This window comes from Profundicola chukchiensis, from assembly GCF_029664245.1.
Taxonomy (GTDB): Bacteria; Bacteroidota; Bacteroidia; order Flavobacteriales; family Weeksellaceae; genus Profundicola; species Profundicola chukchiensis.
This window is the reverse complement of the sequence record NZ_JANAIE010000008.1, coordinates 1-57,671: the sequence shown is the minus strand read 5'-3', so window position 1 is coordinate 57,671 and position 57,671 is coordinate 1. Positions and strand designations below refer to the sequence as shown.

Below are 57,671 nucleotides of genomic sequence, written 5' to 3'. Positions count from 1 at the left end.
GTTTATATGAAATTCCATCTTGCTTAAAATGTCCAAAAACAAGCGTATCTCCTCTATCGATTTCTCCAGAATCTGGTTGAACATCACCTTCTAGAATCTTAAGAAAGGTTGACTTACCAACACCATTTTTACCGATGATTCCAATCTTTTGACCACGTGCAAATAAGTTGGAATAATTATCTAATATCTTTTTCTCACCATAAGCAAAACTCACCTCCTCGAACTCAACAATCTTTTTACCCAAACGCGTCATCTGCATTTCTAATAAAAGATTTTGGTCTACAATCTTACGCTTAGCAACTTCTTCGGTTTTATAGAAAGATTGCTCCCTACTCTTTGATTTGGTAGTTCTCGCTTTAGGTTGACGACGCATCCATTCAAGCTCTTTTCTATAAAGGTTTTTAGCCTTATCAATATTCGCTTGAAGGTTTTCGATTCGGTTCGCTTTATTGGTCACATAGGTTTCGTAATCACCACGATGAACATAAATCGTTTGATCTTCTAATTCCAGAATTTGTGTACAAATTGAATCCAAGAAATATCTATCGTGGGTCACCAAAAGCAAAGTTCGGTTCTCTTTGTTGATGAAGTATTCTAACCACTCCACCATTTCAATATCTAGGTGGTTGGTAGGCTCATCTAAGATTAATAATTGATGCCCTTCGTCAATCGAAATATCAATTAAAAATTTAGCTAATGAAATCCTTTTACGTTGTCCACCCGATAGGCTTCCAATCTTTTGGTTTAAGAAATCAATCTTTAAATTAGAGAAAATCTCCTCAAATAATGACTCAACATTCCAAGCATTCGCTTCATCAATCTGGGTCATTACATCAATCAAACGCTGATCAGAAATACCTTCGTTCAAATAAGATTGATATTTATTTAATAACTGCAAAACATCATTATCATGCGCATAAATGATGTCTTTCGCTAACAAATTCTCGTCGAAGTCATCACCTTGCTCTAGCGTGTAAACATCGATTCCACGATGAATTTCAACCTCACCAGAATCAGGTGTTTCAACACCCTGAATAATTTTTAATAAAGTAGACTTACCACTTCCGTTTTTAGCTACAATGGCAATATTATCGCCTTGATTGACAATAAAATTAACATCCTCAAACAAAGTTCGGATGCCATAGGATTTAGTAAGATTGGTGATAGTTGCGAAAGTCACAGATATAATTTAATAATTCAACCTACAAATATACGGCTAAGAAAAGACTATTTCACTATGCCCTTCTATTCTTGAAGCATATCTAGAAATTGCTGCTCAGTTAAGATTTTCACTGTTCCTAACTCTGTTGCTTTTTTAAGTTTTGAACCTGCATTTTCACCCACCACTAAATAATTTAATTTTTTGGTAACGGATGAAACTAATTTACCTCCATTTTTCTCAACCATTTCTTTGGCTTCGTCACGTGTAAATTCCGTCAATTTTCCCGTAAACAAGAAACTTTGCTCGTTTAATTTATCAGAAACATTCTCATCTGCCACCGCTTCGAACTGTAATCCGTAATCCTTTAATTTTTGAATCATTTCAATATGCTCAGGATTCTCGAAATACTTTCTTACACTTTCGGCTATTCTAACACCGATTGTATCTATAGCTTCTAAATCTTCTTGCGAAGCTTTCATAAGAGCATCAATTGTCGGTAAAGCTTTAACTAATTTCTTTGCCACAGTTTCACCCACAAAACGAATTCCTAATCCATACAAAACCTTATGGAATGGAATTTCTTTAGATTTAACAATGGATTCAATGATATTATTCGCAGACTTTTCGGCCATTCGGTCCAATGGCAAAATATCTTCCTTCTTTAAATCATATAAATCTGCAATATTGTTTAACAATCCAGCTTCATGGAAAAGTGCAATCGTTTCAGCACCCACAGATTCCATATCCATGGCTTTTCTGCTCACAAAATGCTCTATTCGTCCTTTGATTTGTGGTGGACAACCATCTTCATTCGGACAATAAAAAGCAGCTTCACCTTCCGCTCTTTCTAGTGGCGTATCACACTCAGGACAAGTTTTGGCAAACTCTATTTTTTCTGCATCAGCTGGGCGAAGATCTAGATTAATATCCACAATTTTTGGAATAATTTCTCCACCTTTTTCAACCATAACGGTATCGCCAATCCTAACGTCTAACTGAGCAATGATATCAGCATTATGCAAAGAAGCACGTTTAACGGTAGTTCCAGCCAATAAAACCGGCTCTAAATTCGCCACAGGCGTAACGGCACCCGTTCTTCCTACTTGGTAAGTAATCGAGTTTAATTTGGTTTGAACCTGCTCTGCTTTAAATTTATAAGCCACAGCCCAACGAGGAGATTTGGCTGTATATCCTAATTCATTCTGCTGATGAATTTCATTTACTTTAATTACAATTCCATCGATTTCATAAGGCAAATCATGACGAGCCTTGTCCCAATGATTAATAAAATCTTGAATTTCTTGTGCATTCTTACAAAGTTGAGCTGCATTCGGAACTTTAAACCCAGCCTGGCGTGCAAACTCCAACATCTCCCATTGAGTATCGAAAGGAAGATTATCACCCAACACTCCGTACATAAAGGCTTCTAGCGGACGTTTAGCCACCTCGGTAGAATCTTGCATTTTAAGACTTCCGCTGGCCGTATTACGTGGATTCATAAAAGGCTCAAGACCTAATTCTTCTCTTTCTGCGTTGAGTTGTTGAAAACCTGTAAAAGGGAGAATGATTTCTCCTCGAACAAAAAGTTCACCTTCTGTAGCTGTTTTTAGTTTTAAAGGAATCGAACGAATGGTTCTAACATTGGTCGTAATTTCATCACCTTGAAAACCATCACCACGGGTAACACCTTCGACTAAATTTCCATCCACATATTTTAAAGAAATCGAAGCTCCGTCATATTTCAACTCACAAACATAAGTCAAGTTAGTTCCCATGGACTTCTCTAAGCGCGCTATCCATTCCTCTACCTCTTCAAATGAATAAGCATTGCTCAAAGAATACATTCTATACTTATGCTCTATGGTTGGGAAATTCTTGGTTACACTACCTCCTACACGTTGCGTTGGCGAGTTAGGACTCGCAAAAGCTGGATGTTTTTCCTCTAGCTCTTGTAATTCGCGAAGTTTCATATCAAACTCATAGTCCGAGATACTCGGTTGGTCTAGTACATAATATTTGTAGTTATGCTCGTCTAATTCCTGAGAAAGCTCTTGAATTCTTTGTTCAATATTCATTTTAAATGCAAGTTTAATAGGTTCACAAATTACGGAATTCGGTTAAGATAAAATACATTGAAAAAAATTATTTTATCGAACCAATTTGTAATGAATGAATTAGAAGTTTGAACTCAAAAAATTTCAAACTTTTTTCAATTTTCATTTTGTGGAGTCAAAAATTAATTTCTATATTTGCAATCGAATTAATCGAAAAGACCCATGGTGTAACGGTAGCACATCGGTTTTTGGTGCCGCTTGTCGGGGTTCGAATCCCTGTGGGTCTACAATTAATGAGATAACCTCCTGAATTTCAGGAGGTTTTTTTTGTGCTTAATTTAAGCATAGAAAAAGGTGCACCTAATGCGCAACCAGAGATAGATTTAGTACATAAAATATTGTTTGAACTAAGATTTTCTTCTATTCCTTGAATATCAAAGATCCATCCGAATCATGTTTAGAAACAACAGAGTACATACACATGCATGCTCCTCTAGAACATTCATCATAAGGAATAATTGTATTTTCTAATGCCTCTTCTACTGAAATCATCTTTTTATTTAGCTTTCTACCTTGAATACAATCCGGAGCTCCTATTATTGCAACCTCTAATTCAACTTTTGAATTATATACATTTGCCTTAACAGAGTTCTCATTGTATAATTTATATAATTCATTTTCTGTTTTACCTTCATGCACTCTTCTAAATGAAGTCATTTCTGAATATATTTCTGCATTTTTTTGATAAAATTCATTTAAAGGTTGATTTTTCTTTGCATTCTCATCTAACATGGAATTAAACATATACCAAACAAAGTCCTCAATTGGTTGAGAATTGTTTTTGTTCCATAAAAGATACTTAGATTTTAAAGCCTCCTCGTCTATATTAAACCTGTTAAAAAAGCTTATATAATTTTTAACAACCCAATTAAAATCTCTCTTTTTCTTTTTCCTTTTAACTTTTCTCTTACTCAGTAGTTGTTGTTTTAACTCCTCTGATATTTCGGATACATCCTGTAACTTCTTAAGCTTTAATTTTAAACCAATCTTTGGATCTTCTTCTATAGCTTTTTCCCAAGATTTTATAGCTTCAGAAACTCTATTGTTTACAACGTAGTACTCTCCTATTAATTTAAATAATTGCGCGCGACCAATTTGTTGTTTCGTTTCTTCATCTTCTAACCCCAACTTTAGTGAATCTAAATATTTTTCATCTTCATAAAAAGACTCATTGGAATCACTAAAGTAAACTAATAATTGATCATAAATCCCGCTACTACATGAATTATCATGATTATGAACCAAACCGTTAACTTCTTTTCCTGAAGGCTTAGTTGATAATTCAGTATTCACCAAAACATCTTTATTTAAAGAATTGCTTTTCGCGGAAACTCTTTTATAGAAGTAAAAAATAAAAATTATAACTAAGATTACTATGATAATTGCAAAAACTTCCATGCTTAAATAGATTAGGTAGTACAATTTATGAATTTTTACTTAAATATCACATCTTAAATCATTTACCCAATCCTCTTCTTATAAATAGTATACTCCTTACAAAGTCGATGACCTTCAAGCCTTTCGATTTCAGCGATCATTTTTTTGTTGTCTTTCATGATTAAATGGCTATCCATAGTCTTAAAACCTAATTCAATAGCTGATTTAAATAAGCTTTCTGCCAAAATCGCATCTAAACCTTTATTCTGCATTGCCGGATCTACTCCTCCTAACAGCAAAACAAGCCTTTTAGAAGTTCTAAAACTCTTCAATAAATGAATCCAGCCTACAGGATAAACTCTTCCCCTAGCCTTGCGAATTCCTTCACTCAAATCTGGCATGGCTATAACAAAAGCCACTACTTTATCGTGTTGATCGACAATAATCTTGATTAATTTCGGATTTAATAAGGGCAAGAAACGATTGGCAAACTCATCACGTTCAGCTTCTGTGACTTCGGTAAATCCATAAATCTCCTGATAGGTTTTATTAATTAATTCAAAAACCCCAGAAACATAAGGTTTTACTTGTTTTCCTTTTTTAAACTCAAGCAACCTAACCTGCTGATTACGCGAAACTCTTTCTATAAATTTTTCGTAGCGAGTTTTTATTTGCTCATCGATGGGAACTTCATACTCATGTAATTTAACGAAAGAATTAAATTGATTTTCCTCAATAAATTCCTTCATATAACGATAGGTACAATTCGTAACGAACATGGTTGGCTCCTCAAAACCTTTGGTCACAAATCCTTGTGGTTCTTTATCTGAAAACCCCATAGGGCCAATCAATTCTTGACAATCTAAGGCTAAAGCCCAATCCGTAACAGCCTTTAATAAGGCATCAAAAACCTCTTTATCCTCATAACATTCCATGTAAGAAAATCGAGCGCACTTAACTTCTTTTCCCTCATTATATTTCGTGGGAATAATACCCATAATTCTACCTACAACTTGTTGATCATTAAAAGCTAAAAACAACTTGGCTTTATTGTTTTTAAAGGATGGATTTCGGTCTTTATCAAAAAACTTTTTATCGTCCATATATAGTGGATGCAACCAATTAGAATGATTTTTATGAATCTTCTCTGGCAAAAAGACGAATTCTTTCCATTCGGATTTAGTTTCTAGTTCTTTTACATTTATAGACATAAGCTTAAGGCTTTTGAGATGATAAATAAATTGAGTTTAAAGTCTTATAAATTACCCATCCCGATACAATACCTGCAAATACGTCTACTGCATAATGCGCCTTTATATAGACCGTTGAAAAGAATAGAACAAGGGCAAATGGAATAATATAAATAAGTAACTTTTTGAAATATTGATTTAAAAATAATAGCATAATTACGGTCACTCCCACATGCGAACTCGGGAATGCAGCAGTAGGCGCCTCTCCTATTTGCTGAATTAGCTTAACGCCTTTAGCAAACCATCCTTGCGCTTGAATATGATTCTCTGGATAGTCAAAATAAAACTGTGGTCCCGCAACTGGAAATAGTATAAATACAAGATAATACAAAACAAAAGAGCCTATTAATAAAAACCCAAAATGATTAAGCTTTCCTGATTTATAAAGTGAAAAAATTATAAATAAAGGCATGAGATAATAAGAAAAATAGCCCATAAACATAAGTTCACTAAACAACATAGATCTATATTGTTTAGAAAATTCTAGAGCTGGCTGAAACCCAAACAAAACCTCATCCCAATGCGATACTAAAGCATCTTGCTTTTCAAAAAACATCGTATTCAGTATAGCAGTTTCTGAGTAAACACTTCCCAAAAACGCATAAACACTAATCAAACTTATCAATTGAAATAGCTGATCTTTTATTCTTGTTTTTAAATACAAAACCAACAATAGCAATCCCACGAATACCAATCTATTGAGTAGAATCGTATTTAAACCTGATGATTCAGGTAAATAGAAAATAGCAGCGACCAAACTTATCATTAAATAAGTCGCCATGATATACCAATATGTTGGGAGATTCAGTTTCAAAAAATAAAGTTGAATTAGGGGGTGCTAAAGTAGTTATTGTTACTTAAACATTTCCCAAATATTAAATTAACATTATAAATTTAATATTAACTATTCAATTCTTCTAGTTTGAAGGTCACATTTACACCAAATCACTTGTTTTTAGACATAAAAAAAGGCCCCCGAAGGAGCCTTTCAACATTTATATGAAATTATTTAACGATTAATTTCTTAGAAACTTGTCCACCATCTTTTGTTTGAACTTTCAATACATAGTTTCCACTTACAAAACCTCTTAAATCAACTTTATTCGATTTTACAGTTTTAACTAATTGACCTGTTAAGCTATAAACTTGAACAAAATCAACTTCAACATCAGACTTGATTTGAACAAAATCGCTAGACGGGTTTGGATATACTTCAACTCCTTTTCTAGAAGCAAAATCGTTAACACCCATAGTTTCAACTACCGTTACAGTAACTGTCTCCGTAGATGTATTTCCATTAGCATCCGTAGCAGTAACCGTTACCGTATATTCTCCTAATTCAGTAAACTCATCTTGACTTAAAGTAATAGTTACATCACCACCACAGTTATCTGTAGCCGTTGCAACATCTTCAACCATGATAGAAACAGAAGCATTACCTTCTAATCCAATCATTAAATCTTCAGTTGTAATTACTGGCGCCAAGTTATCCTCAACCGTAACAACTGCAGTTCCTGTTGCACTATTTCCAGCCTCATCAGTTACAGTTAAAGTTACTGTATTCTCACCAACATTTGAACAATCAAAGCTTGTTACATCTAAACTCATAACTAAGTTTTCGCTTGTAGTTACATCATCAGAAGAACCATTATTAACTTCGTCAGCTGAAATTGAAGCCATTCCATTTTCATCTAATTCTACTGTCACATCTTGTGTAACAACTGTTGGTGCAACAACATCATCAACTACAACTTCTTCGCATTCGATAGCAATAGTGATTGTACCTGTAGTTGTACTTCCAACATTCCAATGAGCAATATATACATAGTACATTTGACCTTCTACCGTATCTTCTACTGTATATGTTTCCTCTCCTGTAGAACTATCTTTACATCCGACATTCACTAAAGCATCACACGTACCTGTATTAATAGACATTTCGTGATCAAAACTAGCTGATGAAACAATGCTAATATCAGCTCCTGTTCCTTCGAACGAGAACCAAATTCCGTTATTTCCTAAATTACATCCACTTGGTGAAGTCGCTGAAGAACCAGCCGAAGAATACGTTACAGGTTCTGCATTACATTCTAAAGCAATTGCACCATCACAAGTTTCGTTTACTGGAGGACAATTAGCCGGTGCATCAGCTGCTTCTGTTACACTACATAAATTATCTTCAACACCAGTTGCTACAACTTCTACATCTGTTCCTGCCGCAAAAGGACCGAAAGTATGCGAAGCATCAGCTGCTACTTCAACAGCCTCACCACCATTGGCAGATAAACTGTAGTTATCATTTCCTGATCCACCAGATAGACTAGCTACAACAAAGAACTCACCATCTGCATCTAAACAATCGATTTCATCACCATTAGCATCTTGAGTTGTTAAACTTAAGGTTGGAGCTGTACAATCTGGCACTTCAGCACAATCTATACTAACAGAAATACTTCCTGTTGCGTTAGTATATGAGCTATAATGTGCGATATAAACGTAGTACATTTCACCCGCAACTGTAGATTCTAACGTGTAGATTTCCTCATTTATAGTACCGTCTTTACATGCGATAAAAGTTAAATCATCACAAGATCCAGTTTGCATAGACATTTTATGATCAAAACTTGCCATAGATGTAATCGTAATTGCCGCACCCGTTCCTTCAAATGAGAACCATAATCCATTATTTCCGATACTACATCCATCTGGTGAAATATTGGTAGAGCTAGCAGAAGAATAAGTTACAGGCTCCTCTCCACAAGCTAATGCAATAGGATTTGCACAAGAGTTATCTACAGGCGCTGGAACACCAACACACTCACAATCTTCAGTCACCACATCATTTGCAGTATTAGGATTTCCATCATCACAAGCGTCTCCAATATTTGCAGACAATTCCTGACAATCAAATCCTTCGCAAGTCAAGCTAACCGTAATGTTACCTGAGTTTCCTGAAGAATAATAAGGTCTAACTTTGAAGTAATAAGTTCCAGCATCAGAAACTGTAAAATACTCATTAAAGTCAGAACAAGCTCCAACTTCGATTAAATTACCACAATCGTCACCCATAAATAATTGAACCACTGCATCAAATGCCGAAGTTTCAGCAATTGTATATAATTGAGTTCCATCTGTTGTAAAGCTAAACCATACATCTGCAGTTCCACTTCCATAACAAGTATCTTCTTGTGTTTCAACTGCTCCTACCAAACTTTGAGAAATCTCCTCTCCACAAGTTATTTCTGTTGCGTTACAAGCTTCATTATTTTCTGCTAAAGGCGTTCCTTGACATTCGCAATCTTCAGTTATTACATCGTTTAATGTATTTGGATCACCATCATCACAAGAATCTCCTATATCCGCATTTAAACTCGAACAGTCGAAGTCTTCACAAGTTAAACTTACGGTAATCTCTGCTTCATTATTTAACGAAGAGTATGGACGAACTCTAAAATAGTAAGTTCCAGGCTCAGTAACCGTATAGTTTTCCGTAATATCAGAACACGCTCCTGCTTCAACTAAGTTACCACAATCATCACCTATAAATAATTGCACAATAGCATCGAATGAAGAAGTTTCGGCAACTGTTACTTTTTGAGTTCCGTCAACAACAAAACTAAACCAAACATCAGACGATCCACTTCCATTACAGCTATCTTCTATCGAAGAAGAAGCTCCGATTAAACTTTGTGTAATTACATCTCCACAAGTTAAAGCAGTTGCGTCACACGCTTCATCATTATCAGCCGCAGGAATACCAACACATTCACAATCTTCATTTACCGTATCATTATTTGTATTTGGGTTCCCATCATCACATGCAGCACCAATGTTAGCTTCTAATACAGGACAATCGTAAGCTGACACATCTGTTACAATAAAAGTGTAATCTTCGAATTCACCATATAAAAATCCTGTTGCACAAGGTGCTATATCACCAGTTGTACTCAACCAGTGACTAACAATTCTCATTCTTGTCGAACCCAACATAGCGTCCTGTGGAACTTCAAATGATCCACTATGACTTAATGAATATGAACTGGTCTGAAAAGCAACCTCATCTGCTGCAAAAGTTCCATCTTGGTTCCAATCAACCCAGATTCTGAAACCAGCAGAACCTCCACTTACATTAACCGAGAAGTTAACTGCACCGCCTTGCCCCTGTTCTACGACCATATCGGTGAAATCACCATATCCGTCTGGGGAGAAACCTGAATCAAGATTAGAAACAGATTGATGCCCGCCTTCAGTTGTGAAATTATTAATATATCTTGAAGTTACAGTTGCCGAAGGTATACAATAGTCAGACATAGCAAATGCGCTATTCCTGAAAAACACATGGTTGAAGTTACCTTGATAATTTAATGAATTTTCTAGACTTAAAGTCTTTGCTTGATACCACGCCCCAAAGGAGGAGTTGGTTTCAAGGTTTGAATTGTTGGAAACACCGAACATCAAGGTACTACAAAGCACACTTAAGGTCCAGAAGTAAAAGTTTCTCATAATTTAATTTTTTTTAACGTTTAGTTTCAAACTTAAGAAATAATTATAAAAACTAAAACTTGCTCATTAAATAGTTTTAATTACTCATAAAACAACAATAATTCAACTATTTATTTTCATAATTCATAATTTAACAATTCATAAGAGGCTTGAATTTAGAAAGTTTTCAAAGCAATGTTTTAACATTTAAGTTAAACTCATAAAGTTTGAAGTTGATATTCTAAGTATTTTTTAATTAAAAGAAAATACTCTACACTTTATCAACTACTTAGTTTCATCTCAAACTAGTTTTCAGTTATTAAGGAATACAATTTGCAAGCATAAAGTCTTATTAAAACTTGGAACATATTTAAGATTTCCAATTTTGATATCTCTTAAATAAAAAACATAATATAAAATGAGTAAAGAAATTAGAAAAGGACCTCAAGCTAAAGACACAAATGTCGATGTATTAGTTGTAGGGTCTGGTACAGGAATGATGGCAGCATTAAAAGCTAAGAGCGGAGGTCTAAGCACTTTAATTATCGAGAAAACCGAAGTTGTGGGAGGTTCTGTAGCTAGATCGGGTGGTGCTTTTTGGATTCCTGCGAACTCAGTTTTATTAGAAGAAGGCCAAAAAGACACTTTAGAAGAAGGAAAAACCTACCTATCTACTCTAGCCCAAGATTCACCTGAAAAGCGATGGAATGCATTTTTGGAGTATGGTGATCCCGCAGTTAATTTTTTAAGAGAAAACACCGATTTAGATTTTATGTGGTCTAAGGGTTATTCAGATTATCATCCAGAAAACCCAGGAGGTAAGCCTATGGGGCGAAGTGTTGAATACAAACCTTTTAACGTAGCTTCTTTAGGCGAAGAATTTAATCGATTCAGACCTGGAGTGATGGAGGCTTCTGTTCCAATGCCTATTACTGGTTATGCTTATAAGCGTTTGAATCTAATGATGAGAATGCCGTTTCAAGCTTTGCCTATAATCTTAAAAAACTTATCTAAAGGTGTTGGGGGAAAAATCCTTGGAAAAAACTATCAAGCAGGTGGACAAGCCTTGGCGGCGGGATTATTTAAAGCAGTTATTGATGCGGATATCCCTGTTTGGACTCGCACGGAAATGAAAGAATTGATGTATGAAAATGATCGTATCGTAGGTGTCAAAGCAGTTCAAGATGGCCAAGAAGTTACAATTCGCGCTAATAAAGGAGTAATTCTCGCAACTGGTGGATTTGACCACGATCAAGAAATGCGTATTAAGCATAATTCAGATAGATTTAGCAAAAGAGAATATAGTTTAGGTGCCGAAGGCAATACAGGAGATGGAATTAAAATAGCAGAAAAAATTGGAGCTGATAAGGCTTTAATGGATCAAGCTTGGTGGTTCCCGGCGATTGCTCCTTTCAAAAAAGGAGGACAAGTTCAAGTAATGTTAGCCGAACGTTCATTGCCGGGTAGTTTTATTATTAATCAAGATGGAGAGAGATTCATCAATGAAGCAACAGATTATATGACCTTTGGGCAAAAGATTTTTGAACTAGAAAAGGAAGGTCGTCCCATTGATGACATGTACATTATATTGGATACTAAATACAAGAATAGCTATTTATTTGGTGGATCCGTTTTCCCTTATGCGCCTTTCCCTGAAGAGTGGTACGAGGCAGGAATTGTGCATAAAGCAGAATCACCAGCAGCCTTAGCCAAAGCGATTGGAGTTCCAGCAGAAAAGTTTGAAGCAACCTTCCAGAAGTTTAATCAAATGGCCGAAAAAGGAAAAGACACAGAATTCCAGCGTGGAGATAGTGCGTATGATAGATATTATGGTGATCCAACTATAAAACCAAATCCAAATTTACGCCCATTAGATTCTTCTAAAACACTCTATGCAGTTAAGATGGTTTTATCTGACTTAGGTACTTGTGGCGGAATTAAAGCCGATGAATTAGGTAGAGCTTTGCGCCCAGACGGTAGCGTAATTGATGGTTTATATGCTATTGGTAATAATGCAGCCAACGTATTTGGTAAATCTTATCCAGGTGCAGGAGCCACCATCGGTCAGGGAATTGTTTTTGGATATATTGCTGCAAAACATATTGCTGAGTCCTAAAGTCCAGGTGGATTTAAATAATATTTAATTAATATTAGAAAGCCATTTCATTGAAGAAGTGGCTTTTTTAGTTTTAGTATTTAAATTTCATTTGAGTTTTGAGCAAAAAAAAAGTGCCTCTTACAGAAGGGGCACTTTGTGTTTTTTTGTGTGTTAAAAATTATTTAACAGCATCTTTTAAATCTTCTGCAGCGTCTTCAACGTTCTCTAACTGCTCCTCAGCAGCGTCAGTTGTAGCGTCTAACATATCGTCAGCGTTTTCAACAGCTCCGTCAACAGCTTGGATTGCATCACCAGCAGCTTTTTGAACTTCGTCAACTTTAGCTTGTAATTCAGCAACTTTAGCTTCAGCAGCTTCTACTAATGTAGCGTCTCCACTTGCTTTTGCTTCTTCTAATTCTTTAGTAGCTTCGTTTAAAGCGTCTTGAGCTTCTTTTACGTCAGCGTTTAAAGCCTCTTGTGCATCAGCAACGTTTTCTCCGTCAACTGTTTCTACTTCTGTTTCAACTGTTGTTTTTTCACCTTCTGATTTACAAGAAGTAAATGCGAAGAAACCAACTACTGCTAAAGATAATAATACTTTTTTCATTTCAATGTTTTTTAATTTCAATTAGCAAAATTACTAAATCTTTGAATACAATTAACATTTTTTTTGAATTAAACTTAATTTTTATTAAATGCCATTATATTATAGAATTAAATAATACTCTTAGGCTCACTACTTAATTTATAAATAATTCATAAATTCGCACTCATCTATAAATACTACACTTAAAGAGCGATATGAGAAATAAATTTCCTGAATACAATCATCTGGATTTAGTGAAGATTTCAGAAGAAGAATTATCCTTTTGGAAGAAGGATAGAACTTTTGAGAAAAGTATCACCACCAGAGAAGGTAACGAGCCATACCTATTCTACGAAGGACCACCTTCGGCGAATGGACAACCTGGAATTCACCACGTTTTAGCTCGTGCGATTAAGGATATTTTTTGTAGATATCAAACCCTAAAAGGAAAACAAGTTAAGCGTAAAGCCGGATGGGATACGCATGGTCTTCCTGTTGAGCTTGGTGTTGAAAAAGAATTAGGAATCACCAAAGAGGATATCGGAACCAAAATTTCTATCGAAGATTATAACCAAGCTTGTAAAGAAGCGGTTATGCGCTATACCGATATTTGGAACGACCTAACCGAGCGCATCGGATATTGGGTTGATTTAGATGACCCTTATATCACCTACGAGCCTAAATATATGGAATCTGTATGGTGGTTGTTGAAGCAGATTTACAACAAAGACCTTATGTATAAAGGTTATACAATTCAACCTTTTTCACCTAAAGCGGGTACCGGTCTGAGTTCACATGAGCTTAATATGCCAGGAACTTACCGTGATGTTAGTGATACTTCGGCTGTAGCTCAATTTAAGGTTAAAAAAGACAGCACAGATTTATTTAATGATATCGATGCCGATGTGTATTTATTAGCATGGACGACCACTCCTTGGACGCTTCCATCGAACACGGCATTGACGGTAGGTAACAAGATTGACTATGTTTTAGTTAAATCTTACAACCAATATACACACGAACCTATTTTAGTGGTTCTAGCAAAATCATTATTAAACTATCAATTCAGTAAGAATTATTTTGCAGCGGAATCTGAAGAAGACTTCACGAATTATAAAGCAGGAGACAAAAAAATTCCATTTGAAGTAATTAAAGAATTTAAAGGATCTGACTTAGTTGGAACTAAATACGAACAACTACTTCCTTGGGCGACTCCTTATATAAATCCAGAAAAAGCATTCCGTGTGATTCCTGGAGATTTCGTAACGACTGAAGATGGTACAGGAATCGTTCATACGGCTCCTACTTTTGGTGCGGATGATGCCAAGGTAGCTGAGGAAAATGATATTCCACCTATGTTGGTTTTAGATGATCAAGAGAATCCTGTTCCTTTGGTTGATCTGCAAGGTAGATTTATAGAAAGTTTACCAGCTCCATTTGGTGGTAAATACGTTAAAAATGAATACTACGACGATGGCGAAGCTCCAGAGAAATCAATTGATGTTGAAATCTCTATTCTATTAAAAGAGCAAAATCGTGCCTTTAAAGTAGAAAAATACAAACACAGTTATCCACATTGTTGGAGAACTGATAAACCAATTTTATACTATCCATTAGATTCTTGGTTCATTAAAATTTCTGAACAAAGAGAAAAATTGGTTGAATTAAACAAAAAAATTAATTGGAAACCAAAATCTACGGGAGAAGGTCGATTTGGAAACTGGTTAGCTGAGGCAAAAGACTGGAACTTATCTCGTTCAAGATATTGGGGAATTCCTTTACCAATCTGGAGAACAGAAGAAGGTAAAGAAGAAATCATTATTGGTTCTTTAGAAGAATTAATGACCGAAATCCAAAAATCGATTGAGGCTGGATTTATGACTGAAAATCCATTCAAAGGTTTTGTTCCAAATGATTTTTCAGAAGAGAACTATAGCAAAGTTGATATCCACAAGAACATTGTAGATAAAATTACTTTGGTTTCTCCATCCGGCAAACCAATGAAACGTGAGGCGGACTTGATCGACGTTTGGTTCGATTCTGGTTCTATGCCTTATGCTCAATGGCATTATCCTTTTGAGAGATCAGAGGATTTAGATGTTATTGCGCCAGCGGATTTCATTGCCGAAGGTGTTGACCAAACACGTGGATGGTTCTATACCCTACATGCAATTTCAGGTTTGGTATTCGATAATATTGCTTATAAAAACGTTGTTTCGAATGGTCTTGTTTTAGATAAAAACGGTCAAAAAATGTCGAAACGATTAGGGAATGCAGTTGATCCATTTGAAACCATAGAAACTTATGGTCCAGATGCAACAAGATGGTATATGATTGCCAATGCGCAACCTTGGGAAAACCTAAAGTTTGATTTAGAAGGTATCGATGAGGTAAGAAGAAAATTCTTTGGAACCTTATATAATACCTATTCTTTCTTTGCATTATATGCTAACGTTGATGGTTTTGTAAACCAAGAAGAGCAAATACCATTGAAAGATCGTCCTGAATTAGATCGTTGGATTTTATCTGAGCTACATACTTTAATTAAAACAGTTGATACCAACTTAACCGAATACGAGCCAACAAGAGCAGCAAGAGCTATTCAAGAGTTTGTTGGGGATAACTTAAGTAATTGGTATGTAAGATTGAACAGAAGACGTTTCTGGAAAGGTGAATATACACAAGACAAAATTTCTGCATATCAAACGCTTTATGAGGTTTTAGTAAGTGTGGCTAAATTAGCTTCGCCTATTGCTCCATTCTTTATGGATCGTTTATACCGAGATTTAACGTCTGTAGTTGGAAATGAAGAATCTGTACACATTGCAGATTTCCCAGCTTATGATGAAAGTGTTGTTGACATCGAACTACAAGAAACTACGCACTTGGCACAACGTGCAACGAGCATGATTTTCTCATTGAGAAAGCAAGCAGATCTTAAAGTTCGTCAACCATTACAAAAAGTAATGATTCCTGCGCAGGATCAGAAAATGCTTGACCGATTAAAAAGAATTTCTAGCTTGTTAAAGCAAGAAGTTAACGTGAAAGAAATTGAAATTATTACTCACGAGGAAGCTGCGGATATTTTAGTTAAAGAAGCAAAACCAAACTTCAAGAGCTTAGGTCCAAAATTCGGAAAAGACATGAAGTTAGTTGCTGCTGCCATTAAACAAATGGATTCGAATGCAATCAGCCAATTGGAGGCTAATTCTTCTTATGATATTGAAATTAATGGAGAAACTCATACGCTTCCGATTGAAGACTTTGAGATCATCACTAAAGACATTCAAGGATGGGTGGTTGCTGTTGATGGAAATTTAACACTTGCATTAGACACAACATTGAACGATGATTTAATTCATGAAGGAATTGCACGTGAGCTAGTTAATAGAATTCAGAATTTAAGAAAAAGTACAGGTCTAGAAGTTACCGATCGAATTAATATTGTTTTAGAGTCGCAACCGACTTTAGAAGTTGCAATTAATAAAAATAAAGATTATCTTAGTAACGAAACTTTAACAGATTCAATTTCGTTTCAGGATAAGCTAGAGAGTGAGCATATGATAGAGATTGATGATATTGTTTCGCACATAACGATAAACAAAATCTAAACAATATGTCAAAAGAAGTACAAACACGCTACTCTGATAAAGAATTGGCGGAATTTAAAGAGATTATAGAGAAGAAAATTCAGCAAGCTGAGAGTGATTTGCAATCTATTCGTGAATCATTTATCAACGATTTAGATAATGGAACAGACGACACCTCGCCTACTTTCAAAGCTTTTGAAGAAGGATCTGAGACGATGAGCAAAGAACAAAATGCTCAGTTAGCAGCTCGTCAGGAGAAATTCTTAAGAGATTTGAGAAATGCGCTTATCCGTATTGAGAACAAAACCTACGGAATTTGTCGTGTCACCGGTAAATTGATCGGCAAAGAACGTCTGAAGCTAGTTCCTCACGCTACATTGAGCATCGAGGCGAAAAACAGACAGTAGTCATTTATTAAAATTAAGATTTTGGCAACATCAAGTTTAAATTTATTTTAACTTTGTTGCCATAATTTTTTATATCTATATAGTTTGAAGAAGATTGGCCTTATTGCGATTATCATTATCTTAATTGATCAGATTTCTAAATTTTACATTAAAACCAACTTCCAGTTAGGAGAGAGTTTAACCGTGATTCCAGATTGGTTTCAATTGGTTTTTGTAGAGAATCCAGGAATGGCATATGGAATGCAAATGGGCGGAATTTTCGGGAAGATTGCATTAGTTGTTTTCCGATGGGTTTTAATTATTTGGGGAACTTGGTTTTTGACTAAAAATGTAAAAATTTACACTTCAAATTACTTTATTATACCTGCAGCTTTGATTTTGGCTGGTGCTTTTGGAAACGTAATCGACAGTTCTTTCTATGGTCTTATCTTCGACTCTGGAACTACCTACAACGAAGAATTTGAGCAATGGCAAGGCTATTTCGGACAAGTTTCTAAAGCAGACTTTTCTGGATATGCTCCACTCTTTCAAGGAACTGTAGTAGATATGTTACATTTTCCGCTTTTTGATTATACCTGGCCAGAATTCATTCCTATGATTGGCGGTAAATCAGGAACTTTCTTTGCTCCAGTTTTTAATATTGCCGATAGCGCAATCACTGTGGGCGGAATTTTATTATTATTATTTAAGGATAGAGCTTTTACTCTTCCATCTCAAAATTTAAACTAGATTTAAATTAATTACTAATCTATCATTTTCATGAGAGTATTAACAGGCGTACAAAGTACAGGAACACCACATTTTGGAAATATTTTAGGTGCCATTCTTCCGGCTATCAACATGGCAAACGAAGAACAAAACGAAAGTTTTTTATTTATTGCAGACTTACACTCTTTAACTCAAATTAAAGATCCAAAAGTATTGCAACAAAACACATACGAAACAGCTGCTACTTGGTTAGCATTAGGTTTAAACCCAGAGAAAACTGTTTTCTATCGTCAATCGGATGTACCACAAGTTTCTGAATTAACATGGTATCTATTGAACTTTTTCCCTTATCAAAGACTTACGCTTGCGCACTCATTTAAAGACAAAGCAGGTAGATTAGAAGATGTTAATGCGGGTTTATTCACCTATCCTATCTTAATGGCTGCTGACATTATTTTATATGATGCAGAAGTAGTTCCGGTGGGTAAAGACCAAATGCAACACATTGAAATCACAAGGGATGTAGCCTCTAAATTCAACCATCAAATGGGAGAAACTTTTGTTCTTCCAGAAGGTAAAACTAATGAGGATACTATGTACATTCCTGGTACGGATGGTGAGAAAATGAGTAAATCTCGAGGTAATTTTATCAATATTTTCTTGCCTAAAAAACAATTGCGTAAGCAAGTAATGTCGATTGAAACGGATAGCACACCTTTAGAAGAGCCTAAAGATTATAATACTTGTAACGTTTTCAATTTATATAAGTTATTAGCGACCCCAGATCAGATCACAGAAATGAAAGCTAATTATGAGCGTGGTGGATATGGTTATGGGCATGCAAAACAAGCTTTATTTGAGCTTATTTTAGATACTTTCGCGGAGCCTAGAGAGAGATTCGATTATTTGTTAAACAACAAACACGAAATCGATGAAGCGCTTAGTTTAGGCGCAAAAAAAGCGAGCAAGGTGGCTGATGCAACACTTGCCCGCGTAAGAACCAAGTTAGGCTTCAAGAATTAAAACCTAAAACTTTTAAAATTTTATTGTGGAACTTGTGAAGCTGATTTAATATCGGCTTCATAAACTTCTGCAAAGTATTTAAGTACTAAATCCTTTACCTCATCCATATCTATATCGCGATCTAATTCACGTTGTAGAGAGGTCACATTTTTATCTTTAATTCCACAAGGAACGATATAATCAAAGTAGCGTAAATCTGTGTTTACGTTTAAAGCTAAACCATGCATGGTTACCCATCTAGAAGCTTTCACTCCCATAGCACAAATTTTTCGAGCAAACGGAGTTCCTACGTCTAACCAAACACCTGTTTCGCCCTTACTTCTTTCTCCTTTAAGTCCATAGTGTGCAATCGTCTTAATAATCACCTCTTCCATGCTGCGCATATACCAATTTATATCTTCCTTAAAATTGGCTAAATCCAAAATCGGATAAGCTACTAGTTGTTTCGGACCATGATAGGTGATGTCTCCTCCTCTATTGGTTTTAACATAAGTAGCATTGATTTCATCGAGCATTTTTTCGTTAGCTAACATGTTTGCTTCGTCCCCCGATTTACCTAAAGTATAAACGTGTGGATGCTCAACAAAATATAAAAAGTTGGGCGTTTGTTGATTATCAATTTCTGTTTGCAACTCTGGTTCCTCTTCTAAACGTCTCTCCCAGTCGCGAATTTGTTTTTTTATATCTACAATCTGTTGCAATTTTTCTTCTTGCATATCCCAAATCTTTTGGTAGTCTTGGAATTGACCTAAGTCTTCAAATTGAATTAATTTATTTTTCATAACAACATTTACAGCTTCAAATTTAGTGAAATAAAAAAAATCCGACCTTAGGACGGATTATAATTTTTTGGTTGAAGTTAAATCAATCAAATATCATGTATTTTAATTGTGTGACAAACAAAAGAACAAAAAGTAAAAGTAATGCAATTATTCTCATATAAAGTTTATTTGCTTTTAAAGATAAAATTTTTTCTATCCATTTCAAAGCAAGAAATCACATATTTGATAAATATTCTACAGCCATTTATGTAATCATAGGAGTCCCAATATTTTAACACATTGGCCCCATTCTTAAATTATTTCTTATTTATAATTTAAAATAACGAGAAGTTGTTAAAACCTATATTTTAATTAAGTTTTAAACCTTCAAGATGCATTAGAATAGACTAAGAAAAATGAATATCTATTTTTAAGATTTAGCTGGTAAGCTTGTATTTGGCTCTTTTGCTTTATTGGATCTATCTACCCATTTAACAATCAGAACACTTAGCTCATACAATAATAGCAACGGAATCGCTGCAACAAACATACTTAGCAGGTCAGCAGGTGTAATGATGGATGCAATCGTAAGAATTACAATAAAAGCGTGCTTTCGATAGGTTTTTAAAAATTCTGGTGTCACCAATCCAATTCTAGCCAAGAAATAAACAATAATAGGAAGTAAAAACACCACTCCCATCGCCAAGGTAGTTTGAAGGAACATATTAATATAAGTCATAATGGTCCATTCGTTGGCAGCATTAAAAGGTGTGAAATAATACATAAAATTCACCGACAATGGAATCACCATAAAATAACTAAATGAAACTCCTAATAAGAAGAACATCACCGTGAATAACATGGTAGCGTTTGAGTACTTTTTTTCTTTTGGTGTTAAGCCAGGTTTTAAGAATTGAAATAACTCGAATACGATGTAAGGCAATGATACTATGATTCCTGAAACCAATAATACACCAATCATGGCGGTAAATTGACCACCAAATTCAAGGTTTTTAAGGGTAATATTAAAATCCTTATTAAACATATCATCAAAACCAATCAGGCTCCCCATTTTATTGAAGTATCGAAATGTAATGAAGTCAGAGCTCAAAGGTGCCATAATAAAACCTTCGATCACTTTCCAAAATATTCCAACCAAGCCCATGGCAACGGCAACTCCTATAATGGCTCTAATCAGATGCTTGCGCAACTCTGATATATGATCCAAAAAGGGCATTTCATCTCTATTCTGCTGTTTATTCTGCACGTATTCCTTCGTTTGTAAGTCCATGGAAATCTATAATTCCCACATACTCGTTATTATCATCTACCACTACCAATTGACCAATTTTGTGTTCATTGATCAACCTAAGTGCTTTTCTTGCTAAAATAGATTTTTTAATTGTTTTAGGATTTAAAGAAGCAATATCTCGCGCCTTAAGGTGTGAGAAATCTGTAAATTTTTCCAGCATTCTTCTTAAATCACCATCGGTAACAACCCCCACAATTTCATTTTGATCCTTCACCACTGTAATACCAAATCTTCCTGAAGATAAAGATTGAATTACTTCCTTGATCGGAGCGTCAATACTTACTTCTGGTTTTTGGGTTTCATCTAACATATCTTCTACTTTTAGCAAAAGTTGTTTCCCCAAAGATCCACCTGGATGGAATTTACCAAAATCATTTCCAGTAAAGCCCTTCATTTGCTGCAATGTCATAGCGATAGCATCACACAAAACAAGTTGAACTGTAGTACTAGATGTTGGGGCTAAATTCAAAACTCCGGCTTCTTTTTCCACAGTGGCGTCTAAAACGATATCACAGTTGCGTGCTAAATAAGAATTTAAATTCCCTGTAATCGCAATTGTTTTTGCAGAAAACTGCTTAATGGAAGGTAAAGAAGATTTTATTTCAGCGGTGTTTCCCGATTTAGACAGAATAAGACAAACATCCTCTTTTTGAATTAATCCAACATCACCGTGTAATGCTTCTCCGGCATGCAGAAACTGAGAAACTGTGCCCGTAGAATTCAAGGTTGCAACCATTTTTTGTGCAATCGGTGCATTTTTACCAACGCCAACTACTACTATTTTTCCTTTAGCGGAAAACATGGCTTGAACGCATTCAGAAAAATTTAACGTTAAATTTCCTTTCATACGCTTCACTTCAGTGATTTCACTTTCAATGATTTGCTCTCCGATTTTTAAAATTTCTTCAGTTTCCAATGATTTCAGTTTGTATGGATTAAAATTTATGTCTAAATTAGGTCAGACAAATTTAAAAAGTCTTTTTGATTTTACGCTATGGCGAGTAATAAACATAATCTTTCAAAATCCCTAAAGCAGTATTTTGGCTTCGATAAGTTCAAGGGTGACCAAGAAGAAATTATTTCAACATTATTAGACAAGAACGATGTATTCGTACTTATGCCGACGGGTGGAGGAAAATCTCTTTGCTACCAACTTCCGGCACTCCTTTCAGATGGATTGGCTATCGTGATATCACCGCTAATTGCGCTGATGAAAAACCAAGTGGATGCAATTCGTGGTATTTCTGCCAACGATGGTATTGCCCATGTTTTAAATTCATCTTTAAATAAAACTGAAATCAATCAAGTTTTATCTGATATCAACGAGGGTGTAACCAAGTTGCTATATGTTGCGCCAGAATCTCTTACGAAAGATGAATATGTTGAATTCTTCAAAAACACAAATATTTCGTTTTTTGCCATAGACGAGGCTCACTGTATTTCTGAGTGGGGTCATGATTTCCGTCCAGAGTATCGAAATATTAAACATATTATTCAGAAAATTGGTATCGCTCCAATTATTGCCTTAACGGCTACTGCTACACCAAAAGTTCAAGAGGATATTCAGAAAACCTTGGGAATGCAAGAAGCTGAAGTTTTTAAAGCTTCCTTTAACCGCCCTAATTTATTCTACGAAGTTCGTCCGAAAGTTGATATAGACAAACAGATAATTAGGTTCATTAACAAAAGAAAAGGACAATCTGGAATTATATATTGCTTGAGTCGTAAAAAAGTTGAGGAAATGTCTCAACTGCTTCAATTAAATGGAATCTCTGCTATCCCTTATCATGCAGGTTTGGATTCAAAAACTCGCGCTAAGCATCAAGATATGTTCTTAATGGAAGATGCCGATGTGGTGGTTGCAACCATTGCTTTTGGAATGGGAATCGACAAACCCGATGTTAGATTTGTGATTCACTATGATTTTCCTAAGAGTTTAGAGGGATATTATCAAGAAACCGGACGTGCGGGCCGCGATGGTGGCGAAGGCTATTGTTTGGCGTTCTACGATTATAAAGACATTGAGAAGTTAGAGAAATTTTTATCTGGTAAACCTGTTTCTGAAAGAGAAATTGGAATGCAGCTTTTAAACGAAGTTGTTGCCTACGCAGAAACTTCTATGTCTAGAAGAAAATATTTACTCCACTACTTTGGTGAAACCTACGACGAAATTAATGGCGAAGGTGCCGACATGGATGATAACATGCGGAATCCTAAGAAAATGAAAGAAGTTTCTAAGGAATTAAAGTTCTTTTTAGAAGTCGTAAGAGATACCAACGAAAAATTAAAACTTAAGGACTTAGTTAATGTTTTAATTGGTAAGAGTTCTGTAATTATTAAGTCTTATGGACTAACTGCAGAAGAATTTTATGGCGCAGGTAAAGAAGATGGCGATAATTTCTGGCGTTCGATCGGACGACAAGCTACCATTAATGGCTATTTAGAAAAAGAAATTGAAAGCTATGGAATTCTAAAGTTGACGCCAAAAGGAGAAGACTACATTAAAGAGCCAACTAAATTTGAAATCGCCGAAGACCATGATTATTCGGATATGCAAGAAAAGGCAGATGATTTAAATAAAGCTGGCGGAGGTGTTCTTGACCAAACTTTATTAGAATACTTAAAAGATCTTCGTAAAAAAGTTGCGAAAAGACATAAAATTCCACCTTTTGCTATTTTCCAAGATCCAAGCTTGGAAGATATGGCGCTTAACTATCCAACGAACCTAGATGAATTAAGTAATATTTTTGGTGTTGGTGAAGGTAAGGCAAAGAAATTCGGTAAAGATTTCGTGGCTTTAATTGCTAAATATGTTGAGGACAACGATATCGAGAAGCCAGATGATTTAGTGATTCGTCAAATTGTAAATAAATCTACCAACAAGGTTTACATTATTAAGAGTACGGATAGAAAGATGAACTTCGAGGATATTGCAAAAGCCAAAGGTTTGAGCATGGAAGAACTTCTATCTGAAATGGAAAGTATTATCTACCAAGGAACCAAATTGAACATTGATTACTATGTCAATGAAATGGTTGACGAAGAGTTAATTAATGAAGTGATGGATTTCTTGATGGAGGATGCAGAAACTGATAGCATGACTGAACTATTAGAAGAGTTTGGGGATGATTTAGACGAGAATGAGCTTAGATTACTAAGAATTAAGTTCATTAGTGATGTAGCGAATTAAAATCGCTTAAACCTCAGCATTTGAGCTCAAAACAATTGAGTCTTTAAATCTTAAAAAAATAATGATAAAGAAGTTTGAGTCCTAGACTTAGACTTCTTTTCTTTTTTAATATTCAGTTAGATAATATTAAATCTTTATTTTAGCAGTTCAAACCAAAAACAATGAAGTTGGAGCAGATCTTAATATTAGTTTTAATCGGAATTATGGCTGGTTTCATCGGTGGAATGGCAGGAATTGGTGGTGGACTTGTAATTGTTCCATTGCTTATTATGTTTATGGGGATGTCTCAGCACCAAGCTCAAGGAACAAGTATTGGAACTTTAGTTATTCCAATTGCTCTTTTAGCAGCCATTAATTACTCCAAGGCCGGTTATATAAATTGGAAATTCGTTGTATTTCTCGCCCTCTCCTTTATGGTAGGAAGCTACTTTGGTTCTAAATTAGCCATTAGCTTAGACGCTAAACTTTTGAAGAGAATCTTCGGAACTATTATGATTATTGCGGCGATTAAGATGTATTGGGACTCTTTTAAATAAAAAAAGCTTAATCAACCATTAAGCTTAGCATTCCTTCCCAATAAGTTATAAAACTTGAATTATATTTTATCCAAACCAAAGAAGGAGCATAAGTTATAAAATAACTAATATGCTCGTTGGTTTGAATTCGGTATTTTAAAATCTTCCCATACCAAGGGTTTAAAGAGATTAAATCTCTCTTACATTTCGTTTTCTAAGATTCTTACTAAGTCTTGTGGTTGTAGAATTCCACTTTCTCTCCAGACTTGTTCTCCATCTTTAAATAACAATAAAGTAGGAACGCTCTGAACCATACATTGTGCAGCAACAGTTGAATCCTTATCGATATCAACAACAACTAACTTCACTTTGTCTCCAACTTCAGCCTGAACCTTTTCTAAAATTGGTTTCATCATTTGACATGGACCACACCATTCTGCTGTAAAATCCACCAAAACCAATTTATTACTCGTTAAAATCTCTTGTAAATTTGCCATCCAATCGTTTTATTTAAATTAAGAATATTAATTTATCACAAAATTAATCAAAAACAACAATACAATATTGCGTTTTGATTAAATTATTCAAAAATGACGAAATATTCTGACTTCTTCAAATCGAATATTTCGTCTTTATGTTTTTAAGCTAAGTTTCTCTCTAAACTTTTCCAACCTCCACCATTATAAACATCAAAGCCTTTTGACTTTAAAATACCTTTGGCAGTTCCACTTCTTGCACCTGATGCACAACAAGTTATTATGGTTCTATCTTGTTTTAAAGATCCTAATTTAGAAGAAAGTTCATTCAAAGGAATATTCTTCGCTCCTTTTATGTGCCCTGACTCAAATTCCTTTTTAGACCGAACGTCTATAATCACTGCTCCATTCTCTACCAATTCTTTGAAATCGGTTTTAGAACCAAACAGTTTCTGAATTAATCCGCCCAACATATCTCTCCGGCCTCGATTAACTGTTCAGCTTGTTCCCATCCACCAGCATTAAAACAGTCTACATCTTGTTGGCTCAAAAACTGATGAGCAGCTCCACTTCTACCTCCACTCTTACAACAAAGTGCAATCGGCTGAGGAAGTGCTTTAATCTCCTCTAATTTCGCTTGAATTTCACCTAAAGGAATGTTTAAGCTATTCGCTACATGTCCTTCTTCGTATTCGTATTCATCTCTAACGTCGATGATTGTTTTAAACTTTTTCATTATTAACTTTAATATTTAATGCAAAATTAAGCAGTTTCAATTAAATCACTGTAATCTAAGTTACTTCTGACTAATCAATTCTTTGGCCTGTTGTATCGCAGCTTCAGATACCTCTTTACCACTTAACATTTGCGCTAATTCTTGTATTCTTTCTTCTTCGTTCAACACTTGAACACTGGATTGGGTTACTCCGTCAATATCTTGTTTTTTCACCTTGAAATGATGTTGACCATAAGCAGCTACTTGTGGTAAATGCGATATTGCAATCACTTGAATATGCTTACCAGCTTCCGCCATAATTTCCCCCATGCTACCAGCAATTTTTCCAGAAACTCCGGTATCGATTTCATCCAAAATCAAAGTTGGTAAATCCTTATGCTTAGCAACAGATTCTTTAATCGCTAGCATTAGCCTACTTCTCTCTCCACCAGAAACTGATTTATTAATCGACTTAAGCGGGATTCCTTTGTTGGCAGAGAAAAGAAGCTTGATTTGATCCTTACCAAACTCGTTGAAGTTTTCGCTTTCTAAAATTTCAAAAGCTAATTCTGCATTCGGCATTCCCAACTTGTGCAAAGAATTCGAAATTTCGTTCACAATTATAGGCGTGGTTTTCTTTCTTTGTTGCGACAATTCCTCTGCTTTGCCAGCAAGATCTTTTTTCAACTTGCTAACTTCTTTTTCTAAGCGAGAAATACTTTCCTCAATTTGAAGTGTATCGGATAATTTTTCGCTTAAATCATTTTTAATTTTAATTAAATCCTCAATTTCTTGGACGTAATGCTTTTGAAGCAACTTGTTCAGTTCATTCAGTTTTTGTTGAATCTCCATCAACCTCTCCGGATTGATTTCAACGCTTTCTAGCTTGGAATTCAACTCTTGGGTGATATCTACAGTTTCTATCCTTAAAGCCTCTATACGCTCATCTAATTGGGACGATTCCAGGAATTCTGATAGTCCTTTAGATTTACTAACTATAGAGTTTAATGTAGTTAAAACACCATAATCTTCATTCTCCAATATTTGAAGCATTTCAGATAAGTTAAGCGCGATTTCTTCTGCATTTTCTAATGAATATTGCTCTCGCTCCAATTCTTCTAAAGATACATCTTCTAAATGTGCCGCTTCTAATTCCTCAAAAAGAAATGAATTATAATCATACTCTTGTTGAAACTCAGCTTTTTTCTCTGTTAGCTTTTTAAGTTCTGCTTGCTTTTCTTTAAAAATGTGAAACTCATCTCTGAAAACTCGAACTTTTTCTTGTTGTTGAGCAACGGCATCTATCCATTCAAACTGGAAAGCATCTTTTAATAAATCCGCAGTTTGAAATTGAGAATGAATATCGATGAGTGCTCCACTTAATTTATTGAGAACAGTAAGTTTAACAGGTACATCATTTACAAAAGCCCTTGTTTTCCCTGAGGGTAAAATCTCTCTTCTAAGGATCGAAATATCTTCATAATCCAAATCATTTTCCTCAAAAAAAGATTTTAAATTTAATTTTTTAATATCAAAATGAGCTTCGATGATACATTTTTGCTCTTGATTTTTGATGGCTTGTAAGTCGGCTCTTTCTCCTAGCACCAACTTAAGCGCACCTAATAAAATAGATTTTCCGGCACCTGTTTCTCCGGTTAGAATAGTTAAACCAGAAGAGAAATCTAAGGATAGCTCATCTATTAAGGTGTAGTTTGTAACAAAAAGATGGGTTAGCATGAATTATTGTATCGTATTCCACTGATTAGAATTAGACGGCGAAATGGTATTCAATAAGCTTTTTAGTTTACTGATTTGAATGGTTGGTTTTAAACCTCCAGAAAATATTTGAGATATTTCACTTTTCTTTGCTTGGAAAAATAAATCTAAAGGATAATTCTGTGAGTAATTATTAGAGGTTTGGAAACTTTCTAAAGTTAGAATCGCATTCCCAATAGCATTTTTAGCATTCAACTCGTTTTTAGCCATTAAATCTAAACCAAGTCTGTGATAAGTATAATAGGCTGCTCTCAAAGCTTTATTTTTTGGCCCTAAAACATCGTTCACTAATCCAGAACGGCTTCTTGGACCTGCCATCGTAGACCATCCTGAGAATCTAGAACTATTAGCTAAGCCTGAAATTTGTTGAGCTGTTTGAAAGTAAGGATCACCACCATTTCTAACAAAGGTATCAGCATCATATCCAAGTACCATATAGATATAATATCCAATTACATCGGTTAGGTTTTTATCACTAAATTTTCTTGGGTTGAAAATTAATTGCTCATATTCTGTGTATTCAAACGTAAAGTCATTATCACTCACATTCAAAATCGGTGAATAATAATTAGAACCAAAAACAGGTCTTCTACTTTGAACTAGTAAATTAGCTTTATAGGTATTTGAACTAACTTTCTCACGGATGATAATGGTAAAGTTACATTCAATTTTCTCTTGAATTTTATAAGTTTTATCTGTCCATTTAGTGGTATTGATAAAATCTTTTAAACTCTTTTCTAAAGCCGTGTAAGCCGTAGTATTTGAACCTTGAATTTGAGAAAAATCAACTTTTACCTCAGCCAATAACTCCTGCGAAGAAGCATAACTAAAAATAAAAGTGAATAATATGAATAAATACTTACGCATTAGTTTTTAAATTTTGTGCTATAAAGGTAAGAATATCTTTGGCAACTTCTGTTTTGGATTTTAATGGAAAAGATAAAGGTTCTTTATCAGCTGTAATAAAAGTTACCTTATTAGTTTCAACACCAAAACCTGCATCTTCATCTTCCAAAGTATTCAGTACAATTAAGTCAGCGTTCTTACGCTCTAACTTTCCTTTTGCATGTTTTATTGCATCGTTGGTCTCCAAAGCGAAGCCAACTAACATTTTATTTCCTTTTTTGGTACCTAAATGTTTTAAAATATCTGGATTCTTAACCATTTCAATGGTCATTTTATCCGAATTCTTTTTAATCTTCTGATCAGCAATTTCTGCAGGTCTATAGTCTGCAACAGCTGCCGCCATAATTACAATATCTTGAGCTTCATAGACACTTTCAATCGCCTCTAGCATACTCAAAGCAGACGTAACATCCATTCTCTTGATATTATACCCATCTACCGATTGATGCGTTGGACCAGCAACCAAGGTAACCTCAGCTCCTAACTTTTCGGCCATTTTAGCTAACTCAAATCCCATTTTCCCAGAGGAATGATTACCAATGAATCTTACTGGGTCGATTGCTTCATAGGTAGGTCCGGCAGAAATTAAAATTTTCTTTCCGCTTAAGATTAAATCCTTTTTGAAAAAGTTCTCAACGAATTTCACAATCTCATCTGGCTCTTCCATTCGTCCTTGTCCTACCAATCCACTTGCTAACTCTCCCGAAGTAGCTGGGATAACTAAATCTCCATTGGATTGAATTTTTTCTAAATTCTCTGCTGTAGATGGGTGTTGGTACATGTCTAAATCCATGGCTGGTGCAACTATTACTGGACACTTCGCCGAAAGATAAGTTGCCATCACAAGATTATCGCAATGACCATCTGCCATAGACGAAAGCGTTCTAGCAGTTAATGGAGCAATAATCATAGCATCGGCCCAAAGACCTAACTCTACATGATTTGCCCAATCACCTTTTTCGTTAGAAAACTCCCACTCTACAGGATTTTTGGATAAAGTAGCAAGGGTAAGTGGCGTAACGAATTTAGTTGCCTCTGGTGTTAAAATCACTTTCACCTCAGCTCCTTTTTTAATCAATGCGCGCACAAGAAAAGCCGATTTATAAGCGGCAATTCCAGCACTCACAGCTACTAGTATTTTTTTATTCTTTAAAACAGACAATGTGCAAGGTTTTTAAAATGAAAAAGCATCATAAAACCCAAAAACCCTAAAGAATTAGGTGATTATTTTTGGGCTTTTTGATGCGATTAAAATAAGTTGACTCAAGAATTATTTAATCTTGATCTCCTTTTCTGGTCTTCTAAAGTAAACATTACCATCCTTCCATTCTTTGATTGCAATGGCAGTAGGTTTTGGTAATCTTTCGTAGAATTTAGATACTTCAATTTGCTCTCTGTTCTCAAAAATCTCTTCTAAAGAATCTGAGTGTGCAGCGAATTCATCTAATTTCTCTAATAATTCTGTTCTTAATTCACTTTGAATTTGCTCAGCTCTTTTACCCATAATGGCAATAGCTTCGTACAAATTTCCAGTTGGCTCCTCAATTTTGTCGCGGTTATACGTTTTTGTCGTTAACTCCGCTTCTACATTTTTATAGTCCATATTATGATTGGGTCTTCTTTTTTTGTTCTTCTATTTGTTTTAAAACTTCTGCATGCAACTTAGTCTCTTCATTAAGCTTTTCGTTCCACTCATCCGCTTCTTTCTTAAACTCAGTATTTGGATATTTTCTAATAAACAAACGATAAGTCGTAGCTGCATCTTTCAATCTCAACTCCTTTTTATCGAAAATACTTTTAATCGCTAACTCAGATCTAGAGCGTAATAAATACATATTCGCCTCTTCAATTAAATTTGAATCAGGAAAATCATCTAAGAAATTAGCAAAAGATACGGCAGCTGCTTTATATTTCAAAGTTTTATGATAGGCTTTTGCAATTTCAAAAGCTTTTCTCTCTAATTTTTGCTGTAATTCATTGATTAAAGCATTCGCTTCTTTAACTTTCTCTGAACTTGGGTAAGCATCAATGAATCCTTGTAGTTCTCTAATAGCCTCGTAGGTATTGGTTTGATCCAAATTATATTTTGGAGAACCTTGATAATAACTAAAAGCTGACATATACAATGCCTCTTCTGCTCTATCGCTTCTATTGAACCCTGTGTAGAAATTCTTGAATTGCTTAGCAGCTAAAGTATAATTCTTGTCATTATAGTTAGCGTAAGCACTTTTATATGCAATCTCTTCAGCCTGTTCTGTTCCAGCATAAGCAGAAGCCACTTTACGATATAACTCTATCGCATAAGGCCATTTTTCTTGTTCATATAGCTCATCCGCTGCGTTTAAAATAAACTCAGGTTCTGTGCTCTTCATGGCTTTTTCGTAGGTCTTGTTACACGAAACTAACAAGCCAAGGAAAAAGACTATCACAACTACTTTTTTCAACATCATGCAAAAATAAGGTTTTTCTTGGTATTCTCCATTTTTAATTGACTGAACTTCAATCTTAAAATTTGGAACGAATATTATTTTAATTTATTGAAAAGCTTTTCAATCTTTTGTTCTAATGCTTCTGAGGCTTTTACCAATGGTAATCGTGTCTCACTAGAACAAACTCCTTGTACTTGCATTAATGCTTTAATACCTGCTGGGTTTCCTTCATCATAGATAGCTTCTGTTAGGTTTAAGATATCATAGTATAAAGCATAAGCCTCATCTACTTTTTTATCTAAAGCCAAACGAATCATCTCACTATATTGTGGTATAGCTTGTCCGATTACTGAAATCACTCCTTTTCCGCCTGCCAAAGTCATTGGCAAACCAAAAGCATCATCACCTGAAAGCACCATAAATCCTTCTAATTTTTCATTTAAAATTAAAGATGATTGCATGTAATTTGGTGAAGCCTCCTTAATAGCAACAATGTTTTTAAATTCTTTGGCCAATCTAATCGTAGTTGATGCCTCAACATTAGAAGCTGTTCTACCTGGAACATTATATAAGATAATATCCTTGTCCGTAGATTCAGCAATCGCTTTAAAATGTTGGTAAATCCCTTCTTGAGTTGGTTTGTTATAAGATGGTGAAGCAGATAAAATCGCTGTATAATCAGATAAATCTGTGTTTTGAATTTCTTCAATTACTCGAGCTGTATTATTTCCACCAATTCCAATTACCATTGGCAATCTACCTTTGTTGGTAGCTTTAATAGTTTGGATTGCTGCTTCCTTTTCTTTTTTAGAAAGTGTAGCAGATTCGGCAGTTGTTCCCATTAAAACCAGAAACTCTACTCCAGCATCAATAGCGTGATTCACCAAGTTAGCCAAACCTGAATGGTCCACCTGATTATGTTGATCAAAAGGTGTAATTAAAGCTACACCTGTTCCGATTAAATCTTTATTCATGAATGATTGATATTTATATTTAAATAATATAACAAAATTAATTCAAGTCTATTTTGACAAGATTAAATTTATTAAGCCTAAACAACTTATGACTGCTCTTTAGACGAACGAAATCACTAAAAGTTGCCTTCTATTTATTGTTCTTAGCTAATTTTAGTAAATCCTGTATACGCATGTAAAACTTCAGGAATCTCAATTCCATCTTCTACTTGATAATGTTCTAGTATAGAAGCAAGGACACGAGGCAATGCCAAAGAACTTCCATTTAAGGTATGACAAAATTCTGTTCCTTTTTCTCCTTTATATCTTAATTTCAAACGATTAGCTTGGAAAGTCTCAAAATTAGAAACAGAACTCACCTCTAACCATCTGTGCTGAGCTGGTGACCAAACCTCGAAATCAAAAGTTGAAGCAGATGCAAAACCTGTATCTCCTCCACATAAGTGCAAGATTCTATAAGTTAAACCTAAATCTTCTAAAATAGTCGCTACCTGATTTTTCATGGCTTCTAAAGCTGCATATGAATTCTCTGGCTTCTCTATTCTAACGATTTCAACTTTATCGAATTGGTGTAATCTATTCAACCCGCGCACGTCCTTACCATAAGAACCCGCTTCTCTTCTAAAACATGGAGAGAAAGCTGTCATCATAACTGGAAGATCTTTTTCTTCCATCAAAACATCGCGATAGATGTTGGTTACTGGCACCTCAGAGGTTGGTATCATATAGAATCCATCTAAAGGAATTTCATACATCTGAGCTTCCTTGTCTGGCAACTGACCTGTACCACGAGCAGAAGCTTCATTCACCATCAATGGAGGTAAAATTTCTTTATATCCTGCGGCTGTATTTTTATCTAAGAAGTAGTTAATCAAAGCGCGCTGTAATCTCGCTCCTTTTCCTTTATAAACTGGAAAACCAGCACCGGTGATTTTAGTTCCTAATTCAAAATCGATTATGTCGTATTTAGAAGCTAATTCCCAGTGTGGCAAACCTTCTTTTTCTTCCACCTCGCCATGCGTAGAAACCAAAACATTATCTTCCTCTCCTTTTCCAGCTACAACAGATTCGTGTAATGCGTTAGGAATTTGGAATAAGTATGCTTCTAATTCGTCCTTATAATTATTTAAATCCTCTTGAAGTTTTTTTGATTTTTCTTTTAGAGAAGATGTTTGCTCTTTTAACTCATTAGCCTCAGCTGCCTTTCCGGTTTTGAATAACTCTCCAATTTGCTTGGACAATTGATTTGATTCAGCTAAAATGTTGTCTAATTCAAATTGAGTTTTTTTACGATTATCGTCTGCTTCAAGAATTTTATCTAAGACAGATAAGTCCTCGATATTTCTCTTTTTTAGCCCCTCAATAATTCGTTCTTTGTTTTCTCTAATGTCTGTAACCAATAACATATAAATGGATTTTGATAGTTTGCAAAACTAAGGCTTTTGCTTGTATTTATTAAATTCTATGAAAGATATAAAATCTAGGTAGATCAACCTAAATTTTTATGTTGTAAAAGTTAAAAAAACCACACACCAAATAGTGAATATTAAATTCCTTTTTCTTTGATAATTTTTAAGACAGTTTGCAGCGTCTCCTCTTGATTCATGTGATCATTATTCACCTCTACCGCATCTTCGGCTTTTACTAATGGCGAAGCGGATCGTTGTGTATCAATTGTATCACGACTGTTGATGTTTTCTTCTACCTCATCAAAAGTAATTTCAACACCGTTGGATTTTAATTCATCATATCTTCGTTGTGCACGAACTTTTGCACTGGCTGTCAGAAATATTTTAACGGGTGCATCTGGGAATACTACGCTCCCAATATCCCTTCCGTCCATCACAATTCCCACCTCATTAGCCATTTGACGTTGAAGTTTCACTAAGTGTTCACGGATTTCGGGAATTTTTGCCACGGTGCTCACCAAATTCGCCACTTCCATCGAGCGTATTTCTCCTTCTATGTTTTGACCATTTAGATGAATCTCTCGATTTCCCGAATTTGGATTTAATTCAAATTTTAAATTAATATCGTCTAGTGAATCCACTAATTTATCGACTAAAAGTTCACCTTCGGAAGACAACAATTTTTTATCTAATGCATACCAAGCAACCGCTCTATACATAGCGCCTGTATCCACATGAATAAAACCCAGAGCTGAAGCTACTTTTTTAGAAAGCGAGCTTTTCCCGGTTGATGAATGTCCGTCTATGGCGATTACTTTAGGTGTCATAAATTTAGTTTCTACAAATATAAATGATTAGGCTTTAAATCAAGATTAATCCTCGAATTGAATTCGAATTGTTTTGCTGTTCGCAGTATTCCACTTGGTTTCAATTTGCAATACTTTCGATTTTTTATTCCAATGAATAGGATAGTTTTTATCTTCTATTTTTAATGATTTAGGTTTTTGGGTTAAGTTATAAATCTTCCAAGTGATACTTTTTTCTTCTTTTTTATAATCCCCATCCCAATCTCTTTCTAATTTCAATACGATTTCCTCGCCTTGATTTTCCACAGCAAAAACCAAGGTTTCATACGCCTTCTTTTCATATGCATCAGCCAATAAGCCATTGTCATTATATACATGTGCCGACGACCATTGAACCTCATCATCAAAATAGTAATTTACTATAAACTCATTTCCTTTGTATTCTTTGGTCGATTGCATTTTAGGCGCCATTGGAATAATCGCTCCTGAACGAACAAATGTTGGAATATGATTCTCTTTCAATTTAATATCATATTCTTTTCCGCCTTCGTATTTTTTCTTAGAATAAAAATCAACCCAATTCGCGGTTTTTGGTAAATATATCCTTTTAGTTTTTTCAGCTGGTTTTAAAACCGGTGCAATCACAAAATCGTCACCCCAAAAGTAAGCGTCGCTATAAGTCATTAAATCAGTATTGTCTGATTCTTCAAAAAACAAGGGGCGCATTAAGGGTTTTCCAGTTTTATAATTTTCAAAAACTAAATTGTAGTTATAGGGTAACATTTGATAACGTAAATTAATAGCTTCACGCGACAAATTCTTAGCCCTTTCACTTCTAAATACAGGTTCACTAGCTACTTCTTCTTGTGCATGTGGACGATAAATCGGTTGAAACACACCATACTGCAACCATCTTACATACAATTCATCATCTAAATTGGCGCCAGCAAATCCTCCTAAATCACTGTGCATATAACCAATTCCTTGCATTCCCATTTGTAGAGCAATTTCTGGTTGAGATTGTAATCCTCCCCAAGTTCTATTCACATCTCCCGTCCATGGAACAATGCCGTTTCGTTGCGAACCTGAATAGGCTGCACGCATCAAAATAAATGGTCGATCTTGCGGTTTAACATCTGCATAAGCCGATTGAACCAATCTCGCCCAATCATGACCATAAATATTATGAACCTCATCTGCTGTACCCGTAGCGTGAATTAATCCAGAAGGATGGACTTCAGGCTCTCCTAAGTCACCCCACATACCGGTTACTCCCAAATTAATTAAATCTTTATAAACATTAGAAAACCAATTATAACCTTCTTTTGAATAGATATCTATTAAACCCGTATTTCCAAAGAAGAAATCATAAGTATAAGGATTTCCTAAAGAGTCTTTTGCTAAAATATTTTCTTTTACGGCTTCGTTCCAACGATCTGATGTGGTTAAAACAAATGGTTCAGTAATTAAGATAGTTTCGACATTATTTTTTCTTAAATCTTGAATCATTTTCTTAGGCTTAGGGAATGAATCCACATCAAACTTTAAGTTCCCCATGGTTCCTTTTACCTCCTTTCCAAACCAGTATAAATCTAAAATAACCGCGTCCACTGGAATTTCTTCATCCCTGAATTTCTGAATCGTTTTCGTAACTTCCTCCTGAGAATGATATCCAAATCGACTTGAGAAGTTACCCAAAGCCCAACGTGGCAACATCGGCTGACGGCCAGTTAATTCTGTATAATTTGCAATCAATCCATCCCAATCATTACCTACAATTACTTGATAAGTCTTTCTACCCGATATAGTTTGATATTCCAAAGTGTTATTTCCCTTACTATCTAAGTCCAAAAATCCGATAGGTGCATTATCGAAATGAATCATATAGCGATCAGATGAAACTACAATCGGCATGGTATAATTCATCAATTCTGAATGGGTTTCATAGCCATAATGCGCTCGATTGTACAACTCTAGTTTATGACCACGACGATTCATTCCAAGCGCTCTTGCTCCTCCACCATATAGAATTTCGTGAGGTTTAAGATTAAATTGAATATTCTCAAGAGAATCTTTTCTATACCCCTCCTTTTCTGAAATGATTAATTTATCATTATTGTAATAAGATATTTGAAAAGGTGATTTTTGAATTTTAACCTTTAAGTCATTAGTTGAAATTTTAATATTCTTATCATCCTCATAATCTTCTATAGCTATCTCCTTTAAACCGATTACAACAGCATGAGATTCTCTGTTAAAGTTTTCTCCTTTTGGGATAAAACTCGTTTGCACCATTTGATCCGTCAAAAATTCAATTTCGTACGTACCATCATTTACCTCAACTAGATAATAATGATTCTTTTGCTTGAAATCTTTAAAAATCCGATTGGGATTTTGACCTAAAATGGAAGTTGTAGTTAATAAAGCTAGGATATAAATAAATGCTTTCATATAAGGACAATTCTATCATTATATAGTCAAAATTGACTAAATGCAGAGATTAATTCGTAAATTTACTCAATATTAATAAATCTATGATTACACTCGTTCAAAGTTATTTTAGAGACTACCCAGCCGAGTCTAGGCTATGGGTTTTTATGGCCGAAAGAAAGTTAGATGAAGCGGAAACCAAAGTCGTTAAAACTCATATGGACCAATTCATGCCACAATGGAATGCGCATGGAAATGCGTTAAAGGGTGGTTATGAATGGATTTTTGACCAGTTTTTAGTAATAGCGGTGGACGAATCTCCAGCAGCAGCTTCAGGTTGTTCTATCGATTCACTAACTCGATACATTAAGTTAATAGAGGAAAAAATCGGCGCTTCTTTCACTAACAGAATGTTGGTAACTTATTTAGAAGATGACCAAATGAAAACCGAAAAGTTATTTGACTTTAAGAAGAAAGTTAAAAACGGTGAATTAACAAAAAACACCGTTGTATTCAACAACAGTGTTTCGAATTTATCTGATTTTTGGGATAATTGGCAACAGCCTCTAGACCAAAGTTGGGCAGCGAACTTGTTACCAGACACCCAATAAGATTTAAGAAATACCTTTTGTTTCTAAATTATCAGCAATCGTTTCGATTAATTTCGTCAACGGTTTCTTTGCCATCATAGCAATCATTGGGTTAAATTTTCCATTGAAGTCAATAAAAACTTCAGATGCATTATCTCCGGTTGACGCTACATTAACTTTCATTTCATAGTTGAAGTTATCTGAAGGCGAGGTAAATAAAATAAAATCAGGCTCTTGAATTTCCTTTAATTTGAGACCTACTTTTGGCAAACCCTTTAACTGAACTGAAAAGCCTTCACCGCTTTCGTGTACGCTAAATTCAGATTCTTCTGGCATTAATTTCTCATAATTTGACATTTCTTTTAAATGATCAAATGCTTGTTGTTGAGATTGATCTAGGCTTACTTTTCTACTTTGAAAATTCATATGCTAATTTAATAATTTGGATTCGATTATGTTAAAAACTTAAAAATACTGTAAGTTTGAATAAACAATTCCAAATGTACAAAGTTTTTGTGAATAATAAACCTTTAACCATAGGCGCGAAAACGACTGATGCTGAGCGGAATCTACCTTTTATAAATTCAAGTGTCTTTCATCAAGCTATCGACTTACTTAACCACAATTGTGATAGCGTAAACATTTATTCTCTCGATATCGAAAGTACGTGGGAAAAATTTAAAAATGAATTTACACAGATTCAAGCTGCAGGAGGTGTCGTTTTTAACCAAGACAAAGATCTCCTGTGGATTTATAGATTAGGTAATTGGGATTTACCCAAAGGTAAAATGGAAGCGGGCGAGTCTATAGAAGAAACAGCCAAGCGCGAAGTTGAGGAGGAATGCGGAATCTCTAACTTAAAGATTACCAAAAGATTATCAGACACCTATCATATGTATTTTCACAAAGAATACATTCTAAAAGTAACTTACTGGTTTGAAATGGAGTATGATGGCAATGAAACTTTAAAACCGCAAACAGAAGAAGGCATTTCTGACATCAAATGGATTCCAGAAAAAGATTGGGAGAAACCACTCAAAAATACATATGCTAATATTTTATCTCTTTTAGAGCCATATATTTAATCTAGATACTTCAAATTTATCAAGTAAATTAAAATTTTAGGTAATGGTTTAATTATTCATTATATTTGTTTTAAACACTTAAAATAAACTATTATGAAAAAAACTTTACTAACTGCCCTTGTGGTTTTCGGATTAGGTTCTGGACTTGCACAAAGTGACATTATTGCTGTCAGTGGAGAAAACGTAAAAGCAATAGCATTCAAGGATTTTAGATTTATTGATTTAAAAGGAGAAAATGACAAGGTGATTGATTGTCAATAAAAATTCTGAAATGCCAGATCAAGTTGTCGGAATGTCTTATGATACCAAGAATCAAAATTTGATTATGATTGGTATGTTTTCACCAGATATTTATACCTATAATTTACAAACAGGAGAAAGCAAAAGAGTTTATGCGACAGGAAAAGCAAATTCTAAATGCCAAATAGCAGAACAATTTTCTAGAATGGCTACGCTTCCTAATGGTAAGTCATATGCTTTGAATAATGGTTCAACACAACTTTTAGAAATTACACCTATCTCTAGCGGTTATTCTGTGAAAGATTTGGGTGCATTAAATTCTGATTTAAAACTAGATCAATATAAATTCTATGGAGGTGATTTAATTGCTGATAATGCAGGAAATCTTTATTTAATTTCTGCTTACTCTCAAGTGGTTAAGATTAATCCAAAGGATATGAAAGCTGAATTAATCGGTAGCATTGAAGGTCTTGAAAAAGGATTTACTACTAATGGTTCTGCAGTAATGTCGAATGGAGAAGTTTTATTATCTAATGCTCAAGGAAAAGGTTTCTATACTTTAGATTTCAATAGCCTAAAAGCAAAAAGAGTAGATACTAAATCTAGTACACCATTATATGATATGGCGAGTCCTTATTTCTTACAAGATGCTTCCACTTCTGTAGCTTCGAATGCATTCTTTAGTATATATCCTACTAAAGTAACCGATAGACAAATTAGCATTGCACTTAATTCTAAGTTGAGCGGAATGGGACAAGTATCGGTTTATGATATAGCTGGAAACAATTTAATTCAGTCTAAAATGAATTTAGGAGATGCTCAAAACATCAAGTCTTTAAACTTAAACAATCTAAGTCCAGGAAATTACTACATCAAAGTAGTAGATGACAATGGAAAAGAATTGATTAATGAGAAGTTTATCCTAATTAGATAATTAATTAAACTCATAATTTATACAAAGCGACTGAAAATTCAGTCGCTTTTTCCATTAAATTTCTTTTATGAAAAATTATACTTTAATCATTTTACTTATTATATTCTCAAGCAATGCATATTCACAAATTAAAGCTATTAGTGAAAATGGTGATGAAGTTATCCTATTCGAGAACGGCACTTGGGAAAAAACTAATACTACTAAGTCGATTAAGACAATAAATACCACTGTTGAGGCAAAAGCTGAAATCGATAAATTCACTAAATCAAAAAAAATAATAACAGAACAGTGGATATATTTCGGAAAGGATAATTCAAATTATAGGTTAAGTGGTAATTTATACCGCATTGATAATTTAACATTTTTCAATTTTTCCTATACCGGAGACATCGGATGCTTTTCAGAATTTTCCTCTAAATTGGAGGTACTATTATCTAATGGAGAAGTCATAGCTTTTTCCCAAGTTGGAAATACCGAATGTGGTAAAAATTCTCGAGTTTCATTTTTACCCATTTCTAAAGAACAGCAAAATGATAAAAATTTTCAATACATACATGATGAAAACCTTAAACTACTAAAACAGCATAATTGGGAAACGATAAGATTAACAGGCTCTGAATTCTATACAGATATTATTCCAAACAAAAGAAGAAACTTAGAAAAACCCGAACAGTTTTTCAGAGAACATATTACTGCAGCAGATTCCAAATAAATAATTTTCTAAAAGAAAACCTCATAAAAATTAAATTTTATGAGGTTTCATTATTATCAATTGAATCTAAGTTTTATTTTCTAGAATTATTTTCTAAAATCTTCTTAAACTCAAAAAATTTATCATCCATATTCAGACCTTTATACATTTCGTAAAGCTCTCTTGCAATTCGAATATCTTTAGATTTCAACTCATATGCTTTTTCTAAATAAGGTAAAGCTTCAAGATATAAATCTTTTAATTTTGATTCATTTTCAAAATAAAGCTTTTTCTCCGCTGATGAGCTACCTTGATTATTATTCATCACTTCTACATAATTCTTAGCAGGAGTCATAATGGCATAAGATAAATTCATATAAGCATCACCAAACTCTGGATTCAATTCAATTGCTTTCTTATAATTTTTAACAACCTCTTCCAAGTGCGTATCATTATCCAATATAACCGCTAAATTATAGTAATCATTCGATGTCGCAGTGCCATTATTTACCTTTTTTTGAAGATTAGATACAAGTTCACTTTTCTTACCTGAATTGGTATAAACAACTGACATTAAATCACTCATAGATTTATTATCCGGGTATTTTTCCAACCCTTTTTTAAGGACTGCGTAAGCCTTATCCCAATTTTCTGAAGAATACCAAGCATACGTAGTATAACTAAAAAGATCTTCCTCTACATCAATTGTCTCTACCTCCGGATCAGTAAATAAACCTAATTTAACTTGGGCATCCATTTCTTGCTTAGAAGAAAATTCGACTTTTCTACCCGTATCCTTATCTTTAGCATAGAAATTCTGCTGAACACCTGTAAATCCACTATCTATTAATTCTTGCAAGATTATTGCTGCGTTTTTCTTTTGATCAGTTTGCAATACTGCAATTCCGGCATAGTATTTAAACAATTCATTCTTGCTTCCTACAGCATTAGAAAGATAGTAAGCTTTCAAAAATTCCTTACCAGCTATTTCATAATCCTGAGCTGAGAAAGCTTTATTAGCAGCATCTGCAGATTTATTAGCTTCATCTGCTAATTCAACTCTAATCTCATTCATGTAATTCCCATTAAAAGGAAACTCTCTCACTCCACCATAATTTCCAGCAGAAGTTACAGACTCTGCCTCTTTTTGGTTTAAGAAATATTCCCAATTTTTGGTTTCCTTATTTTTAGCTCTAAAGATAGGCATAGACTCTAGCTTACCAAGTTTTGCGTAAAACTCAGCCGCCGCAATCATATCTCCAGATGCCTTAGCAGAATTTGCTGCGTTTAAATAAAACTCAGCTAAATCTTTAGGCTCAATAGTGTAATTTGACTTAAGTAATTCTTCAGCTTTGTGAGCTTGTTGAACTGCTTCTGAATAATTTTTAGCCTTATAAGCAGATTTGGTTGCTTCCATCTCCACTTGTTGTGCTTGTAAACTTATCGCTAATACTGCAGTCGATAAACTTAAAATTATTTTCTTCATATTATTCTTCTTCGTTATTGATAATTTGATCGTTGTTTAACTCTTCGTTGTCCTCCATGATTTCGTCTTTTAAATCTTCGTCCTCATCGATTTCAACTTTTGCAACTGCTGCGATTTCATCACCTTTCTTAAGGTTAATTAATCTCACACCTTGGGTTGCACGACCCATTACGCGTAATTCTGAAACAGAAGTTCTAATAGCAACACCAGATTTGTTAATAATCATCAAATCGTTTTCGTCCACTACATTCTTAATGGCTATTACATAACCGGTTTTTTCTGTAATGTTTAAGGTCTTAACACCTTTACCTCCACGATTGGTTTGACGATACTCTTCTACATCGGTACGCTTACCATAACCCTTCTCAGAAACTACTAAAATGGTATCATTTTCGATATCAGAAACAACAACCATTCCAATAACTTCATCATCTTCTGAAATATTGATTCCTCTAACCCCAGCAGCCGTTCTACCCATTGGTCTCACAAGCTCTTCATCAAATCGAATTGCTTTACCATGTTTAGATGCAATCATGATTTGACTATCTCCGTTGGTTAGTTTTGCTTCTAGCAATTCATCTCCCTCTCTAATAGAAATAGCTCTAATTCCATTCACACGTGGACGAGAATAAGCTTCTAAAAGAGTCTTCTTAATTTGACCGTTTTTAGTCACCATTACGATGTAATTATCCTTAACATATTCCTCATCCATTAAGTCATGAGTTCTAATGTAAGCTCTAATCTTATCGCCTGGCTCTAAACTAATCAAGTTCTGAATTGCACGGCCTTTTGAAGTTTTAGATCCTTCTGGAATCTCAAATACTCTCAACCAATAACACTGGCCTCTTTCGGTAAAGAACAACATATACTGGTGATTAGAAGCAGCTACCATATATTCCATAAAGTCGCCATCTCTAGAAGTTGCACCTCTATTTCCTACTCCACCTCTTGTTTGAGCTCTATACTCTGATAAAGAAGTTCGTTTAATATATCCTAAGTGAGAAATTGTAACCACCATTTTATCATCAGGAATGATATCTTCGATGCTCATTTCACCACCTGCGTAGTTAATTTCAGAACGTCTTTCGTCGCCGTATTTCTCTTTAATCTCAGCTAATTCTTCTTTAATAATTTCAAATCTTAAAGTCACATCAGCTAAAACGCTTTCTAAGTATTGGATTTCTTTCATGATCTCCTCATACTCTTCGCGGATTTTGTCAAGCTCCATTCCTGTAAGCTTTGCTAATCTCATGTCTAGAATAGCTTGAGACTGAACCTCTGTAAGCTCGAATTCATCCATTAAGCCTTGCTTAGCTTCGGCAGGGTTAGATGAATTACGAATGATATGAATAGCTCTATCCAAAGAATCTTCAGTAGCGATTACTTTCATGTAACCCTCTAAGATATGCGCTTTGTCTTTTGCTTTCTTAAGTTCGAATTCAGTTCTTCTTAATACAACTTCGTGTCTGTGATCAACGAAGTGCTTGATTAAATCTTTTAAGTTTAACTGCTCTGGTCTACCATTCACCAAGGCAATGTTATTTATACTGAAAGATGTTTGTAATTGAGTATACTTAAACAATAAATTAAGCACAATATTCGGGATTGCATCGTTTTTAAGAACATAAACGATTCGCATACCGTTTCTATCCGATTCGTCTCTAATTTCAGAAATTCCTTCGATTTTACCATCCTTCACCAATTCAGCAGTAGCCGCAATCATATTGGCCTTGTTTACTAAATATGGGATCTCAGTAACCACGATACATTCTCTACCCTGCACTTCCTCCATGACAGTTTTGGCACGCATCATCACACGACCTCTACCGGTTTCGAAGGCTTCTTTCACTCCAGAATATCCGTAGATAACTCCACCAGTTGGGAAATCCGGAGCTTTAATATGCTCCATTAAACCTTCTATGCTAATATCATGATCATCAATATAGGCATGAATTCCGTCGATAACTTCAGAAAGGTTGTGTGGCGCCATGTTGGTTGCCATACCTACCGCAATACCCGAAGCTCCATTTACCAATAGGTTAGGAACACGTGTAGGAAGAACGGTTGGCTCTTCTAAGGTATCATCAAAGTTAAGTCTAAAATCAACTGTATCCTTGTCAATATCCTTCAACATATCCTCAGATATCTTCTGCATACGAGCCTCTGTATAACGCATCGCTGCTGGCGAGTCACCATCAACGGAACCAAAGTTACCCTGTCCATCTACCATCATGTAGCGCATAGACCAGTGCTGAGCCATACGAACCATGGTATCATAAACGGAAGAATCACCATGTGGGTGATATTTACCTAAAACCTCTCCCACAATACGTGCAGACTTCTTGTGCGCTTTATTAGAATAGACCCCAAGATCGTCCATTCCATATAAAACTCGACGGTGAACTGGCTTCAAACCATCTCTAACATCTGGAAGTGCTCTTGAAACAATTACCGACATGGAATAGTCGATATAAGCGGACTTCATTTCATCCTCAATATTGATAGGAATTAACTTTTCTCCTTCTGTCATATATCTTTTTTTACTAATGTGCTAAAATACAACTTTTGAGCATCTTTTAGGCTATACATATATAGGTAGTTTTCAACAAAAGAGAGAATTTTGTTGATAATTCTAGACATTATTGTTTTTAGTACACTAATTCAAAAATTAAAATTTGGTTTTAGGCTTAAATTCACTGATTTAGAAATCTTAAAGCATAGTTTTTATTTATTTTTACAACTTTTAAGTGCTTTAAACTTTCCTATCAGAAAGATTTTAATTACATTTGCCGTTCTAAAATCACCAAAGTATTATAACCTAGGTTTTAGACCATAAAAGCTAGGAAATAAGTAAAAAATTTTGGTGTTTAATTTTTTAGATTAAAAAGAAGTTTTATATTTGCACCCCGAATCGGAAGAAAGATTTGATTATAAAGTGATTAGCGATGAAAAGAACATTCCAACCAAGTAATAGAAAGAAGAGAAACAAACACGGATTCCGCGAGAGAATGGCGACTAAGAATGGTCGTAGAGTGTTGAAAGCAAGAAGAAGAAAAGGAAGAAAAAGCCTTTCTGTAAGTTCTGTACGCGCAAAGCGTTAATTTCTCCTTAAAACACACATAAATTTAGCTTGAAAGTTTACTTTCGAGCTTTTTTTATTTACTTTTGAAAAAACTTTGATATGCCCAACACTCCTATTATATCCTTACGCGATGCCGATGTTTACCAAAGAAATTTCTTGGTCTTAAACAATGTTGATTTCGAAATGCAAGCTGGTGAATTCGCCTACTTGATTGGTAAAACAGGTAGTGGTAAGAGTAGTTTGCTTAAAATTTTATACGGTGATCTTCCATTACAAAATGGAACAGGTCAAGTAGCGGGCATAGATTTGGAGAATTTAAGCACTTCAAAAATTCCTCATTTAAGAAGAAAACTAGGAATCGTATTCCAAGATTTCCAATTATTGACAGACAGAACGATTGAAAAGAACCTAGAGTTCGTTCTTCGTGCTACTGGATGGAAGAACAAGTCAGAAATAACACATCGTATTGACCAAGTTTTGGAAGATGTGAATATGGCTACCAAAAAACACAAAATGCCTCATCAACTTTCTGGTGGAGAGCAACAACGTATTGCAGTTGCGCGTGCATTATTGAATCAACCTCAACTGATTCTTGCGGATGAGCCTACGGGGAACTTGGATCCAGAGACTTCGATCGAGATTATGAATCTTATCAAAAGATTGTCTGAGGAGAATAACATGGCTGTTTTAATGGCAACCCATGATTATAGCATGATTAGAAGATTCCCAGCGAAGACTTTTAGATGTGAAAACGGAAAAGTTTTAGTGGCTGAATCTCAATCTCTATTCGCAAATATTTAATAAATTTCCTGAATAATTTTAGTTGCATTTAACTGATTGTTTAATGCATCTTTGAATAATTTATTTCTTTGATCTACTTCATGCTCTGAAGTAGGCTGATGTTTTAATTCCTGAATTTTAAGAATATATTCATCGGTTGTATTAGCTATTGAAACATATGAACTCAGTTGAGATTTCTGGACAGAATTATTGTCAGAAATAATGTGTCGTGCGTAGGCAAGAGAATCTATTAGTTTTAATTTAACACCAGAAGGAACAGATGTTTTTAATAAAACTATCTGTGCTCCCTGTATTAATTCTTTCATTTCTGAAGTGGAAGGATTTAAAACGCATTCAACATTATCCTTTTTCAACTTACTTTCTAAACTTGAATCCAAGCTTTTCCCAGCGATTTTAAACTTAATTTTAGGTAATAAAGAAGACAACTCATTTGAAATCCATTCGGCAGTTGCTAAATTTTCATTTACAGAAAGATTTCCATGGAATAAAACATAATCTCCTATTCCTTCTAAAACTTCAACTTTTTCATGTGCATGAAAAATAGGAGCAATTTTAATATTATCATTGGATTGCTGGAAGTAGGCTCTATCCTCTTCTGATAAAACTAACAATCCATCGAATTGAATTAAATTCCTTTCAAACTCTTGAGTTCTTTTCTCCTCTACTTTAAAAATATTTTTCTTGATAAAATTCTTCTCCGTTTTAGCTAGTTCAGCAGCATATTCTGCTTCAGCATTATGACAACGAAGGAATTTTTTATGATCTTTAAGTTCAGAAGTTAGAGCTGAATGACTCGTATGCAAGCCTTCATATAAAATAGGAAAATCATTTTGAGCTAAATTCTGAATGAGCTGTTTATTCCTGCGGGATAACATCCTCAAAGGAAGTTTAGAAAATATTTCCGTTGAAACCGGAGATGATTTTGGATAAAAATGAACGCTTTCACAAATTGAAGACAACTCCTCAGACTGCATTTCTTTTTCAGCGAAATAATGCAAGTGAACCTTTACACCAAGTTGATGCAAAGATTTTATCTTATAAAATACATCGATAATTCCCCCATAAACTGGAGGATGTGGAAAATCAAAGCTAACGATATGTAAGGATTTACGCATTCGCAGCCTTTTTGAAAATATTGACTAATTCCTCCTCCTGATTTTCCCAGTTTAATTCTTTTGAAGCTAACTCTAGATTGGCTAAAAAGTTCTGTTTATCATGCTTTAACGTCGACTTAATCTTTGACGCTATATGTTCTGGATTATGATTCTCAATTACATCACCGATTTGGTAGTGTTGAATTACGTCTTTAATTTCAGGTAGATCACAGCTCCCCAACATAGGAATTCGTGCTTGAATGTAATCAAAAACCTTGTTAGGCAGAGCATAGCGGTAACTCAAACCATTATCTTCTTCTAAACTTAAACCTAAATCTGCTTTAGGTGTAATTTCTTTCAATTCAGCTGGAGTTATTTTCCCAAAAAACCGAACCTTATCTTCTACTCCACTTTCTTTCGCTAAAGTTTTATATTCCTCTATTAAAGGCCCATCACCAATAATCCAAAGTTGAACTTGGTCTAAAAACTTCATCGTCAAAATCATTTTATCAATTCCACGAGAAAAATTGATCGCACCTTGATAGAGTATGACTTTTTGATTAGAAGTTTCGGAGTGTTTTGGAGCTACTTGCTGCTTGGGAACATTTTTAATGATTTCAGGTTCTATTCCATAACTTTCGTTAAACCAATTAGCATAAGAGTTACTAACCGTATAGCTATGCTTTAATCCTGGAACTAATTTAGCTTCTATGAATTTCCAGACTCTTTTTTGAATTGAACCTTCTTTCAACGTTGGCATTTCAGAGAAAATTTCATGAAAATCAACCACTAACGGAACTCGGTAAAGTTTAGAAATAATACTTGCCGGAATCAGTGTATCTAAATCATTTGCCACTAAAATAGATTCATTTTTTGGCATTTTAATTAAAGCTAGCAACAACCTTAATTGCAATTCAGCATAAAACAAAAAATTCTTCTGAAAGAAAATATTTGTCCTTGAAGTCTTGAATGGAATATGATCTAAATTGGGAGCACCTCTATGATTTGTCCCAACCAAATGAAAGTCAAAGCCATTGTTCACTAAAGTACTTCCTACCTTAATCAGTCTCTGATCGGTTGCAATATTATTGGAAACCAAGGCAATGACTTTATTCCTCACGATTTATCTTTATGGATAAATAAGTAGTAAATCTGTACTAAGAAGATAAATACATTTGGAATAATAATCGGCCAACTATCAATAAAATAACCGTATACAACAAATAGTAAACAACCTATACCATTGATTATTCTTAGTAACTTAATATTATTAAATATCAAGAAACTTCCCATAATAAAGGCCGAGGCACTATAGCCTATAATTTCTACATAATTTTCCATAATCTTATATCAGTTTCAAAAGTAATGAATTCTAATATATTCTCTATCATTCCGTAACTTTGCAGAATGATAGAGTCATTGCCACACATTAAAAATTTGGACAGCGGAAATTTCTTTTTAATCGCAGGTCCATGCGCTATTGAAAGCGAAGAAACAACTAGATTAATTGCTGAGAAATTAGTTGAATTAACAGATAAATATAAGATTCCTTTCATTTTTAAAGGTTCATTCCGTAAAGCTAACCGCTCTAGAATAGACAGTTTCACTGGAATTGGAGATGAAAAAGCATTAAACATATTAGCCAATATTAAAGAAGAATTCAATGTTCCGGTTACAACCGATATACATGAATCAAGTGATGCAGAAATGGCAGCGGCTTATGTAGATGTATTGCAAATTCCTGCATTTTTGGTCCGTCAAACAGCTTTGGTAGTTGCGGCTGCTAAAACTGGAAAGGCAGTAACCTTAAAAAAGGGACAATTTCTTTCTCCTGAAAGCATGCAATTCCCGGTAGAAAAAGTAACAGAATCTGGCAATTCAAATGTAGCGATCATCGAAAGAGGAACCACCTTTGGTTATCAAGATTTAGTCGTTGACTTCCGTGGAATTTCTACAATGCAACAGTTTGCACCAGTGATTATGGATGTTACGCATTCATTACAGCAACCGAATCAAAGCAGTGGTGTAACGGGAGGAAAACCAGCTTTAATTGAAACCATTGCCAAAGCTGCTATTGCTGTTGGAGCTGATGGATTATTTATTGAAACTCATCCAGATCCAAAAAATGCTAAGTCTGATGGTGCCAACATGTTAGATTTGAGCAAAATGGAAGATTTATTGAAAAAATTAATAAGAATTAGAGAAGCTATTAAATAGTAGTTTATATCATATCCATTAACTGAAACGTGGTGTGATTATTTCTTAATTTTGCATTCATTCTGAGTTCATTATCAACTTGGACAATTAAAATATACTTCTAAATGTCAGTTTTTGATTTTTAGAAAACTAAAATACATATCATGTTAAATAAGCATTTATTACATAAATATAATATCCCAGGACCTAGATATACTAGTTATCCTACGGTTCCATATTGGGATCAATCTTCTTTTTCAGTAGAAAAATGGAAAGAGACATTAAAAAGATCTTTTGATGAATCTAACCAAGAAGAAGGAATTTCTCTTTACTTACATTTACCTTTCTGTGATAGTTTATGTACGTTTTGTGCTTGTCATAAACATATTACCGTTCAACATTCTGTGGAAGAAGGTTACATCAAAACTTTATTACAAGAATGGGATTTATATTTAGACCTGTTGCAAGACAAACCTATCATTAAGGAATTACACATTGGAGGTGGAACTCCGACTTTCTTCTCTCCAGAAAACTTAAAGATTATCTTAGAAAGCATATTCGCTAAAGCTATTATTGCTGATGAACCTGAGTTTTCGATCGAAGGTCATCCTAATAGTACGACAAGAGAACACTTACAAGTACTATATGATTTAGGGTTTAGAAGAATTAGTTTTGGAGTTCAAGATTATGATCCAAAAGTTCAAAAGGCAATTAATCGTATTCAGCCTTATGAAAATGTAAAAGAGGCAACTGAAATCTCTCGTGAAATTGGTTTTGAAAGTGTTTCTCATGATATCATCTTTGGTTTACCTCACCAGGATTTGAGAGCTATGAAAGATACAATTGAAAAAACAAGATCTTTAAATCCAGATAGAATTGCTTTTTATAGTTATGCGCATGTGCCGTGGATTAAAGGTGTTGGACAAAGAGGATTTAATGAAGATGACTTACCTACCCCAGAGAAAAAACGCGAACTTTACGAAGTTGGTAAGGAAATGTTTGAGGACATGGGCTACGTAGAAATCGGAATGGACCATTTTGCTTTAAAATCAGATTCATTATATAAATCTGCTGTTGAGGGAACCATGCACAGAAACTTTATGGGTTATTCTTCATCAAAAACACAAGTGATGATTGGTCTTGGAATGTCAGCTATTTCTGATAGTTGGTATAGTTTTGCTCAAAATGTGAAAACCGTTAAGGAATACAAAGAAATGGTTTCAAATGGTGAAATTCCTGTGGTTAAAGGTCATATTCTTAACGAAGAAGACTTAAAGATCAGAAAGCATATTTTGAACTTAATGTGTAATTTAGAAACTTCATTTGATAGTGAGGAAACTCAATTCATTGAATTAGAAGATACACGCGAAAGATTGGAGGAAATGGAAGCGGATGGTTTACTTGAATGGCAAGGCGATAAATTAAGCGTAACCGAAGCTGGAAGAATTTTCGTGAGAAATATTTGTATGACCTTCGATTTAAGAATGCTAAGAAATAAACCAGAAACGAGAATATTCTCTATGACTGTTTAATTCAAGCTATCATTTAAAGCTTGAATTTGTTTCTTACGTTCTCTTCTCTTTTGTTGCACTTGAATCAATTGATTCGCAACAATCACAGCAATCATTATGAAAGCTGCAATATAGAAAGTAGCCGACATTTGCTCGGATTCACCAAAAATGAAATAAGCTAACACAATGCTATAAATGGGTTCCATATTCACGGCCAAAACCAGTGAATATGGACTCATATATTTCATTAATTGTACAGATTCAATCATTGGGTAAGCCGTTAGAGCTGCTCCCAAAATCAGCATCCAAATCCAATCATTCCCATTCATTTTAAAATCTGAAATGGAATCCATGAAGAATGGAGAAATTAAACAAACCACTAAAAATGCTCCTATCATTTCATAGAACATCATTTTTCGTGGCATATTATCTTTGTTTTTCTGCAATACTCCATTGAACACTGTCATAGCAGCCGACAAAGATGCACAGGTAACGCCTAGAACAATTCCTAGCCAATACTCCGGGCTTGCTTGGAAGATTAACCATAAACATGCTACCACCACAAGGGAAAGTATTATTTCATAGATGTTAATTTTCCGCTTATAGAAAAAGGGTTCAATAAGTGCTGCAAATAATGCACCCGTTGATAATGTACTTAAGGCGACCGAGACATTGGAAACTTTGATGGCTCCAAAGAATAATATCCAATGTAATCCCATAACAGCTCCCACTCCTAGATATTGGATAAGTTGAGTTTTTGTAACTTTAAATGGAACTTTAAAGATTTTTAGAGCCAAACCAATCGCCAAAATGGCAATAAAGGTGCGCCAAAACACAATAGGCAATGCGGATAAACTAATCAGTTTACCCATAATTCCTGTGAATCCCCAAAGAAGCACAATAAAATGTAACCTAAGTTGTGTTTTAAACATGCAACAAAGATATACGATTTGAACCTTATAAATTGTTAGTTTAACAAAATTGAAATCGCAAATATCGCTTATCAATCCCTAGCGCTTAGGAAGTTATCAACTTACAAAAATGCAAAACATTAGAAATGAATTAGTTTGATAATGAATTTTCAAATAAACAATACCTATAAGAGCGTATTAACTATAAGAGATTCCTATAGCTTTCTCTATTTTACGGAGCGAGCTTTGCATAGTTTTGTACTATAATCAAAAGTTATGAATATTTTAAAACCGATATCGGTTAAGAGAAGAACAAAACAAGAAGCTAGATTTCATCCAAAAATGGGTGCGTTAAGTACAAATGTAACACGTATTCAACAAACCATCTTTGGAGTACCAATCAAAACTTTGCACAAGTACAGAGAAACTTACTTTGGTGAAGTAAAAGATTGTAAAGAATGTAAAGTATCTCTTGTTTAAAAAAGAATTTAAACATTTTAAATAAAAAAATTCCGGCCAGAAGCCGGAATTTTTTTATTCGTGTTAGTCAAGTATTATCTATCTGACATTTCAACATAATCTCTTAAGGTGTGTCCAGTGTAGATTTGTCTTGGACGACCAATTGGTTGATTTGTTTGTCTCATTTCTTTCCACTGAGCAATCCAACCTGGTAAACGACCAAGGGCAAACATAACCGTAAACATCTCTTTAGGAATTCCTAAAGCTCTATAGATAATTCCAGAGTAGAAGTCTACGTTTGGATATAGTTTTCTTTCGATAAAGTACTCATCTTTTAATGCTACTTCCTCTAAAGTTCTAGCTAAGTCTAATACTTCGTCTTCGATTCCTAATTGACCTAATACATCGTCTGCAGCTTTCTTAATGATTCTAGCTCTTGGATCCATGTTTTTGTAAACTCTGTGTCCGAAGCCCATTAATCTAAAGTTGTCATCTTTGTCTTTAGCCTTATCAATCCATTTTTGCATTCCTCCACCGTCGTTCTTGATCATTTCTAACATCTCGATAACGGCTTGGTTAGCTCCACCATGTAATGGACCCCATAATGCAGAAATACCTGCAGAAATAGAAGAGAATAATCCCGTGTGAGAAGAACCAACTAATCTAACCGCAGATGCCGAACAGTTTTGCTCATGATCAGCATGTAAGATAAATAACTTATCTAATGCGTCTACAATTGTTTGGTTAACCTCAAATGAATCATCTTTCTTAAACATCATTTGATAGAAATTACCAACATAACCTAAATCATTGCTAGGCTCAATAAGTGGTAAATCATATTTCTTTCTGTAAGTCCATGCTGCTAAAATATCAAACTTAGCAATTAGTCTTGCTGCTGCATGATACATATCTGCATCCTTACTTGGGTCAACTGCTTTTGGATTAAATGCAGTTAAAGCACTAGTTAAAGTTGCTAAAACTCCCATTGGGTGAGCTTCACTTGGGAAAGCATTCAAAATCTTCCCTACTCTATCATGTACAAAATTATACTCATTTAGAGTTTTTTTCCAACGTGCTAATTCAGTTTCATTTGGTAATTCACCTTCTAGCAAAAGATACATTACTTCAACGAAAGAAGACTTTTCTGCCAATTGTTCGATTGGATAACCACGGTACATTAATTTACCTTCCTCACCATCTAAAAAAGTGATTGCGCTCTCGGTTGAACCTGTGTTTTTGTATCCTGGATCTAGGGTAATTAAACCACTATCTCCTCTTAGGCGTTTAATGTCAACTCCGATATCCCCCATAGTTCCTTCTACTACTGGGTATTCGTATTCTTGACCTTTATAAATTACTTTTGCTGTATCTGCCATTGTATTAATTAAATTTAGTCCTTAAAGTTATGATTAAAAACTCTTATTCAAATATAATATTCATTGAAATTACTAATTTGAGTAACAGTTTTATTTATTTATTGTAAAATGGATTTCTATAAATCTTATAGATTAAACGTTGAACGTATCATCACCTGGAAAAACAGCTGTTCCGCCTAACATTTCTTCTATTCTAATCAACTGATTGTATTTCGCCATTCTATCTGAACGAGAAGCTGATCCAGTTTTAATTTGACCTGTATTTAAAGCTACAGCCAAATCTGCAATAGTAGAATCCTCTGTCTCTCCAGAACGGTGTGACATAACTGCTGTATATCCGGCATTTTTAGCCATGCTCACTGCATCAATAGTTTCAGTTAAAGTACCAATTTGGTTTACTTTAATTAAAATTGAATTCCCAATACCTTCATCAATTCCTTTTCCTAAACGCTCAACATTAGTTACGAATAAATCATCACCAACTAATTGAACTCTATCACCTATCTTTTCAGTTAATTTCTTCCAACCGTCCCAATCATCTTCATGCATTCCATCTTCAATTGAAATAATCGGATATTTCTCACATAATTCGGCTAAGTACTCAACTTGCTCTTCAGAAGATCTGATTTTTCCAGTTTCTCCTTCAAACATAGTATAATTATACTTTCCATCCTGATAGAATTCAGAAGCAGCACAGTCTAGGGCAATCTTAATTTCTGTCCCCCATTTGTAACCAGCATTCTCTACAGCTTTTCTAATCGTATCTAATGCATCTTCTGTTCCATCTACTTCTGGAGCAAATCCACCTTCGTCACCAACAGCTGTTGATAAACCTCTTTCGTTTAATACTTTCTTTAAATGATGGAATATCTCTACACCTTTTCTTAAAGCATCAGAAAAACTTACTGCTTCTACCGGCATAATCATAAACTCTTGGAATGCAATCGGCGCATCAGAGTGAGATCCTCCGTTGATGATGTTCATCATTGGAACAGGTAAAATATTTGCGTTTACACCACCTACATAACGATATAATGGCATGTCTAATTCAGCAGCCGCTGCCTTAGCTACAGCTAAAGAAACACCTAAAATTGCGTTAGCTCCTAATTTAGATTTGTTTTCAGTACCGTCTAATTCGATCATGCGCATATCGATCCAGTTTTGCTCAAAAACTGAAACTCCTAATAATTCTGGAGCAATAACTTCATTTACATTATCAACCGCCTTAAGAACACCCTTGCCCATAAACTCAGGCTCAGCATCGCGTAATTCAACAGCTTCGTGTACACCTGTTGATGCTCCCGATGGAACGGCAGCTCTACCCATCATTCCGTTTTCTGTCCAAACGTCAACTTCTACTGTAGGATTACCTCTAGAATCTAAAATTTGACGGGCATGAATCATTGAAATTATACTCATTATGTATGTATTTTAGTTTTTTCTGTTAAGCTTCAAATTTACAAAATAATAAGTAAAACAGATGAAGATCTGCACAAAACATTCATCATGAATTGGAAAGTGAAAAATCAAGAATTTAAAGTGGATATCGTGTCAACCATATATATGAATGGTCAAACGCTAAGCTTCAAACCAATTACCAAATACTAAATACCAACCACTACTTCTTTATGACTTTCACTTGCTTATAATTTGACGTATTTATTAGCTTTAATTTTAAAATATAAACGCCTGGAGCAAATTTCTCAAAATTCACGAGGTTTTCTTGATGAAAAACTTGACCTGCATATTCACCATTTATTGTGTAAACTTTGATGGCTTCTTCTACATCAAATGTAGAAACCACTTTAAAATTACTTAAAATAGGATTTGGTACAATACGAATTTCATTGTCTCGCTGTAACTCAAATTCAGATGTGTTCAATAATTCTGAGCAAGGAATTTGTTCCGATGGAGAAAAATTTAAATTTAAATTATCATTAGAAAAACAAACTATTTTCTCTGGCATGTATAGATTATTGTCCCAAGATTCACAATTCATCGATGGCATGGGAAACAAACTCATTGAACCACCTATTTGATTATAAACCTTCTCTCCCACCGATAATGACTCCTGATTAACCAGCGTATAATAATCAACTTCTGTATTGGAAATCATCTCTGTGGCTAAAGTTTCAACAGTTTGAACTTCTTGACTGGGATAATCCTCGTCGGCACAAGGAAATAACACAGAATGTATCATAGAAATCTCTTCGCCCATTTCTGGGTTTAATAAGAACATCGGATGAAACTCATCTGTAGCTTCATGATAGTATTGTACCAAGCCATTTTCAACCTTAATGAAATATGAATCCAAGGCTATATCTTCTAATCTGGTGAGTTCACCTCCATATGGATCGCCCACATAGCGAATTAGACTTACTTCCAATTCTTTAAGCATATGATTATTAATGATAGTCTCCTCTCCCCAAGTATATTGAAAATAAGAAACATCGCTCATAGAAAGTCGCTTATAAACCCATTGATTATTATCGTCCAAAAACTCTTGCCCAAAACAAAGGATCGGAAATAGTATAAAAAGTAGTGCTTTTTTCATTTATTAAAGTTGAAAATGCAATTTATGAAATCATCGCTTTATTTAATAAAAATATAAATAATAACCAGTGTTTAAATTACATTACCAACAATTTGTATAAAATACAAGTATTTGATAACAAATCAATATTTGATAAATTAGAGTTGGCTTTAATTAATACAGAATCAAAATACCGAAAAACTTATCCCACTGATTTAATCATAAATACTTATAAAACAATTAATAACTTACAGAAAATAAAGTTTTAAGAAAACAAATAGAACATTTCACTTTTAATGCAAAATCCAACAACGAGAAAGAAGATGAAGAGATTTTTGTGTTAGTAATAGGTGAAACTGTCCGTTATGCAAATTTTCAAATTAATGGATATGAACGCAATACAACTCTAAATCTAAGCTATGCTAAAAATATATTATCGTTCTCCAATACGTATTCAATTAAGTTGTTACCACCTATTCCATTCCTTCAATTCTTACCCGTGCAACTCCTCAAGATTTAACGATTCAAGAAAAAGAAAAAACTATTCTCGATGCGTTTAAGGAGGCAGGTTATTTTACTACTTATTTTGCAAATCAAAATAGTCCATACCCTGTAACACGAAGATTAATTAATGTTGCAGATGAAAACTAAATAAATTTCTTTGATGTTAATGTTAAAGAATATTATGATGGTGCTATATTACCAGATTTCAAGTCGGCTTTATCAACTACACCAAATAAAAAATTTATTCTAATTCATACCTTAGGAAGTCATTTTAGATATACAAATAGATATCCTAAAGAATTTGAAGTCTTCAAACCTGTAATGAATGAATATGGTTAAAGTGAACTCAACTTTGAAAACAGAGAAAAGGTAATTAATGCTTATGATAATTCTGTGTTATATACAGATTTCTTTTTAAGTCAATTAATTGAAAGTCTGAAAATAAAAAATAAAAATGCTGTGCTATTATATTTATCAGATCATGGTGAAAATTTATTTGATAATAAGCTTAAAATCTTTGGACATGGTACTGTTAACCCAACAAAATATGAATACCATATACCTTTTATAACCTGGTTTTCAGATGAATATAAAAACAATTTTCCCCATAAAATTAATGCATTGAAAGAAAACTTACATAAGGCAGCAACATTGACTTCTACTTTCTATACGATTTTAGATATGGCGAATATTGATTATGACAATGCGAAGAATGAAAAAAATTCATAGCTTATCATCTGATGAGTATCTAGAGCCAAAAGAAAGATATATTTTAAATAGTGATCGGGAAATAATAAAAATAAAAGATTAAAGTTTCCTAATAGAAATCAGTGTTATAATTACAATTTTTTGAATTTGAACGCTGTTTTGAAATCGCTAACAAATAGGTTTATTTTGATGAAACTATTGCCATAATTTGACCCTCAAAGTTCCAAAAAAGACACATATTCTTGTTCAAGATAATCTGACGAAAGAAAAAATAGGTAGTCTCATTAAAAAACATACGTATGTCATCACAGATATATTAGATTATGCAGAAATCTTGAACAGAGAAAAGTTAATGCAATCCTCAGAGACTAAATTCTTATTTAAGGATTCTTACTCAAAAAGCGTTCTCTTTCAATACGGCGAACTATTCGTAGAAACCCCAGTATATAAGGTAGTTCAATAGTAGTTGGTATTTGCTAATTAGTAGTTGGTAATTGGTAATTAGATATTATAGATAAAAGTGCTGCCACATCCATTTGGACTGCCAATCCTTTCTACTTTTTACCTTCTACTTTCTACCGTTCCTAGTTCAAGACACCAACTACAATCACCAATTAAGTCCATTCTACTATCTATTTAGAGATTCTACATCTCCAAGTACTGTCTACCAAGTACTGAGAAAAGGGTATAAAAAAAGCCTCATACATTACTGTATGAGGCTTTAAATAAAAGACTGGCGACGACCTACTCTCCCGCTTTCGCAGTACCATCGGCGCTGGCAGGCTTAACTTCTCTGTTCGAAATGGGAAGAGGTGAGCCCTGCCGCTATAATCACCCTAAATTGTTGTGATAGGTTAAACAATCTCTATGAATCGTTTAATTCTCCCATCAAATATGTTATGACATACTGAAGTTTTAGTACAAAGTATCAACTCATCGTTAAATGATATTGATAGTTAAAAACAAATACAAGT

At 34.4% G+C, this 57,671-nt stretch carries 49 protein-coding genes, 1 tRNA gene, 1 rRNA gene and 1 pseudogene (1 of these 52 running past the window's edge); 20 read left to right on the top strand and 32 right to left on the bottom strand.

The window, feature by feature from the left end; translation table 11 throughout:
- Nucleotides 1-1,180: the 5' portion of an ABC-F family ATP-binding cassette domain-containing protein gene (locus NLM59_RS10415; protein WP_304417721.1), read on the bottom strand. It extends 701 nt beyond the left edge of the window; the window shows 1,180 of its 1,881 coding nt (coding positions 1-1,180); the start codon lies at nucleotides 1,178-1,180; the stop codon falls past the left edge of the window.
- A gap of 65 nt (nucleotides 1,181-1,245) precedes the next feature.
- Entirely contained in the window at nucleotides 1,246-3,237 is a 1,992-nt protein-coding gene (gene ligA / locus NLM59_RS10410) for an NAD-dependent DNA ligase LigA (protein ID WP_304417720.1), read from the bottom strand.
- Nucleotides 3,238-3,432: 195 nt separating this feature from the next.
- Between ligA and NLM59_RS10405 the strand changes: the two genes are divergently transcribed.
- Nucleotides 3,433-3,503 (top strand) — tRNA-Gln (locus NLM59_RS10405).
- A 133-nt stretch (nucleotides 3,504-3,636) separates the two neighbouring features.
- Here NLM59_RS10405 and NLM59_RS10400 read toward each other — a convergent pair.
- From NLM59_RS10400 to NLM59_RS10385, 4 genes are all read right to left on the bottom strand, one after another.
- Entirely contained in the window at nucleotides 3,637-4,674 is a 1,038-nt protein-coding gene (locus tag NLM59_RS10400; RefSeq protein ID WP_304417719.1) for a hypothetical protein, read from the bottom strand.
- A 62-nt stretch (nucleotides 4,675-4,736) separates the two neighbouring features.
- Complete coding sequence (locus tag NLM59_RS10395; RefSeq protein WP_304417718.1) at nucleotides 4,737-5,864, bottom strand: hypothetical protein; 1,128 nt, start codon at nucleotides 5,862-5,864, stop codon at nucleotides 4,737-4,739.
- A 4-nt stretch (nucleotides 5,865-5,868) separates the two neighbouring features.
- Complete coding sequence (locus NLM59_RS10390) at nucleotides 5,869-6,717, bottom strand: phosphatase PAP2 family protein (protein WP_304417717.1); 849 nt, start codon at nucleotides 6,715-6,717, stop codon at nucleotides 5,869-5,871.
- Between the two features lie 191 nt (nucleotides 6,718-6,908).
- Nucleotides 6,909-10,406: a GEVED domain-containing protein gene (locus tag NLM59_RS10385; RefSeq protein WP_304417716.1), complete on the bottom strand. Its 3,498-nt coding sequence runs from the start codon at nucleotides 10,404-10,406 to the stop codon at nucleotides 6,909-6,911.
- Between the two features lie 397 nt (nucleotides 10,407-10,803).
- Between NLM59_RS10385 and NLM59_RS10380 the strand changes: the two genes are divergently transcribed.
- Nucleotides 10,804-12,501, top strand: a complete 1,698-nt coding sequence (locus NLM59_RS10380; protein ID WP_304417715.1) for a 3-ketosteroid-delta-1-dehydrogenase — start codon at nucleotides 10,804-10,806, stop codon at nucleotides 12,499-12,501.
- A 160-nt stretch (nucleotides 12,502-12,661) separates the two neighbouring features.
- On the opposite strand, the gene NLM59_RS10375 is transcribed toward NLM59_RS10380, so the two are convergent.
- Complete coding sequence (locus tag NLM59_RS10375) at nucleotides 12,662-13,090, bottom strand: hypothetical protein (protein WP_304417714.1); 429 nt, start codon at nucleotides 13,088-13,090, stop codon at nucleotides 12,662-12,664.
- 194 nt (nucleotides 13,091-13,284) lie between these two features.
- Here NLM59_RS10375 and ileS point away from each other — a divergent pair, with 194 nt between their 5' ends.
- The 4 genes from ileS to trpS all read left to right on the top strand — a co-directional run bounded on the left by ileS (nucleotide 13,285) and on the right by trpS (nucleotide 18,797).
- Nucleotides 13,285-16,680 (top strand): isoleucine--tRNA ligase, encoded by a 3,396-nt coding sequence (ileS, locus tag NLM59_RS10370; protein WP_304417713.1) that lies wholly within the window; start codon nucleotides 13,285-13,287, stop codon nucleotides 16,678-16,680.
- 5 nt (nucleotides 16,681-16,685) lie between these two features.
- Nucleotides 16,686-17,066, top strand: coding sequence for a TraR/DksA family transcriptional regulator (locus tag NLM59_RS10365; RefSeq protein ID WP_304417712.1), 381 nt, complete (start codon nucleotides 16,686-16,688; stop codon nucleotides 17,064-17,066).
- An 84-nt stretch (nucleotides 17,067-17,150) separates the two neighbouring features.
- A complete protein-coding gene (locus NLM59_RS10360) occupies nucleotides 17,151-17,795 on the top strand; it encodes a lipoprotein signal peptidase (RefSeq protein WP_304417711.1) in 645 nt (214 codons plus the stop codon).
- Nucleotides 17,796-17,825: 30 nt separating this feature from the next.
- A complete protein-coding gene (trpS, locus tag NLM59_RS10355; RefSeq protein WP_304417710.1) occupies nucleotides 17,826-18,797 on the top strand; it encodes a tryptophan--tRNA ligase in 972 nt (323 codons plus the stop codon).
- 20 nt (nucleotides 18,798-18,817) lie between these two features.
- Here the strand turns inward: trpS and lipB are convergent, their stop codons facing one another.
- From lipB to NLM59_RS10340, 3 genes are all read right to left on the bottom strand, one after another.
- Entirely contained in the window at nucleotides 18,818-19,579 is a 762-nt protein-coding gene (lipB, locus tag NLM59_RS10350) for a lipoyl(octanoyl) transferase LipB (RefSeq protein WP_304417709.1), read from the bottom strand.
- 409 nt (nucleotides 19,580-19,988) lie between these two features.
- On the bottom strand, nucleotides 19,989-20,849 hold the full coding sequence (gene tatC, locus NLM59_RS10345) for a twin-arginine translocase subunit TatC (RefSeq protein ID WP_304417708.1): 861 nt from the start codon (nucleotides 20,847-20,849) through the stop codon (nucleotides 19,989-19,991).
- Entirely contained in the window at nucleotides 20,815-21,786 is a 972-nt protein-coding gene (locus NLM59_RS10340) for a KpsF/GutQ family sugar-phosphate isomerase (protein ID WP_304417707.1), read from the bottom strand. The genes tatC and NLM59_RS10340 overlap by 35 nt, the downstream gene beginning before the upstream one ends.
- Before the next feature lie 78 nt (nucleotides 21,787-21,864).
- On the opposite strand from NLM59_RS10340, the gene NLM59_RS10335 reads away from it, so the two are divergent.
- Together NLM59_RS10335 and NLM59_RS10330 are read left to right on the top strand one after the other, a co-directional pair.
- The gene (locus tag NLM59_RS10335; RefSeq protein ID WP_304417706.1) at nucleotides 21,865-24,060 is read left to right on the top strand and encodes a RecQ family ATP-dependent DNA helicase; all 2,196 of its coding nucleotides are present in this window, start codon (nucleotides 21,865-21,867) and stop codon (nucleotides 24,058-24,060) included.
- Between the two features lie 161 nt (nucleotides 24,061-24,221).
- Complete coding sequence (locus tag NLM59_RS10330; protein ID WP_304417705.1) at nucleotides 24,222-24,596, top strand: sulfite exporter TauE/SafE family protein; 375 nt, start codon at nucleotides 24,222-24,224, stop codon at nucleotides 24,594-24,596.
- 179 nt (nucleotides 24,597-24,775) lie between these two features.
- Here NLM59_RS10330 and trxA read toward each other — a convergent pair whose 3' ends face one another.
- The 12 genes from trxA to NLM59_RS10270 form a co-directional block, all read right to left on the bottom strand.
- The gene (gene trxA / locus NLM59_RS10325; RefSeq protein ID WP_304417704.1) at nucleotides 24,776-25,072 is read right to left on the bottom strand and encodes a thioredoxin; all 297 of its coding nucleotides are present in this window, start codon (nucleotides 25,070-25,072) and stop codon (nucleotides 24,776-24,778) included.
- Between the two features lie 143 nt (nucleotides 25,073-25,215).
- Nucleotides 25,216-25,524, bottom strand: a complete 309-nt coding sequence (locus NLM59_RS10320; protein WP_407986238.1) for a rhodanese-like domain-containing protein — start codon at nucleotides 25,522-25,524, stop codon at nucleotides 25,216-25,218.
- Complete coding sequence (locus NLM59_RS10315) at nucleotides 25,509-25,787, bottom strand: rhodanese-like domain-containing protein (RefSeq protein ID WP_304417703.1); 279 nt, start codon at nucleotides 25,785-25,787, stop codon at nucleotides 25,509-25,511. Before NLM59_RS10315 ends, NLM59_RS10320 begins: the two co-directional genes overlap by 16 nt.
- Nucleotides 25,788-25,847: 60 nt before the next feature.
- Complete coding sequence (gene recN / locus NLM59_RS10310; protein ID WP_304417702.1) at nucleotides 25,848-27,503, bottom strand: DNA repair protein RecN; 1,656 nt, start codon at nucleotides 27,501-27,503, stop codon at nucleotides 25,848-25,850.
- A gap of 3 nt (nucleotides 27,504-27,506) precedes the next feature.
- Entirely contained in the window at nucleotides 27,507-28,409 is a 903-nt protein-coding gene (gene porD, locus NLM59_RS10305) for a type IX secretion system protein PorD (protein WP_304417701.1), read from the bottom strand.
- Nucleotides 28,402-29,610 (bottom strand): bifunctional phosphopantothenoylcysteine decarboxylase/phosphopantothenate--cysteine ligase CoaBC, encoded by a 1,209-nt coding sequence (gene coaBC / locus NLM59_RS10300; RefSeq protein WP_304417700.1) that lies wholly within the window; start codon nucleotides 29,608-29,610, stop codon nucleotides 28,402-28,404. Before coaBC ends, porD begins: the two co-directional genes overlap by 8 nt.
- Nucleotides 29,611-29,718: 108 nt before the next feature.
- Nucleotides 29,719-30,051, bottom strand: a complete 333-nt coding sequence (locus tag NLM59_RS10295; protein WP_304417699.1) for a DNA-directed RNA polymerase subunit omega — start codon at nucleotides 30,049-30,051, stop codon at nucleotides 29,719-29,721.
- 1 nt (nucleotide 30,052) lies between these two features.
- Nucleotides 30,053-30,898: an outer membrane protein assembly factor BamD gene (locus NLM59_RS10290; RefSeq protein WP_304417698.1), complete on the bottom strand. Its 846-nt coding sequence runs from the start codon at nucleotides 30,896-30,898 to the stop codon at nucleotides 30,053-30,055.
- A gap of 74 nt (nucleotides 30,899-30,972) precedes the next feature.
- Entirely contained in the window at nucleotides 30,973-31,851 is an 879-nt protein-coding gene (gene dapA / locus NLM59_RS10285; protein WP_304417697.1) for a 4-hydroxy-tetrahydrodipicolinate synthase, read from the bottom strand.
- A gap of 143 nt (nucleotides 31,852-31,994) precedes the next feature.
- A complete protein-coding gene (gene serS, locus NLM59_RS10280) occupies nucleotides 31,995-33,257 on the bottom strand; it encodes a serine--tRNA ligase (RefSeq protein WP_304417696.1) in 1,263 nt (420 codons plus the stop codon).
- 140 nt (nucleotides 33,258-33,397) lie between these two features.
- Nucleotides 33,398-34,087 (bottom strand): (d)CMP kinase, encoded by a 690-nt coding sequence (cmk, locus tag NLM59_RS10275; RefSeq protein ID WP_304417695.1) that lies wholly within the window; start codon nucleotides 34,085-34,087, stop codon nucleotides 33,398-33,400.
- A gap of 45 nt (nucleotides 34,088-34,132) precedes the next feature.
- Nucleotides 34,133-36,517, bottom strand: coding sequence for a glycoside hydrolase family 31 protein (locus NLM59_RS10270; protein ID WP_304417694.1), 2,385 nt, complete (start codon nucleotides 36,515-36,517; stop codon nucleotides 34,133-34,135).
- A gap of 83 nt (nucleotides 36,518-36,600) precedes the next feature.
- On the opposite strand from NLM59_RS10270, the gene NLM59_RS10265 reads away from it, so the two are divergent.
- Complete coding sequence (locus tag NLM59_RS10265; protein ID WP_304417693.1) at nucleotides 36,601-37,107, top strand: hypothetical protein; 507 nt, start codon at nucleotides 36,601-36,603, stop codon at nucleotides 37,105-37,107.
- 3 nt (nucleotides 37,108-37,110) lie between these two features.
- Here NLM59_RS10265 and NLM59_RS10260 read toward each other — a convergent pair whose 3' ends face one another.
- Nucleotides 37,111-37,512 carry a hypothetical protein gene (locus NLM59_RS10260; protein ID WP_304417692.1) on the bottom strand — a complete coding sequence of 134 codons (402 nt, stop codon included), beginning with the start codon at nucleotides 37,510-37,512 and terminating at the stop codon, nucleotides 37,111-37,113.
- 74 nt (nucleotides 37,513-37,586) lie between these two features.
- Between NLM59_RS10260 and NLM59_RS10255 the strand changes: the two genes are divergently transcribed.
- The 4 genes from NLM59_RS10255 (at nucleotide 37,587) to NLM59_RS10240 (ending at nucleotide 40,057) form a co-directional block, all read left to right on the top strand.
- Nucleotides 37,587-38,171 carry an NUDIX hydrolase gene (locus NLM59_RS10255; protein ID WP_304417691.1) on the top strand — a complete coding sequence of 195 codons (585 nt, stop codon included), beginning with the start codon at nucleotides 37,587-37,589 and terminating at the stop codon, nucleotides 38,169-38,171.
- 93 nt (nucleotides 38,172-38,264) lie between these two features.
- Nucleotides 38,265-38,432 (top strand): hypothetical protein, encoded by a 168-nt coding sequence (locus tag NLM59_RS10250; protein WP_304417690.1) that lies wholly within the window; start codon nucleotides 38,265-38,267, stop codon nucleotides 38,430-38,432.
- Between the two features lie 10 nt (nucleotides 38,433-38,442).
- Nucleotides 38,443-39,345: a T9SS type A sorting domain-containing protein gene (locus tag NLM59_RS10245; protein ID WP_304417689.1), complete on the top strand. Its 903-nt coding sequence runs from the start codon at nucleotides 38,443-38,445 to the stop codon at nucleotides 39,343-39,345.
- Nucleotides 39,346-39,412: 67 nt separating this feature from the next.
- Nucleotides 39,413-40,057, top strand: coding sequence for a hypothetical protein (locus tag NLM59_RS10240; RefSeq protein WP_304417688.1), 645 nt, complete (start codon nucleotides 39,413-39,415; stop codon nucleotides 40,055-40,057).
- 73 nt (nucleotides 40,058-40,130) lie between these two features.
- Here NLM59_RS10240 and NLM59_RS10235 read toward each other — a convergent pair whose 3' ends face one another.
- Nucleotides 40,131-41,522, bottom strand: coding sequence for a tetratricopeptide repeat protein (locus NLM59_RS10235; protein ID WP_304417687.1), 1,392 nt, complete (start codon nucleotides 41,520-41,522; stop codon nucleotides 40,131-40,133).
- A 1-nt stretch (nucleotide 41,523) separates the two neighbouring features.
- Complete coding sequence (gene gyrA, locus NLM59_RS10230; RefSeq protein WP_304417686.1) at nucleotides 41,524-44,052, bottom strand: DNA gyrase subunit A; 2,529 nt, start codon at nucleotides 44,050-44,052, stop codon at nucleotides 41,524-41,526.
- Nucleotides 44,053-44,467: 415 nt separating this feature from the next.
- Between gyrA and rpmH the strand changes: the two genes are divergently transcribed.
- Both rpmH and NLM59_RS10220 read left to right on the top strand, forming a co-directional pair.
- A complete protein-coding gene (rpmH, locus tag NLM59_RS10225; RefSeq protein ID WP_304417685.1) occupies nucleotides 44,468-44,623 on the top strand; it encodes a 50S ribosomal protein L34 in 156 nt (51 codons plus the stop codon).
- A gap of 80 nt (nucleotides 44,624-44,703) precedes the next feature.
- Nucleotides 44,704-45,405, top strand: a complete 702-nt coding sequence (locus NLM59_RS10220; protein WP_304417684.1) for a cell division ATP-binding protein FtsE — start codon at nucleotides 44,704-44,706, stop codon at nucleotides 45,403-45,405.
- On the opposite strand, the gene NLM59_RS10215 is transcribed toward NLM59_RS10220, so the two are convergent.
- Nucleotides 45,402-46,520 (bottom strand): hypothetical protein, encoded by a 1,119-nt coding sequence (locus tag NLM59_RS10215; protein ID WP_304417683.1) that lies wholly within the window; start codon nucleotides 46,518-46,520, stop codon nucleotides 45,402-45,404. The genes NLM59_RS10220 and NLM59_RS10215 overlap by 4 nt on opposite strands.
- Nucleotides 46,513-47,619 (bottom strand): glycosyltransferase, encoded by a 1,107-nt coding sequence (locus NLM59_RS10210; RefSeq protein ID WP_304417682.1) that lies wholly within the window; start codon nucleotides 47,617-47,619, stop codon nucleotides 46,513-46,515. Before NLM59_RS10210 ends, NLM59_RS10215 begins: the two co-directional genes overlap by 8 nt.
- Before the next feature lie 287 nt (nucleotides 47,620-47,906).
- Here NLM59_RS10210 and kdsA point away from each other — a divergent pair, with 287 nt between their 5' ends.
- A complete protein-coding gene (gene kdsA, locus NLM59_RS10200) occupies nucleotides 47,907-48,716 on the top strand; it encodes a 3-deoxy-8-phosphooctulonate synthase (protein WP_304417680.1) in 810 nt (269 codons plus the stop codon).
- A 143-nt stretch (nucleotides 48,717-48,859) separates the two neighbouring features.
- Nucleotides 48,860-50,227: an oxygen-independent coproporphyrinogen III oxidase gene (hemN, locus tag NLM59_RS10195; protein ID WP_304417679.1), complete on the top strand. Its 1,368-nt coding sequence runs from the start codon at nucleotides 48,860-48,862 to the stop codon at nucleotides 50,225-50,227.
- On the opposite strand, the gene NLM59_RS10190 is transcribed toward hemN, so the two are convergent.
- Nucleotides 50,224-51,138, bottom strand: a complete 915-nt coding sequence (locus NLM59_RS10190; protein WP_304417678.1) for a DMT family transporter — start codon at nucleotides 51,136-51,138, stop codon at nucleotides 50,224-50,226. The genes hemN and NLM59_RS10190 overlap by 4 nt on opposite strands.
- 255 nt (nucleotides 51,139-51,393) lie before the next feature.
- Between NLM59_RS10190 and NLM59_RS10185 the strand changes: the two genes are divergently transcribed.
- Entirely contained in the window at nucleotides 51,394-51,597 is a 204-nt protein-coding gene (locus tag NLM59_RS10185; RefSeq protein WP_304417677.1) for a hypothetical protein, read from the top strand.
- Between the two features lie 74 nt (nucleotides 51,598-51,671).
- Here the strand turns inward: NLM59_RS10185 and NLM59_RS10180 are convergent, their stop codons facing one another.
- The 3 genes from NLM59_RS10180 to NLM59_RS10170 form a co-directional block, all read right to left on the bottom strand.
- On the bottom strand, nucleotides 51,672-52,952 hold the full coding sequence (locus NLM59_RS10180) for a citrate synthase (protein ID WP_304417676.1): 1,281 nt from the start codon (nucleotides 52,950-52,952) through the stop codon (nucleotides 51,672-51,674).
- A gap of 132 nt (nucleotides 52,953-53,084) precedes the next feature.
- Nucleotides 53,085-54,371, bottom strand: coding sequence for a phosphopyruvate hydratase (gene eno / locus NLM59_RS10175; protein ID WP_304417675.1), 1,287 nt, complete (start codon nucleotides 54,369-54,371; stop codon nucleotides 53,085-53,087).
- 199 nt (nucleotides 54,372-54,570) lie between these two features.
- Nucleotides 54,571-55,506, bottom strand: a complete 936-nt coding sequence (locus NLM59_RS10170) for a T9SS type A sorting domain-containing protein (RefSeq protein WP_304417674.1) — start codon at nucleotides 55,504-55,506, stop codon at nucleotides 54,571-54,573.
- Nucleotides 55,507-55,822: 316 nt separating this feature from the next.
- Between NLM59_RS10170 and NLM59_RS11885 the strand changes: the two genes are divergently transcribed.
- Both NLM59_RS11885 and NLM59_RS11880 read left to right on the top strand, forming a co-directional pair.
- On the top strand, nucleotides 55,823-56,005 hold the full coding sequence (locus tag NLM59_RS11885) for a sulfatase-like hydrolase/transferase (protein ID WP_369426794.1): 183 nt from the start codon (nucleotides 55,823-55,825) through the stop codon (nucleotides 56,003-56,005).
- A gap of 131 nt (nucleotides 56,006-56,136) precedes the next feature.
- Nucleotides 56,137-56,718: pseudogene (locus NLM59_RS11880) on the top strand (phosphoethanolamine transferase).
- Between the two features lie 710 nt (nucleotides 56,719-57,428).
- On the opposite strand, the gene rrf reads toward NLM59_RS11880, so the two are convergent.
- A 5S ribosomal RNA gene (gene rrf / locus NLM59_RS10160) occupies nucleotides 57,429-57,536 on the bottom strand.
- Between the last annotated feature and the right edge of the window lie 135 nt (nucleotides 57,537-57,671).

Bases quoted from the DNA above. Each gene is read 5' to 3' on its own strand.
- ligA (WP_304417720.1), bottom strand. From the start codon at position 3,237: ATGAATATTGAACAAAGAATTCAAGAGCTTTCTCAGGAATTAGACGAG.
- NLM59_RS10400 (WP_304417719.1), bottom strand. From the start codon at position 4,674: ATGGAAGTTTTTGCAATTATCATAGTAATCTTAGTTATAATTTTTATT.
- NLM59_RS10395 (WP_304417718.1), bottom strand. From the start codon at position 5,864: ATGTCTATAAATGTAAAAGAACTAGAAACTAAATCCGAATGGAAAGAA.
- NLM59_RS10385 (WP_304417716.1), bottom strand. From the start codon at position 10,406: ATGAGAAACTTTTACTTCTGGACCTTAAGTGTGCTTTGTAGTACCTTG.
- NLM59_RS10380 (WP_304417715.1), top strand. From the start codon at position 10,804: ATGAGTAAAGAAATTAGAAAAGGACCTCAAGCTAAAGACACAAATGTC.
- NLM59_RS10375 (WP_304417714.1), bottom strand. From the start codon at position 13,090: ATGAAAAAAGTATTATTATCTTTAGCAGTAGTTGGTTTCTTCGCATTT.
- ileS (WP_304417713.1), top strand. From the start codon at position 13,285: ATGAGAAATAAATTTCCTGAATACAATCATCTGGATTTAGTGAAGATT.
- NLM59_RS10365 (WP_304417712.1), top strand. From the start codon at position 16,686: ATGTCAAAAGAAGTACAAACACGCTACTCTGATAAAGAATTGGCGGAA.
- trpS (WP_304417710.1), top strand. From the start codon at position 17,826: ATGAGAGTATTAACAGGCGTACAAAGTACAGGAACACCACATTTTGGA.
- lipB (WP_304417709.1), bottom strand. From the start codon at position 19,579: ATGAAAAATAAATTAATTCAATTTGAAGACTTAGGTCAATTCCAAGAC.
- tatC (WP_304417708.1), bottom strand. From the start codon at position 20,849: ATGGACTTACAAACGAAGGAATACGTGCAGAATAAACAGCAGAATAGA.
- NLM59_RS10335 (WP_304417706.1), top strand. From the start codon at position 21,865: ATGGCGAGTAATAAACATAATCTTTCAAAATCCCTAAAGCAGTATTTT.
- NLM59_RS10330 (WP_304417705.1), top strand. From the start codon at position 24,222: ATGAAGTTGGAGCAGATCTTAATATTAGTTTTAATCGGAATTATGGCT.
- trxA (WP_304417704.1), bottom strand. From the start codon at position 25,072: ATGGCAAATTTACAAGAGATTTTAACGAGTAATAAATTGGTTTTGGTG.
- NLM59_RS10320 (WP_407986238.1), bottom strand. From the start codon at position 25,524: ATGTTGGGCGGATTAATTCAGAAACTGTTTGGTTCTAAAACCGATTTC.
- NLM59_RS10315 (WP_304417703.1), bottom strand. From the start codon at position 25,787: ATGAAAAAGTTTAAAACAATCATCGACGTTAGAGATGAATACGAATAC.
- recN (WP_304417702.1), bottom strand. From the start codon at position 27,503: ATGCTAACCCATCTTTTTGTTACAAACTACACCTTAATAGATGAGCTA.
- porD (WP_304417701.1), bottom strand. From the start codon at position 28,409: ATGCGTAAGTATTTATTCATATTATTCACTTTTATTTTTAGTTATGCT.
- NLM59_RS10295 (WP_304417699.1), bottom strand. From the start codon at position 30,051: ATGGACTATAAAAATGTAGAAGCGGAGTTAACGACAAAAACGTATAAC.
- NLM59_RS10290 (WP_304417698.1), bottom strand. From the start codon at position 30,898: ATGATGTTGAAAAAAGTAGTTGTGATAGTCTTTTTCCTTGGCTTGTTA.
- dapA (WP_304417697.1), bottom strand. From the start codon at position 31,851: ATGAATAAAGATTTAATCGGAACAGGTGTAGCTTTAATTACACCTTTT.
- serS (WP_304417696.1), bottom strand. From the start codon at position 33,257: ATGTTATTGGTTACAGACATTAGAGAAAACAAAGAACGAATTATTGAG.
- cmk (WP_304417695.1), bottom strand. From the start codon at position 34,087: ATGACACCTAAAGTAATCGCCATAGACGGACATTCATCAACCGGGAAA.
- NLM59_RS10270 (WP_304417694.1), bottom strand. From the start codon at position 36,517: ATGAAAGCATTTATTTATATCCTAGCTTTATTAACTACAACTTCCATT.
- NLM59_RS10265 (WP_304417693.1), top strand. From the start codon at position 36,601: ATGATTACACTCGTTCAAAGTTATTTTAGAGACTACCCAGCCGAGTCT.
- NLM59_RS10260 (WP_304417692.1), bottom strand. From the start codon at position 37,512: ATGAATTTTCAAAGTAGAAAAGTAAGCCTAGATCAATCTCAACAACAA.
- NLM59_RS10255 (WP_304417691.1), top strand. From the start codon at position 37,587: ATGTACAAAGTTTTTGTGAATAATAAACCTTTAACCATAGGCGCGAAA.
- NLM59_RS10250 (WP_304417690.1), top strand. From the start codon at position 38,265: ATGAAAAAAACTTTACTAACTGCCCTTGTGGTTTTCGGATTAGGTTCT.
- NLM59_RS10245 (WP_304417689.1), top strand. From the start codon at position 38,443: ATGCCAGATCAAGTTGTCGGAATGTCTTATGATACCAAGAATCAAAAT.
- NLM59_RS10240 (WP_304417688.1), top strand. From the start codon at position 39,413: ATGAAAAATTATACTTTAATCATTTTACTTATTATATTCTCAAGCAAT.
- NLM59_RS10235 (WP_304417687.1), bottom strand. From the start codon at position 41,522: ATGAAGAAAATAATTTTAAGTTTATCGACTGCAGTATTAGCGATAAGT.
- gyrA (WP_304417686.1), bottom strand. From the start codon at position 44,052: ATGACAGAAGGAGAAAAGTTAATTCCTATCAATATTGAGGATGAAATG.
- rpmH (WP_304417685.1), top strand. From the start codon at position 44,468: ATGAAAAGAACATTCCAACCAAGTAATAGAAAGAAGAGAAACAAACAC.
- NLM59_RS10220 (WP_304417684.1), top strand. From the start codon at position 44,704: ATGCCCAACACTCCTATTATATCCTTACGCGATGCCGATGTTTACCAA.
- NLM59_RS10215 (WP_304417683.1), bottom strand. From the start codon at position 46,520: ATGCGTAAATCCTTACATATCGTTAGCTTTGATTTTCCACATCCTCCA.
- kdsA (WP_304417680.1), top strand. From the start codon at position 47,907: ATGATAGAGTCATTGCCACACATTAAAAATTTGGACAGCGGAAATTTC.
- hemN (WP_304417679.1), top strand. From the start codon at position 48,860: ATGTTAAATAAGCATTTATTACATAAATATAATATCCCAGGACCTAGA.
- NLM59_RS10190 (WP_304417678.1), bottom strand. From the start codon at position 51,138: ATGTTTAAAACACAACTTAGGTTACATTTTATTGTGCTTCTTTGGGGA.
- NLM59_RS10185 (WP_304417677.1), top strand. From the start codon at position 51,394: ATGAATATTTTAAAACCGATATCGGTTAAGAGAAGAACAAAACAAGAA.
- NLM59_RS10180 (WP_304417676.1), bottom strand. From the start codon at position 52,952: ATGGCAGATACAGCAAAAGTAATTTATAAAGGTCAAGAATACGAATAC.
- eno (WP_304417675.1), bottom strand. From the start codon at position 54,371: ATGAGTATAATTTCAATGATTCATGCCCGTCAAATTTTAGATTCTAGA.
- NLM59_RS10170 (WP_304417674.1), bottom strand. From the start codon at position 55,506: ATGAAAAAAGCACTACTTTTTATACTATTTCCGATCCTTTGTTTTGGG.